The organism is Streptomyces sp. NPDC044106 (genome assembly GCF_056433985.1).
Window position 1 is genome coordinate 57,672 of sequence record NZ_JBWKFZ010000018.1, and the last position, 56,507, is coordinate 114,178.

Annotated in this window: 52 protein-coding genes (1 of these 52 only partly in view); 33 read left to right on the forward strand and 19 right to left on the reverse strand. The window is 71.7% G+C overall.

The annotated features are described in order from the left end of the window. The first annotated feature begins 12 nt into the window (after window positions 1–12). Window positions 13–909, forward strand: coding sequence for a thioesterase family protein (locus AC07DI_RS29425; protein ID WP_478907144.1), 897 nt, complete (start codon window positions 13–15; stop codon window positions 907–909). Between the two features lie 63 nt (window positions 910–972). Beyond that, window positions 973–1,956: a helix-turn-helix transcriptional regulator gene (locus tag AC07DI_RS29430; RefSeq protein ID WP_478907147.1), complete on the forward strand. Its 984-nt coding sequence runs from the start codon at window positions 973–975 to the stop codon at window positions 1,954–1,956. Here the strand turns inward: AC07DI_RS29430 and AC07DI_RS29435 are convergent. Further along, window positions 1,910–2,764 carry an alpha/beta fold hydrolase gene (locus AC07DI_RS29435; RefSeq protein ID WP_478907149.1) on the reverse strand — a complete coding sequence of 285 codons (855 nt, stop codon included), beginning with the start codon at window positions 2,762–2,764 and terminating at the stop codon, window positions 1,910–1,912. The genes AC07DI_RS29430 and AC07DI_RS29435 overlap by 47 nt on opposite strands. Before the next feature lie 50 nt (window positions 2,765–2,814). Then, a complete protein-coding gene (locus tag AC07DI_RS29440; protein WP_384249716.1) occupies window positions 2,815–3,465 on the reverse strand; it encodes a TetR family transcriptional regulator in 651 nt (216 codons plus the stop codon). Window positions 3,466–3,573: 108 nt separating this feature from the next. On the opposite strand from AC07DI_RS29440, the gene AC07DI_RS29445 reads away from it, so the two are divergent. From AC07DI_RS29445 to AC07DI_RS29455, 3 genes are all read left to right on the forward strand, one after another. Continuing rightward, on the forward strand, window positions 3,574–3,735 hold the full coding sequence (locus AC07DI_RS29445; protein WP_384249718.1) for a hypothetical protein: 162 nt from the start codon (window positions 3,574–3,576) through the stop codon (window positions 3,733–3,735). 102 nt (window positions 3,736–3,837) lie between these two features. Further along, a complete protein-coding gene (locus AC07DI_RS29450) occupies window positions 3,838–4,155 on the forward strand; it encodes a hypothetical protein (protein ID WP_478907152.1) in 318 nt (105 codons plus the stop codon). Window positions 4,156–4,203: 48 nt separating this feature from the next. Continuing rightward, the gene (locus tag AC07DI_RS29455) at window positions 4,204–5,373 is read left to right on the forward strand and encodes a cysteine desulfurase family protein (RefSeq protein ID WP_478907154.1); all 1,170 of its coding nucleotides are present in this window, start codon (window positions 4,204–4,206) and stop codon (window positions 5,371–5,373) included. Here AC07DI_RS29455 and AC07DI_RS29460 read toward each other — a convergent pair. Then, complete coding sequence (locus AC07DI_RS29460) at window positions 5,370–6,077, reverse strand: N-acetylmuramoyl-L-alanine amidase (protein ID WP_478907156.1); 708 nt, start codon at window positions 6,075–6,077, stop codon at window positions 5,370–5,372. The genes AC07DI_RS29455 and AC07DI_RS29460 overlap by 4 nt on opposite strands. Before the next feature lie 67 nt (window positions 6,078–6,144). Here AC07DI_RS29460 and mnmA point away from each other — a divergent pair, with 67 nt between their 5' ends. Beyond that, window positions 6,145–7,275, forward strand: a complete 1,131-nt coding sequence (gene mnmA / locus AC07DI_RS29465; protein WP_478907271.1) for a tRNA 2-thiouridine(34) synthase MnmA — start codon at window positions 6,145–6,147, stop codon at window positions 7,273–7,275. Between the two features lie 73 nt (window positions 7,276–7,348). Here the strand turns inward: mnmA and AC07DI_RS29470 are convergent, their stop codons facing one another. The 4 genes from AC07DI_RS29470 to AC07DI_RS29485 form a co-directional block, all read right to left on the reverse strand. Further along, a complete protein-coding gene (locus AC07DI_RS29470; protein WP_478907158.1) occupies window positions 7,349–7,555 on the reverse strand; it encodes a DUF397 domain-containing protein in 207 nt (68 codons plus the stop codon). Window positions 7,556–7,605: 50 nt separating this feature from the next. Next, window positions 7,606–7,812, reverse strand: a complete 207-nt coding sequence (locus AC07DI_RS29475; protein ID WP_478907160.1) for a DUF397 domain-containing protein — start codon at window positions 7,810–7,812, stop codon at window positions 7,606–7,608. A 15-nt stretch (window positions 7,813–7,827) separates the two neighbouring features. Next, window positions 7,828–8,118: a Scr1 family TA system antitoxin-like transcriptional regulator gene (locus tag AC07DI_RS29480; RefSeq protein ID WP_478907162.1), complete on the reverse strand. Its 291-nt coding sequence runs from the start codon at window positions 8,116–8,118 to the stop codon at window positions 7,828–7,830. An 87-nt stretch (window positions 8,119–8,205) separates the two neighbouring features. Further along, window positions 8,206–9,141 (reverse strand): NADP-dependent oxidoreductase, encoded by a 936-nt coding sequence (locus tag AC07DI_RS29485; protein ID WP_478907273.1) that lies wholly within the window; start codon window positions 9,139–9,141, stop codon window positions 8,206–8,208. 112 nt (window positions 9,142–9,253) lie between these two features. On the opposite strand from AC07DI_RS29485, the gene AC07DI_RS29490 reads away from it, so the two are divergent. Then, on the forward strand, window positions 9,254–10,246 hold the full coding sequence (locus tag AC07DI_RS29490; RefSeq protein ID WP_478907164.1) for a GlxA family transcriptional regulator: 993 nt from the start codon (window positions 9,254–9,256) through the stop codon (window positions 10,244–10,246). 6 nt (window positions 10,247–10,252) lie between these two features. On the opposite strand, the gene AC07DI_RS29495 is transcribed toward AC07DI_RS29490, so the two are convergent. After that, the gene (locus AC07DI_RS29495; protein WP_478907166.1) at window positions 10,253–10,582 is read right to left on the reverse strand and encodes a DUF427 domain-containing protein; all 330 of its coding nucleotides are present in this window, start codon (window positions 10,580–10,582) and stop codon (window positions 10,253–10,255) included. Between the two features lie 51 nt (window positions 10,583–10,633). On the opposite strand from AC07DI_RS29495, the gene AC07DI_RS29500 reads away from it, so the two are divergent. The 9 genes from AC07DI_RS29500 (at window position 10,634) to gatB (ending at window position 21,551) form a co-directional block, all read left to right on the forward strand. After that, window positions 10,634–11,179: an LOG family protein gene (locus AC07DI_RS29500; protein ID WP_384249745.1), complete on the forward strand. Its 546-nt coding sequence runs from the start codon at window positions 10,634–10,636 to the stop codon at window positions 11,177–11,179. A 7-nt stretch (window positions 11,180–11,186) separates the two neighbouring features. Beyond that, entirely contained in the window at window positions 11,187–11,885 is a 699-nt protein-coding gene (locus tag AC07DI_RS29505; protein WP_478907169.1) for an SDR family oxidoreductase, read from the forward strand. After that, complete coding sequence (locus AC07DI_RS29510) at window positions 11,882–12,895, forward strand: methionine synthase (RefSeq protein WP_478907171.1); 1,014 nt, start codon at window positions 11,882–11,884, stop codon at window positions 12,893–12,895. Before AC07DI_RS29505 ends, AC07DI_RS29510 begins: the two co-directional genes overlap by 4 nt. A 31-nt stretch (window positions 12,896–12,926) precedes the next feature. Next, entirely contained in the window at window positions 12,927–15,110 is a 2,184-nt protein-coding gene (gene ligA / locus AC07DI_RS29515; RefSeq protein ID WP_478907174.1) for an NAD-dependent DNA ligase LigA, read from the forward strand. 314 nt (window positions 15,111–15,424) lie between these two features. Further along, window positions 15,425–17,776 (forward strand): putative bifunctional diguanylate cyclase/phosphodiesterase, encoded by a 2,352-nt coding sequence (locus AC07DI_RS29520; RefSeq protein WP_384249755.1) that lies wholly within the window; start codon window positions 15,425–15,427, stop codon window positions 17,774–17,776. A 212-nt stretch (window positions 17,777–17,988) separates the two neighbouring features. After that, the gene (gene gatC, locus AC07DI_RS29525) at window positions 17,989–18,285 is read left to right on the forward strand and encodes an Asp-tRNA(Asn)/Glu-tRNA(Gln) amidotransferase subunit GatC (RefSeq protein ID WP_010984178.1); all 297 of its coding nucleotides are present in this window, start codon (window positions 17,989–17,991) and stop codon (window positions 18,283–18,285) included. 4 nt (window positions 18,286–18,289) lie between these two features. Further along, window positions 18,290–19,783 (forward strand): Asp-tRNA(Asn)/Glu-tRNA(Gln) amidotransferase subunit GatA, encoded by a 1,494-nt coding sequence (gene gatA / locus AC07DI_RS29530; RefSeq protein WP_478907177.1) that lies wholly within the window; start codon window positions 18,290–18,292, stop codon window positions 19,781–19,783. Beyond that, window positions 19,780–20,019: a hypothetical protein gene (locus AC07DI_RS29535; protein ID WP_384249760.1), complete on the forward strand. Its 240-nt coding sequence runs from the start codon at window positions 19,780–19,782 to the stop codon at window positions 20,017–20,019. Before gatA ends, AC07DI_RS29535 begins: the two co-directional genes overlap by 4 nt. A gap of 17 nt (window positions 20,020–20,036) precedes the next feature. Continuing rightward, window positions 20,037–21,551 carry an Asp-tRNA(Asn)/Glu-tRNA(Gln) amidotransferase subunit GatB gene (gene gatB / locus AC07DI_RS29540; RefSeq protein WP_384249762.1) on the forward strand — a complete coding sequence of 505 codons (1,515 nt, stop codon included), beginning with the start codon at window positions 20,037–20,039 and terminating at the stop codon, window positions 21,549–21,551. A 102-nt stretch (window positions 21,552–21,653) separates the two neighbouring features. Here the strand turns inward: gatB and AC07DI_RS29545 are convergent, their stop codons facing one another. Next, entirely contained in the window at window positions 21,654–22,049 is a 396-nt protein-coding gene (locus AC07DI_RS29545; protein ID WP_478907180.1) for a PPOX class F420-dependent oxidoreductase, read from the reverse strand. Between the two features lie 347 nt (window positions 22,050–22,396). Between AC07DI_RS29545 and AC07DI_RS29550 the strand changes: the two genes are divergently transcribed. The 7 genes from AC07DI_RS29550 to AC07DI_RS29580 all read left to right on the forward strand — a co-directional run bounded on the left by AC07DI_RS29550 (window position 22,397) and on the right by AC07DI_RS29580 (window position 32,266). After that, complete coding sequence (locus AC07DI_RS29550; protein ID WP_478907182.1) at window positions 22,397–24,532, forward strand: phosphocholine-specific phospholipase C; 2,136 nt, start codon at window positions 22,397–22,399, stop codon at window positions 24,530–24,532. A gap of 250 nt (window positions 24,533–24,782) precedes the next feature. Further along, window positions 24,783–27,056, forward strand: coding sequence for an MMPL family transporter (locus tag AC07DI_RS29555; protein ID WP_478907183.1), 2,274 nt, complete (start codon window positions 24,783–24,785; stop codon window positions 27,054–27,056). Next, window positions 27,025–27,606: a GNAT family N-acetyltransferase gene (locus tag AC07DI_RS29560; RefSeq protein ID WP_478907185.1), complete on the forward strand. Its 582-nt coding sequence runs from the start codon at window positions 27,025–27,027 to the stop codon at window positions 27,604–27,606. The genes AC07DI_RS29555 and AC07DI_RS29560 overlap by 32 nt, the downstream gene beginning before the upstream one ends. Before the next feature lie 67 nt (window positions 27,607–27,673). Next, window positions 27,674–28,336 carry a hypothetical protein gene (locus AC07DI_RS29565; protein WP_478907187.1) on the forward strand — a complete coding sequence of 221 codons (663 nt, stop codon included), beginning with the start codon at window positions 27,674–27,676 and terminating at the stop codon, window positions 28,334–28,336. A 195-nt stretch (window positions 28,337–28,531) separates the two neighbouring features. Beyond that, window positions 28,532–28,714: a hypothetical protein gene (locus AC07DI_RS29570; RefSeq protein WP_478907189.1), complete on the forward strand. Its 183-nt coding sequence runs from the start codon at window positions 28,532–28,534 to the stop codon at window positions 28,712–28,714. Between the two features lie 121 nt (window positions 28,715–28,835). Continuing rightward, window positions 28,836–31,958, forward strand: coding sequence for a helix-turn-helix transcriptional regulator (locus tag AC07DI_RS29575; RefSeq protein WP_478907191.1), 3,123 nt, complete (start codon window positions 28,836–28,838; stop codon window positions 31,956–31,958). Window positions 31,959–32,038: 80 nt separating this feature from the next. Further along, window positions 32,039–32,266: a DUF6191 domain-containing protein gene (locus tag AC07DI_RS29580; RefSeq protein ID WP_384249781.1), complete on the forward strand. Its 228-nt coding sequence runs from the start codon at window positions 32,039–32,041 to the stop codon at window positions 32,264–32,266. Here the strand turns inward: AC07DI_RS29580 and AC07DI_RS29585 are convergent, their stop codons facing one another. Together AC07DI_RS29585 and AC07DI_RS29590 are read right to left on the reverse strand one after the other, a co-directional pair. After that, complete coding sequence (locus AC07DI_RS29585; protein WP_478907275.1) at window positions 32,267–33,397, reverse strand: PQQ-dependent sugar dehydrogenase; 1,131 nt, start codon at window positions 33,395–33,397, stop codon at window positions 32,267–32,269. Between the two features lie 196 nt (window positions 33,398–33,593). Next, window positions 33,594–34,625, reverse strand: coding sequence for an aldo/keto reductase (locus tag AC07DI_RS29590; protein ID WP_478907194.1), 1,032 nt, complete (start codon window positions 34,623–34,625; stop codon window positions 33,594–33,596). Window positions 34,626–34,749: 124 nt separating this feature from the next. On the opposite strand from AC07DI_RS29590, the gene AC07DI_RS29595 reads away from it, so the two are divergent. The 6 genes from AC07DI_RS29595 (at window position 34,750) to serA (ending at window position 44,670) form a co-directional block, all read left to right on the forward strand. Next, window positions 34,750–35,703, forward strand: a complete 954-nt coding sequence (locus tag AC07DI_RS29595; RefSeq protein ID WP_478907196.1) for a 2-hydroxyacid dehydrogenase — start codon at window positions 34,750–34,752, stop codon at window positions 35,701–35,703. Between the two features lie 429 nt (window positions 35,704–36,132). Further along, window positions 36,133–39,084 (forward strand): putative bifunctional diguanylate cyclase/phosphodiesterase, encoded by a 2,952-nt coding sequence (locus AC07DI_RS29600; protein ID WP_478907277.1) that lies wholly within the window; start codon window positions 36,133–36,135, stop codon window positions 39,082–39,084. Window positions 39,085–39,318: 234 nt separating this feature from the next. Continuing rightward, complete coding sequence (locus AC07DI_RS29605) at window positions 39,319–41,166, forward strand: acetolactate synthase large subunit (RefSeq protein ID WP_478907198.1); 1,848 nt, start codon at window positions 39,319–39,321, stop codon at window positions 41,164–41,166. A gap of 29 nt (window positions 41,167–41,195) precedes the next feature. After that, window positions 41,196–41,723, forward strand: coding sequence for an acetolactate synthase small subunit (ilvN, locus tag AC07DI_RS29610; RefSeq protein ID WP_030785263.1), 528 nt, complete (start codon window positions 41,196–41,198; stop codon window positions 41,721–41,723). A gap of 93 nt (window positions 41,724–41,816) precedes the next feature. Continuing rightward, on the forward strand, window positions 41,817–42,815 hold the full coding sequence (gene ilvC, locus AC07DI_RS29615; protein WP_384249793.1) for a ketol-acid reductoisomerase: 999 nt from the start codon (window positions 41,817–41,819) through the stop codon (window positions 42,813–42,815). Between the two features lie 250 nt (window positions 42,816–43,065). Beyond that, the gene (gene serA, locus AC07DI_RS29620; protein ID WP_384249795.1) at window positions 43,066–44,670 is read left to right on the forward strand and encodes a phosphoglycerate dehydrogenase; all 1,605 of its coding nucleotides are present in this window, start codon (window positions 43,066–43,068) and stop codon (window positions 44,668–44,670) included. Window positions 44,671–44,748: 78 nt separating this feature from the next. Here serA and AC07DI_RS29625 read toward each other — a convergent pair whose 3' ends face one another. After that, window positions 44,749–46,311: an MFS transporter gene (locus AC07DI_RS29625; RefSeq protein ID WP_478907201.1), complete on the reverse strand. Its 1,563-nt coding sequence runs from the start codon at window positions 46,309–46,311 to the stop codon at window positions 44,749–44,751. 95 nt (window positions 46,312–46,406) lie between these two features. Between AC07DI_RS29625 and AC07DI_RS29630 the strand changes: the two genes are divergently transcribed. Next, entirely contained in the window at window positions 46,407–46,991 is a 585-nt protein-coding gene (locus tag AC07DI_RS29630; protein WP_384249800.1) for a TetR/AcrR family transcriptional regulator, read from the forward strand. Between the two features lie 149 nt (window positions 46,992–47,140). Here the strand turns inward: AC07DI_RS29630 and AC07DI_RS29635 are convergent, their stop codons facing one another. Together AC07DI_RS29635 and AC07DI_RS29640 are read right to left on the reverse strand one after the other, a co-directional pair. Continuing rightward, entirely contained in the window at window positions 47,141–47,491 is a 351-nt protein-coding gene (locus tag AC07DI_RS29635) for a hypothetical protein (RefSeq protein ID WP_478907203.1), read from the reverse strand. 96 nt (window positions 47,492–47,587) lie between these two features. Continuing rightward, entirely contained in the window at window positions 47,588–48,793 is a 1,206-nt protein-coding gene (locus AC07DI_RS29640) for a PucR family transcriptional regulator (RefSeq protein WP_384249805.1), read from the reverse strand. Between the two features lie 163 nt (window positions 48,794–48,956). Here AC07DI_RS29640 and AC07DI_RS29645 point away from each other — a divergent pair, with 163 nt between their 5' ends. After that, window positions 48,957–49,883, forward strand: a complete 927-nt coding sequence (locus AC07DI_RS29645; protein ID WP_384249807.1) for a proline dehydrogenase family protein — start codon at window positions 48,957–48,959, stop codon at window positions 49,881–49,883. Between the two features lie 40 nt (window positions 49,884–49,923). Then, window positions 49,924–51,555, forward strand: coding sequence for an L-glutamate gamma-semialdehyde dehydrogenase (gene pruA / locus AC07DI_RS29650; RefSeq protein ID WP_384249810.1), 1,632 nt, complete (start codon window positions 49,924–49,926; stop codon window positions 51,553–51,555). Window positions 51,556–51,654: 99 nt separating this feature from the next. Here the strand turns inward: pruA and bla are convergent, their stop codons facing one another. The 5 genes from bla to AC07DI_RS29675 form a co-directional block, all read right to left on the reverse strand. Continuing rightward, on the reverse strand, window positions 51,655–52,572 hold the full coding sequence (bla, locus tag AC07DI_RS29655) for a class A beta-lactamase (protein ID WP_478907206.1): 918 nt from the start codon (window positions 52,570–52,572) through the stop codon (window positions 51,655–51,657). A gap of 27 nt (window positions 52,573–52,599) precedes the next feature. Further along, window positions 52,600–53,307 (reverse strand): nitroreductase family protein, encoded by a 708-nt coding sequence (locus AC07DI_RS29660; protein ID WP_478907208.1) that lies wholly within the window; start codon window positions 53,305–53,307, stop codon window positions 52,600–52,602. An 80-nt stretch (window positions 53,308–53,387) separates the two neighbouring features. Further along, a complete protein-coding gene (locus AC07DI_RS29665) occupies window positions 53,388–54,545 on the reverse strand; it encodes a lysophospholipid acyltransferase family protein (RefSeq protein ID WP_478907279.1) in 1,158 nt (385 codons plus the stop codon). A 71-nt stretch (window positions 54,546–54,616) separates the two neighbouring features. Beyond that, a complete protein-coding gene (locus AC07DI_RS29670; protein WP_478907210.1) occupies window positions 54,617–55,480 on the reverse strand; it encodes a phosphatidate cytidylyltransferase in 864 nt (287 codons plus the stop codon). Next, window positions 55,477–56,082, reverse strand: a complete 606-nt coding sequence (locus AC07DI_RS29675) for a CDP-alcohol phosphatidyltransferase family protein (RefSeq protein ID WP_478907212.1) — start codon at window positions 56,080–56,082, stop codon at window positions 55,477–55,479. The genes AC07DI_RS29670 and AC07DI_RS29675 overlap by 4 nt, the downstream gene beginning before the upstream one ends. Window positions 56,083–56,134: 52 nt before the next feature. On the opposite strand from AC07DI_RS29675, the gene AC07DI_RS29680 reads away from it, so the two are divergent. After that, window positions 56,135–56,507: the 5' portion of a GNAT family N-acetyltransferase gene (locus tag AC07DI_RS29680; protein WP_478907214.1), read on the forward strand. The gene runs 179 nt beyond the window's last position; 373 of the gene's 552 nt are visible here — the first part of the coding sequence; it begins with the start codon at window positions 56,135–56,137; the stop codon falls past the right edge of the window.

Genomic DNA, 56,507 nt, shown 5'->3' on the forward strand with positions numbered 1-56,507 from the left:
ACGTTGCTCGGCATGGAAACGGCAGCAACGGCAGCGTCGGAGGCGTCGGCGTCCTACGCACCCGCATCGGCGTCCGCCCGCATCGGGGACAGCGAGTTCGACCGCGACACCGCGGTCACCCGGCGCGAGCCCGGCGTCTACGACACCGAGCTCTCCGCGGGCTGGACGATCATCAACGCCGTCAACGGCGGCTATCTCCTCGCCGTCATCGGCCGTGCGCTCGCGGACGCCCTCCCGCACGCCGACCCCTTCACCGTCTCCGCGCACTACCTCACCGCGTCGACCCCGGGGCCCGCGGTGATCCGCACGGAGGTGGCGCGCGGCGGCCGGTCGCTCTCCACCGGTCAGGCCTCGCTCCTCCAGTACGACGACGAGGGCCGCGAGGTCGAGCGGATCCGCGTCCTCGCCTCGTACGGAGACCTCGACGCGCTCCCCGACGACGTGCGCACGACTGCCGAACCGCCCGCCATCCCGCCGCTCGACCAGTGCTTCGGCGCGCAGGACGCCCCGGACCACCGCCCCGTGCCCGGCAGCTCGGCCATCGCCGACCGCCTCTTCCTCAAGCTCGACCCCGCCACGCTCGGCTGGGCGCTCGGGCAGCCGTCCGGCAAGGGGGAGATGCGGGCCTGGTTCGGTCTCGCGGACGGCCGCGACGCGGACCCCCTGTCGCTGCTGCTCGCCGTCGACGCGCTGCCGCCGACCGCCTTCGAGATGGGCCTCACCGGCTGGGTCCCGACGGTGGAGCTGACGGTCCACGTCCGCCACCGCCCCGCGCCGGGGCCGCTGCGCGTCGCGATCACCACCCGGAACCTCGCGGGCGGCTTCCTGGAGGAGGACGCGGAGGTCTGGGACAGCCGGGACCGCCTGGTGGCCCAGTCGCGGCAGCTGGCGCGGGTACGGCTGGGCTGAGGCCCTCACGCAGGGCTTCACGGAGCGGCCCTCCCCGGAGCCGGTGTGGGAGATCCTGAACGCGTGAAATCCGACCGGCTGCTCTCGATCCTGCTGCTGCTCCAGACCCGCGGGCGGGTCCCCGCGCACGAGCTCGCGGAGCGGCTCGAAGTCTCCGTGCGCACCATCTACCGGGACATCGAGGCCCTGTCCGCCTCCGGCGTCCCGGTCTACGCCGAGCGGGGCAGGCGCGGCGGCATCGAGCTGCTCGCCGGGTTCCGCACCGACGTGACGGGGCTGACGGCGGACGAGTCGCGGGCGCTGTTCATCCTCGCCGCGCAGGGCGCGCACGCCGCGCTCGGCCTGGACGACGCGCTCGGCTCCGCGCTGCGCAAGGTCATGGCCGCGCTGCCCGCGCCGCACCGGCCGGCCGCCGAGCTGACGAGCCGCCGCATCCTGGTGGACGCCTCGCGCTGGATGCGGGGGCCGCTGCCCGCGGTCGACCTGGACGTGTTGCAGGACGCGGTCTTCGCCGACCGGCGGCTGCGGCTGGTCTACCGGCACAGCGGGGACCCCGAGGCGACGACGTACACCGTCGACCCCTACGGCCTCGTCTGCAAGGCGGGCGTCTGGTACCTCGTCGCCGACCGGGGCGGCGCCCCGCACCTCTTCCGCGCCGACCGGGTGCTCTCGGCGACGCTCACCGACGACGCGGTGCTCCGCCGCGCCGGGGCCGAACTCGCCGACGTGTGGGCGGTGTTGAAGCGCCGGGTCGAGGACCGCCCGAACGGCGTCGAGGTGACGGTCCGGGTGCGGCGCGTACGCCTCGACCGCTTCCTGCGCCTCAACAGCCCCGCCGTCACCGGGTGGCCCGAGGGTGCGGACGGGAGTGAGTGGGTCACCGTCCGGCTCGCCTACGGGGTCCTTGGTGAGGCGAAGATGCTGCTGCCCTTCGCCGACGACGTCGAGGTGCTCTCGCCGCCCGAGGCACGCGAGCTGCTCGCCAGGACGGCGGCCTCGGTCACCGAGTTGTACGGCCCGGGAGGAAACGGCCCAGCTGCGCGGTGAGTTCGGCGGGCGCGTCCTCCTGTACGAGGTGTCCGGCGCCCTCGATCAGGCGCAGCTCGGCGCCGGGGATCAGCCCGGCCAGCTCGTGGCCGCGCTCCGGCGGTACCCAGGTGTCGTCGGCGCCCCAGCAGATCAGCACGGGCAGCAGCAACTCCCCGTACCTGCCCTGGATCTCGTCGGTGTAGCGCTGGTCGTTCTGCTCGATCTGCCGGTAGAACGCGGGCCTGCCCTCCTCGGTGCACCAGGGCGCGATGAGCCGGTCGAGGACCGCGGGGCGCAGTCCGCGGTGGCTCGCCGACGACACGTACTCGCGCACCAGTGCCTCGTGCAGCTGGGGCGGAAGCTGCCCGAAGACGTCGGCGTGCGCGCCGAGCAGCCGGTACGTGGGAGTGCCCCAGGGGGCGAGCGCCACCGGGTCGACGAGGGCGAGGCGTTCGTAGTCGGTGCCGTGCAGCAGGTGCGCCCGCAGCGCGACGCAGCCGCCGAAGTCGTGGGCCACCACGGCGGGCCTGCGCAGCTCCCAGTGGTCGAGCAGTTCGGTGAGGACCCCGGCCTGCGCGGCGAGCGTCACGTCCTGCCCGGCCCGCATCTCCGAGGCGCCGTATCCCGGCAGGTCCCATACGTACACGCGGTGGTCGAGGGAGAGCGCGCGGGCGACCGCGCGCCAGACGTACGACGAGAAGGGCGTGCCGTGGACGAGGACGACGGGCGGGGCGTCGGCGGGGCCCAGGACGGCCCAGCGGACCGTGCCGGTGGCGGCGGCGAAGGTGCGGTCGAGGTGCCAGGGGTCATGGGCGTCGACTGTCATGAGCGTAAGGCTAGTAGCTCCTTACGGGAGAGTCGAGGGGGTTCGGACGTTCAGGGGGTCGGCGGTGTCGAGGGGGTGTCCCGCCAGTGCAGGCGGCCCAGGCCGATGAGGCGCAGCTGCCTGCGGGCGACATCGGCCACCCGTGCCTCCTGTGCGGTGCCGGGACCCGCGTCCAGGAGCGCCGACGCGGTCATCACCATGTGGTCGACGTACATTCCGGCCAGCATCAGCAGATCGTCCTCGGTCCACCGCGAGGTCGGCTCCTCGCGGGCGAACTGCTCCGCCACCTCCCGTGCGAACAGGGCGAGCTGGGCGCCGATCGCGTCCCGCACCGCCCGCACCCCGCCGTGCCGCTCGCGGGCGATGAAGCGGACGTGGGCCGGGTGCGCCCGGACGTATCCCGCTATCAGCTCGACCGTGCCCGTGATGCGTTGCTCGCTGTCGCCGGTCTCCGACGCGAGCATCGCGGTGAGGGTCGTGTGCAGGCTGCCGAGGGTGTCCTCGACCAGGGACACGCCGAGGTCGGCGGTGTCGCGGAAGTGCCGGTAGAAGGCGGTGGGCGCGACACCTACGGCCCTGGTGACCTCGCGCAGGCCCAGGCTGCTGAGGCTCTGCTCCTCCAGCAGCTGGAGAGCCGCGTCGAGGAGGGCCCGCCGGGTCTTCTGCTTCTGGGCCTGCCGGGCGCCGAGGATGTGACTCATGCCATGCAGTTAACAACTGTTCTCCGAGTTTTGAAAGCCGGAGAAGGAGTACTCTCTAAGTCAGTGAACAACTGTAACCACAAGCGTTCACCGAACGAGAGGGTTCTCATGCTGTTCCTTGTCGCCGCCCTTCTGCTGCTGGGTGTCGCCATGGGTTCCGTGGCTCACGCCCCGCTTCCGGTCAGCCTCGTCGCGGCCGCGGTCATCGGCGTATGGCTCATGGTCTTCGCACTCCGCGAGCGCCACACGCGCCACACGCGGCACCGCTGAACCATCTTCCGGCGCGGCTGAACCATCGTCCGGCGCCGCTGAGCCATCCTCGGCACCGCTGATCCGCTCCGCATGACACCTCCACCTGTCAGGAGTCGCACCATGGCACTCACCGCAGAACGCACCACCGAGACCTCCGAGGCCTCCGAGACCCCCGAGACCGCCGCGACGCGCCCCACGGGGCGCCGGGACACCGACGGCATGGCCGTCGCCTCCTTCGTCCTCGGCCTGCTCGGGCTGCTCGTCCTGAACATCTTCCTCGGCCCCGTCGCGATCGTCCTCGCGGGCATCGCCCTGTGGCGCGGCACCGCCCGGAAGGGCCGCGCGCTGCTCGGACTCGGGCTCGGTGTGGCCGACCTCGTCGTGCTCGGCGTGCTCGTCTCGATGGACCACACGGTGTCCTGGGGTCTCGCAGGCTGATACCGCCGGGGCGTAGGGCCGCGCGGGACTCGTAGAATCGTGCGCACCATGGCCTACCTCGACCACGCAGCGACCACTCCGATGCTCCCGGAGGCGATCGCGGCGATGACCGCGCAGATCGCCGCCACCGGCAACGCCTCCTCGCTGCACGCGGCGGGGCGGCGGGCGCGACGCACCGTCGAGGAGGCCCGCGAGTCGCTCGCCGAGTCGCTCGGCGCGCGCCCCAGCGAGACCGTCTTCACCTCCGGCGGCACCGAGGCGGACAACCTCGCCGTCAAGGGCCTGTACTGGGCGCGGCGCGACGCGGAACCCGCCCGCACCCGGGTGCTCGCCAGCCCCGTCGAGCACCACGCCGTCCTCGACGCCGTGCACTGGCTCGGTGAGCACGAGGGTGCCACCGTCGAGTACCTGCCGGTCGACCGGCACGGCCGCGTGCACCCCGAAGCCCTGCGCGAAGCCATCGCCCGCAACCCCGACGACGTCGCCCTGGCCACCGTCATGTGGGCCAACAACGAGATCGGCACCATCATGCCGATCCGTGAGCTGGCCGATGTCGCCCAGGAGTTCGGCGTCCCGCTGCACGCCGACGCCGTGCAGGCCTACGGCCAGATCCCCGTCGACTTCGGCGCCTCCGGGCTCGCCGCGATGACCGTTTCCGGTCACAAGGTGGGCGGTCCCTACGGCATCGGCGCGCTGCTGCTCGGCCGCGAGTACAGCCCCGTGCCCGTGCTGCACGGCGGCGGCCAGGAGCGGCACGTGCGCTCCGGGACGCTGGACGTGCCCGCCATCGCGGCGTTCGCCGTCGCGGGGGAGTACGCCGCGGCCCGCCGCGAGCAGTTCGCCGCCGAGGTCGGGGCGCTCCGCGACGACCTGGTGGCCGCCGTCCGCTCGGTGGTCCCCGAGGCGATCCTCGGCGGCGATCCCGCCCCGGAGGGCCGGCTCCCCGCCAACGCGCACTTCACCTTCCCCGGCTGCGAGGGCGACTCCCTCCTGCTGCTCCTCGACGCGCAGGGCATCGAGTGCTCCACCGGCTCCGCGTGCACGGCGGGCATCGCCCAGCCGAGCCACGTCCTGCTCGCCACCGGCACCGACCCGGACCTCGCCCGCTCCACCCTCCGCTTCTCGCTCGGCCACACGTCGACGAAGGCGGACGTCGACGCGGTGGCGGCGGCGATCGGCCCGGCGGTCGAACGGGCGCGGTCGGCGGGGCTCAGCTAGGGCTTCCCGGCCCGCTTCTTCGCGGGTGGCCGGTCGAGCCGGTCCCGCGCCTCCCGCACCAGGCGTATGTACCGGTCCCAGTCCCAGTAGGGGCCCGGGTCCGTGTGGTCCGTGCCCGGCACCTCGACGTGCCCGACGATGTGCTCGCGGTCCACCGGAAAGTCGTAGCGCTTGCATATCCCGGCGGTGAGCCGCGCCGAGGCCGCGTACATCGCGTCCGTGAACGACGACCTCTTGTCGACGAAGCCCTCGTGCTCGATGCCGATGCTCCGTTCGTTCCAGCTCCTGTTGCCCGCGTGGAACGCCACGTCCAGCTCGCGGATCATCTGCGCGACGTGCCCGTCCTTGCGCACCACGTAGTGCGCGGCGGCGCCGTGCGCCGGGTCCTTGAAGACCCGCAGCGCCGTCTGGTACCCGCCCTGGACGACGTGGATCACGACACGGTCGATGGTGTAGTCGTCGGGGCGGTCCGCGCGCCGCCAGTTGTAGTCGGAGGCGGCGATCCACTGCGCGCCCCGGGCGTCGACCTCGCCCTCCTTGCGGCGCTTGACCACGCCCGGCAGCCGCCACCACAGCCGCCCCAGCTCGTCCTTGGCGAGGACCACCGTCCCGACGGCCGCCGCGGCGCCGCCGATCAGCAGGGTGCGCCGGTCCACCCCGCGCCGCCCCGGCTGCCCGCCCGCGCCCTCGGTTTCTTCCCCCATATGATCGTCAACGCTTACTCACGGGCATCCGGTTCCCGTCTCCCCGTACCCTGTGAGAGCTATGACTTTGACCGAGACCCCGCAGCGTCCCCAGCGCCCCCTCCGTGTCCTCGCCGCCATGTCCGGCGGCGTGGACTCAGCCGTCGCCGCCGCCCGTGCCGCCGAAGCCGGCCACGACGTGACGGGAGTGCACCTCGCGCTCTCGGCGAACCCCCAATCGTTCCGCACGGGCGCGCGGGGCTGTTGCACCATCGAGGACTCGCGCGACGCCCGCCGCGCCGCGGACGTCATCGGCATCCCGTTCTACGTCTGGGACCTCGCCGAGCGGTTCCGCGAGGACGTGGTCGAGGACTTCGTCGCCGAGTACGAGGCGGGGCGCACCCCCAACCCGTGCCTGCGCTGCAACGAGAAGATCAAGTTCGCCGCGCTCCTGGACAAGGCCCTCGCCCTCGGCTTCGACGCGGTCGTCACCGGCCACTACGCCCAGGTGATCGTCCGCGAGGACGGCACCCGCGAGCTGCACCGCGCCTCCGACATGGCCAAGGACCAGAGCTACGTCCTGGGCGTCCTCGACGACCGCCAGCTCGCCCACGCGATGTTCCCCCTGGGCGACACGGTCACCACCAAGGAGGAGATCCGCGCGGAGGCCGAGCGCCGGGGCCTCGCGGTGGCCAAGAAGCCCGACAGCCACGACATCTGCTTCATCGCCGACGGCGACACCCAGGGCTTCCTCGCCGCCCGCCTCGGCAAGGCGGAGGGCGACATCGTGGACGAGTCCGGTGCGGTCCTCGGCTCCCACGAGGGGGCGTACGGCTACACGATCGGCCAGCGCAAGGGCCTGCGCATCGGCACCCCCGCGCCCGACGGCAAGCCGCGCTATGTCCTGGACATCTCCCCGGTGAACAACACGGTGACGGTCGGCCCCGCCGCCGCGCTCGACGTGACGGGCCTCACGGCCATCAAGCCCCGCTGGTGCGGCGCGGCGCCCACCGGCCCCGGCACGTACACCGCCCAGCTGCGGGCCCACGGCGGCGAGACGGAGGTCACCGCGGAGCTCGTCGACGGCACCTTGAACGTCTCGTTCGCCGAGCCGGTCCGCGGTGTCGCCCCCGGCCAGGCGATCGTGCTCTACGACGGCACGCGCGTGGTCGGCTCGGCGACGATCGCGACTACGGAGCGGGTGGCGGCGGCGGCCTGACGCGTTCCCGGCAGCCCGAGCGGCCCCGAACGCCGCGCCGACTTTCTCGTGCCGGTACGGAGGAATCCCTCGGCTACGGCGCAGGCGGCGTAGCTGCGTGCCCGCGGTGCTTCACGCTTCGCATCAGCGCTTCGAGTGCAGCCCGGTCCGTTGCGAGGACGTGGGCCGGGCTGTCGCTTTCGCGGAGGGCGATGCGGTCGCCGAGCGTCGTGGCAACCTCGACGCACGCGTTGCCTGAAGCCTCCGAGAACGAGGACTTGAGCCACTTCAGCTCGGACATGTGTGACACCTCTTGCGGCTCTCTCGTGCCGGTACGGAGGGATCCCTCGGCTATGGCGCAGGCGGCGTAGCTGCGTGCCCGCGGTGCTTCACGCTTTGCATCAGGGCTTCGAGTGCGGCCCGGTCCGTTGCGAGGACGTGGGCCGGGCTGTCGCTTTCGCGGAGGGCGATGCGGTCGGTGCCGGTGGCGGCGACCTCGACGCAGTTATTGCCACCGCCCCCACAGAACGAAGAACGTTGCCACTTGCTCTCGGCCATGTGCTGGTTCCCCCCTCATGGTTCGCGTGCGATGGAACGAATGAGCTCCTGTGAATCCTTCGGAGTCAACGCTGACCGTTCCATCAGGTCCAGTAGGGAACGATAGTTCGCCAAGGGGATCGGGACATCTACGAAGTGTGCGCCGAGCGCTGTGTCCAGCTGCACCGTGTCCAACTGGGGCAGTGGCCCCTCCGCGTACAGGACCGACTGGCCGGCTCCAGGGGCGCACCGCAGACGACGGGCGGCGCGGGCGGCGACGGTCCCGGTGGGCGTGGTCGACAGGTGCCACCTCGTCGCGGTACGCATCGACGCGGGCTGTGCCGGGGCATGCGGCTCGGCACAGTGTGGCCTCAGGGCGCTCAGCGCCGCGTGGAAGGGGCTGGCCAGGTCCGATCAGACGACCCGGAGCACGATCTTGCCCTGGGTGCGGCCCTGTTCTCCGTACGCGTGTGCCTTGGCGGCCTCCTCCAGGGGCAGCACCGTGTCGATCTCCACGCGCAGCTTGCCCTCGTCGACCAGGTGGGCGATCTCCAGGAGGCCCAGGCGGTCCGGCTCGACGATGGTCCAGCCGGTGTGTACGCCGCGCTCCCGCGCGCGCTCGGGGTCCGGGAGGCCGCCGGGGTCGGGGAGCGTGACCAGGTGGCCGCCGGGGCGCAGGACGGCCAGGGAGCGCGTGCCGTACTCGCCGCCCACTCCGTCCAGGACGATGTCCACGTCCCGCACCGCCTCGGTGAAGTCCACGCGCGCGTAGTCGACGACTTCGTCCGCGCCGAGGCTCCGCAGGAAGTCGTGCTTGTCCGCGCGCGCGGTGCCGATCACGTACGCGCCCCTGGCCTTGGCGATCTGCACGGCCAGGTGGCCCACGCCGCCCGCCGCCGCGTGGATCAGCACGCGGTGCCCAGCGCGGAGCCCCGCCGTCTCGACCAGGCCCTGCCAGGCGGTGAGCGCCGCGAGGGGGAGGGCGGCGGCCTCGACGTGGGTGAGGGAGGCGGGTTTGGGTGCGAAGCGCCGGGCGGGGGCCGCGACGAACTCCGCGTAGCCGCCCGTCTGCTCGGGGAAGCGGGGCATGCCGAAGACCTCGTCGCCGGGGCGGTACAGGGTCACTCCGGGGCCGACCTCCTCGACGACGCCCGACACGTCGTACCCGAGGATCGGGGTCTCTCCCCAGCTGCCGAAAGTGCCCTCCGCGCGGGTCTTCCAGTCGACGGGGTTGACGCCCGCCGCATGCACCCGGACCAGGATCTCGGTGAGGCCTGGCTCGGGGCGGTCCACCTCCACCGGGACGAGGTTCTCGGGGGCGCCCCAGGCGCGGGGGCTGACGGCACGCATCTTCATGGTCCTGGTCTTTCTGTAGCGGCAAAAGGGCTGGTGGGACCAAGAGTGCGGCGGCGCGGGCCCGCGCAGTGCTGGCAGTATGGCCATCATGTGACAGGATTCGGCCATGAACCTCAATGGCCTGGGCGACCGCGACGGCGCGCATCGGGTGGCCGTCATCGCCCTGGACGGCGCGTACGCCTTCGAGCTGGGCATCCCGTCCCGGATCTTCGGCAACGCGCTGAACGACCGCGGAGAGCCGCTCTACGACGTCGTCGTCTGCACGGTCGACGGCCGCCCGGTGCGCACGGACTCCGGGTTCACGGTGGCGGCCGAGCACGGGCCCGAGGCCCTCGACGCGGCGGACACCGTGGTGATCACGCCGACCCGCAGCTTCGACCGGGGGATGGCGGGCGAGGAACTGCCGGAGCCGGTGGCCGCGGCCCTGCGGAGGATCAGGCCCGGCACCCGGATCGTGTCCTTCTGCAACGCCTCGTACGTCCTCGCGGCCGTCGGGCTCCTCGACGGGCGCCCGGCGACGACGCACTGGCACGTCGCCCGCGACTTCCAGCGGTCCTTCCCAAGGATCAAGGTCGACGCGGACGTGCTCTTCGTCGACGACGGCGACGTGCTGACCGCGGCCGGCGTCGCGGCCGGCATCGACCTCTGCCTCCATGTGGTGCGCAGGGACCACGGCGCCGCCGTCGCCAACCACGTCGCACGCGTCTGCGTCGTACCGCCCTGGCGCGACGGCGGCCAGGCCCAGTACATCGAGCGGCCCGTCCCCGAACCCACCCTCGCCACGACGGCCGCCACGCGCGCGTGGGCCCTCGAACGGCTCCACGAACCGCTGCCCCTGGGCGAACTGGCCGCCCACGCGCGCATGAGCCTGCGCACCTTCACCCGCCGCTTCCAGGAGGAGGTGGGCATGCCCCCGGGGCGCTGGCTGACCGCTCAGCGCATCGAACTCGCCCGGCAGCTCCTGGAGTCCAGCGACCTGCCCGTGGACGTCGTCGCCCACCGCGCGGGGTTCGGCACCGGCAACTCACTGCGCCAGCACATGCGTTCCGTGCTCGGCGTCTCGCCGGTCGCCTACCGGCGGACGTTCACGGCCGCGTGATCTGACCTACGCTTCCGTGACTTCTGCTTCGTAGAAGCAGAAGTGGTCCTTGATCCCGGCCACGGCGGGCTTCGGCTCCGGGTACGCCCACACCGAGTCGGGTGAGCCCGGCAACGACCAGTAGGAGGCCGTGCCCTTGAACGGGCAGTACGTGGTGGTCTCCGACGGAGTCAGCAGGTCCGTGCGCACGTCCTCCGGAGGGAGGTAGTAGCGCACCGGATAGCCCGTCTCACGCAGCAGCAGCGGGCGCCGGCTCTCCGCGACGACCCGCCCGTCACGCTCCACGCGCACGTGCTCCGTGCCCTGCTCGACAGTGATCAGGTGTCCGGCGGTCATGAGATGCCCTCCTCGACGAGTGCCTTCTGGGACGGAACGTACCGTGGCCGCATGAACATCTGCGTCTTCCTCTCCGCCGCCGACCTCGACGAGCGCTACACCCGCCCCGCCCGCCAGTTCGCCGAACTCCTCGGCAAGGGCGGCCACACACTGGTCTGGGGCGGCTCCGAGAGCGGTCTGATGAAGGTCGTGGCGGACGGTGTGGACGAGGCCGGAGGGCGACTCGTCGGCGTCTCCGTGGACTTCCTCGCCGCGAAGGCGAGGCAGGTCTCCGAGCCCCACGAGATGGTGATCGCCCGGGACCTCGCCGAGCGCAAGGCGCTGCTCCTGGCCAAGGCCGACGCGATCGTGATCATGGTGGGCGGCACCGGCACGCTCGACGAGGCCACCGAGATCCTGGAACTGAAGAAGCACGGCAAGCACACCAAGCCGGTGGTCCTGCTGAACTCCGAGGGGTTCTACGACGGCCTCAAGGAGCAGTTCCGGCGCATGGAGGACGAGGGATTCCTGCCCGTACCCCTGACCGACCTGGTGTTCTTCGCCGAGGAGCCGGTGGGCGCACTGGCGTACCTGGAGGAATCGGAGGGCACTCAGTGATGCGAGCATGGCGGGTATGGCAACACATGTGATCACCGGGGCGGGCTCCGGCATCGGCGCGGCCGTCGCCCGCCGCCTCCACGCACGCGGCGACGACCTCGTGCTGCACGCGCGCGACGCGGGCCGCGCCCAGGAGCTCGCCGCCGAGTTCCCCGGCGCGAGCACCCTCGTCGGCGACCTCTCCGACCCCGACAAGCTGTCCTGGGCGTTCGGCCACCAGACGCTGCCCGAGCGGGTGGACTCCCTGCTCCACATCGCGGGCGTCGTCGACCTCGGCCCCGTCGGCGAGCTCACCCCCAAGGCCTGGCGCCACCAGCTCAACGTCAACCTCATCGCCCCCGCCGAACTCACCCGTCACTTCCTGCCCCAGCTCCGCCTCGCCCAGGGGCACGTGATCTTCGTGAATTCGGGCGCGGGTCTCAGCGCGGGCCCCGAGTGGTCCGCGTACGCCGCCTCCAAGCACGGCCTGAAGGCGCTCGCCGACTCGCTGCGCCAGGAGGAGCACGCGGGCGGCGTCCGGGTCACCTCGGTCTACCCCGGGCGCACCGCGAGCGCCATGCAGGTCAAGGTCCACCAGCAGGAGGGCAAGGAGTACGACGCGTCCCGCTGGATCGACCCCGAGTCGGTCGCCACGACCATCGTCATGGCCCTGGACCTGCCGCGCGACGCGGAGGTCAACGACCTGACGGTGCGGCCCGGACGATGAGCGACACGTTCACTCCGGGCCCCGCCACCGGCATCGGGTCCATGCCGGGCGGCGACGCCCGCGAGGCCGCCAAGACTGTGACCGGCAGCTTCGACGGACCCGAGCAGGGCATGCCGTACCTCGCCGAGCTGCCCGCGCGCGGACCCGGCGCCGACATGATCGGCCGCACCGCGGGGCTCCTCGTCGACCTGTACGCGCGCGTGGAGCCCAGCGGCTGGCGCCTCGGCGACCGGCCGGGCCGGGACACCCGGCGGGCCAGGGCCTGGCTCGGCGAGGACCTCGACGCCCTGGAGGAGTTCACCCAGGGGTACCGGGGCCCGCTCAAGATCCAGGCCGTCGGCCCGTGGACGCTCGCCGCGGCCCTGGAGCTGAGGAACGGCGAGGCCGCGCTCTCCGACCCCGGCGCCTGCCGCGACCTCGCGGGATCCCTCGCCGAAGGGCTGCGCGGGCACCTCGCGGACGTGCGCCGCAGAGTGCCGGACGCCCAGGTCGTGCTTCAGCTCGACGAGCCCTCCCTCATGGCCGTGCTGCGCGGACAGGTCAAGACCGCCAGCGAGTACCGCACCCACCGGGCAGTGGACCGCCAGCTCGTCGAGAGCACCCTGCGGGACGTCCTCGCCGTCCGGGGCGACGGGCCCGCGGTCATCCACTCCTGCGCGCCCGACGTGCCGTTCGCGCTGCTGCGCCGGGCCGGGGCCGACGCGATCTCGTTCGACTTCTCGCTCCTCACCGAGCGTGACGACGACGCGGTCGGAGAGGCGGTCGAGGCGGGCACGCGGCTCTTCGCCGGTGTCGTGCCGGGCGTGGACGGCGGATTGTCGGACCCTGCCGGTAGCGTCATGGGTGTCAGGACGCTGTGGCGCAGGCTGGGGCTGAATCCGGGATCACTCGCGGAGTCGGTCGTGGTCACTCCGTCGTGCGGGCTCGCGGGCGCATCACCCGCGTATGCACGCGCGGCGCTCGCCCACTGCGTCAGGGCGGCGAGATCGCTCGCGGACAACCCTGAGTAATTGGGTATGACGTAAACGGGAGGACGAAACGGTGGCTGTCGAACAGCAAGGCTCTGTGCCCGCCGAGGCACGGGATCACCATGCCCAGCTGGCCGAACAGATCGAGGAGCACCGCTTCCGGTACTACGTGAAGGACCAACCGGTCGTCAGCGACGCCGAGTTCGACAAGCTCCTGCGTTCCCTCGAAGCACTGGAGGAGAAGCACCCGGAGCTGCGCACCCCGGACTCGCCCACCCAGAAGGTCTCCGGCTCCTACGAGACGGAGTTCACGGCGGTCGAGCACCGGGAGCGCATGCTCTCCCTGGACAACGCCTTCGACGACGCGGAGCTCGCCGCCTGGGCCGACCGCGTCGCCAAGGAGGCCGGCACCCCGGACTTCCACCTCCTGTGCGAACTGAAGGTGGACGGCCTCGCGGTCAACCTCACGTACGAGAACGGCAGGCTGACCCGCGCCGCCACCCGCGGCGACGGCCGCACCGGCGAGGACATCACGCCGAACGTCCGCACGATCGCGGACATCCCGCAGCGCCTCGAGGGCGACCGGGTCCCCGCCCTCGTCGAGATCCGCGGCGAGGTCTTCTTCCCCATGGAGAAGTTCGACGAGCTCAACGCCCGCCTGGTGGAGTCGGGTGACAAGCCCTTCGCCAACCCCCGCAACGCGGCGGCGGGTTCGCTGCGCCAGAAGGACCCGCGCGTCACCGCCACCCGGCCGCTGCACATGGTGGTGCACGGCATCGGCGCCCGCGAGGGCTTCGACATCGACTGCCTCAGCCACGCCTACGACCTGCTGCGCGAGTGGGGCCTGCCCACCGCCAAGCACAACAAGGTCGTCGACGGCCTGGAGGGCGTACGGGACTTCATCGCGTACTTCGGGGAGAACCGCCACTCCGTGGAGCACGAGATCGACGGCGTCGTCGTCAAGCTCGACGAGATCCCGCTCCAGGGCCGCCTCGGCTCCACCTCCCGCGCCCCCCGCTGGGCCATCGCCTGGAAGTACGCGCCCGAGGAGGTCAACACCAAGCTCATCAACATCAGGGTCGGCGTCGGCCGCACCGGACGCGTCACGCCGTACGCCCAGGTCGAGCCCGTCACCGTCGCGGGCTCCGAGGTCGAGTTCGCCACCCTGCACAACCAGGACGTGGTGAAGAAGAAGGGCGTCCTCATCGGCGACACGGTCGTGATCCGCAAGGCCGGTGACGTCATCCCGGAGATCCTCGGCCCCGTCGTGGATCTGCGGGACGGCAGCGAGCGGGAGTTCGTGATGCCCGCCGAGTGCCCCGAGTGCGGCACCGAACTGCGGCCCGCGAAGGAGGCCGACATCGACCTCCGCTGCCCCAACGCCCAGTCCTGCCCCGCCCAGTTGCGCGAACGGCTCTTCTACCTGGCCGGTCGCAAGTCCCTGGACATCGAGAACTTCGGATACGTCGCGGCGGCCGCGCTGACCAGCCCCCTGGAGCCCGCCGAGCCGCCGATCCTCGACGAGGGCGACATCTTCGACCTGAAGGTCGAGGAGCTCCTGCCCATCAAGTCGTACGTCCTCGACCAGGACTCCGGCCTGCCCAAGCGCGACCCCAAGACCGGCGAGGAGAAGGTCGTCACCTTCTTCGCCAACCAGAAGGGCGAGGCGAAGAAGAACACCCTCGCCATGCTGGAGAACATCGCGGCGGCCAAGGACCGGCCGCTCGCCCGGGTCCTCACGGGCCTCTCGATCCGGCACGTCGGCCCGGTGGCCGCCGAGGCGCTGGCCCGCGAGTTCCGTTCCATCGACCGCATCGAACAGGCCACCGAGGCGGAGCTGGCCGTGGCGGAGGGCGTCGGCCCGACCATCGCGGCCTCACTCAAACAGTGGTTCGCCGAGGAGTGGCACCAGGAGATCCTGCGCAAGTGGCGGGCCGCCGGGGTGCGCATGGAGGAGGAGGCCGGCGACGAGGACGAGGGTCCGCGCCCGCTGGAGGGCCTCACGGTGGTCGTCACCGGAACGCTCGAGCACTACACCCGGGATGGCGCGAAAGAGGCGCTGCAGACCCGGGGAGCCAAGGTGACCGGTTCCGTTTCGAAGAAGACCTCCTTCGTGGTCGTCGGCGACAACCCCGGCTCCAAGTACGACAAGGCCATGCAGGTGAAGGTTCCGGTTCTCAACGAGGAAGGGTTCGTCGTCCTGCTCGAACAAGGACCGGAAGCGGCGAAGGAAGTCGCGCTTCCGACCGAGGAGTAGCGGTTGAAGGCCACCCGTTCAGCGCATATCAGATGCATACGGGTGGCCGGGTCGCATTCGGGCAACCGTAGTCGACCGCTGCCCGTGGAAGCCTTCTGCGGCCTACTGTTGAGGTGTGCGCCTGCCGTGCCCCGCGCTGCTAACGGGGCATCTCCTGCTCATCAAGGGCTTGGAAGGGGGCATCCCCTGTTCGGCGCGAGACCGGGAGCGACACGTCTCCCCGCTCGCGCAGGGCTCGGGAAGAATTCTGGGCGCGGCCGGCTCCGGGCCGGGTCCGCGTGGCGTGGGCACCGCCGGCTGTGAGAGGGACGGGAATGGAACCGACCGAGAGCGCCGCCCCGGACTCACGGCTGCGCGCGCGCCTGTGGCGCGCGCCGAGCCTCTGGCTGCGCGGCCGCCGAACAGCGACGGCCACCGGCCCGTGCACCGCGTCCGGGCCCGCCGCCGGATGCGGCTCAGGGACGCTGAGCACCGCCGTCGAACCCCGCGAGCGGGCCTGGATCTCCGGGGCGCGCAGCGAAGCCGACAGGCCCACGGCCACCGCCGACGCGCTCGGCCCCGCCGCCCAGGAACCCCGCGAGCCATGGCCCCTGCTGCCCGTCGCCGTCATCACGGCGGCCACGGTGCTGCTCGGCACCGGCTTCTTCCAGGCCCTCACGGGCAGGCACGCGCTGTTCCCCTCCGGCGCCGCGGGCTGGTCCCTGGCCGTCCTCACCGGCTTCATCGTCGGCCATCTGGTCGCCCTCGGCCGCGACCGCCGGTGGGGCGGCACGGGCTCCGGCGGCGCGCTCACCGTCGCCGTCCTCCTGCTCTACGGCTGGGTGCCCGCCGGCATGGTCAGCCTCACCGTCGTCGTCCTGGTCGGCGTCGCGCGCAGGCACCGCTGGCGCCAGGGCGTCCTGCACGGCTCCGTCGACATCCTCGGCATCGGCGCGGGCGCGCTCGCCCTGGCCGCCTTCGGCACCTCACCCAGCGCCGAATCACCCTGGCTGCCCGAGACCTGGGACCTGTACACCGCGCCCCAAGTCGCCCTGGTCGCCGTCGCGTACCTCGTCCTCACCCGCGTCCTGCTCTGGTACGTCCACGCGCCGCGCACCGGCGCCCTGCCGACCGTCACCCGCACCGCCCTGGTCCGCCAGGGACTCCTCGGCATCGCGCTGCTCGGCATCGCCCCGCTGATCTGCGTGGTGGCGGTCTCCCTGCCGATCCTGCTGCCGCTCTTCGCGATCCCGCTGGTCGCGCTCGACTCCACCCTCTGGATAGCCCGCGCCAGGGCCGAGGAGCAGCTGCGGGACCCGCTCACCGGCCTGCCCAACCGACAGTGGCTCCTGGAGCGGACCTGGACGGCCCTCGACGACGCCGAGCGGCTCGGGGCGCGCTCCGCGTTAATGCTCATCGACATGGACCGCTTCCGGTCGGTGAACGACACCCTCGGCCATCTCGCCGGCGACCGGCTGCTGTTGCAGATAGCGGACCGGCTGCGGCTCGCGCTGCCCCGCGGCGCGGAGGCGGCCCGCCTCGGCGGCGACGAGTTCGCCGTACTGCTGCCCATCGCCGACTCCACGACCTCCGCCACGCGCGCGGCCCGGCAGCTGGTCGCGGCCCTCGGCTCACCGCTCGACCTGGACGGCCTGACCCTCGTCCTGGAGGCCAGCGCGGGCCTCGCCGTCTTCCCCGACCACGCGCTCGACGCCGAAGGACTCCTGCGGCGGGCGGACGTCGCGATGTACCAGGCGAAGCGGGACCGCACCGGCGTCGAGGTGTACGAGTCCAAGCGGGACTCCAACACCCCGGACCGCCTCGGCCTCCTGGGCGACCTGCGCCGGGCGCTCGACGCGGGCGACGTCGAACTCCACTACCAGCCCAAGGTCCGCTTCGACGGCAAGGTCGCGGGCCTCGAAGCGCTGGTGCGGTGGGTGCACCCCGAGCGCGGCAAGGTGCCGCCCGACGAGTTCATCGCCATCGCCGAGTCCTCCGGCCTCATGCCCCACCTGACGGAGTACGTCCTGGAGACGGCGCTCGGCCAGGTGGCGAAGTGGCAGGCACAGGGCCTCAAGGTCCCCGTCGCCGTCAACGTCTCACCGCGTGACGTCCACACGCCCGGTTTCGCCGGAGCCGTGGCGGCGCGCCTCGCCCGCCACGGGGTGCCCGCCGGGGCCCTGCAACTGGAGATAACCGAGCACGTCCTTCTGGAGGACCCGCAGCGCGCCGCGGACACCCTGGCCGGACTCACCGGCCACGGCGTCAAGATGTCGCTCGACGACTTCGGCACGGGCTACTCCTCACTGGTCCACCTGCGCCGCCTCCCGGTCAGCGAGCTGAAGATCGACCGCTCCTTCGTCGCGCGGCTCGCCGTCGACAACGAGGACGCGGAGATCGTCCGCTGCACCGTGGACCTCGCGCACTCGCTCGGCCTGCTCGTCGTCGCCGAGGGCGTCGAGGACGACGAGACCTGGGAGCGGCTGCGGGACCTCGGCTGCGACGCGGTGCAGGGCTGGCTGGTCGCCGCGGCGATGCCGGCCGAGGAGACGACCGCCTGGCTGCGGGCGCGGGGGTCCCGCGGGTGGCGCAGGCCCGTCGATGTCGCCGCGGAGGCGGCGCAGGCCGCGGAGGCGGCGGCTTCGGCCTCCACCGAGGAGCGGTCCTCGGGCCACGTGGTCCAGTAGGCACCGGACCCCCTCCCGCACCACCCGTGTGGATCCGTTGCCGAGCGCGGCTCTTCCTGTGGGGCTTCCCGCCGACAGCGGTTCCGGGGCGGAGAACCCGGCCGTGGAGCGGCCGAAGCCCCGGCGGGAGGAAACCGTTTAACGGGCACACCGCCCCGCCCCATAGGATTGGGGCCACAACCCACACACTCACCACCCCTGAGGATCGCCGCATGCCTGGCATCACGCGCGAGGAGGTCGCCCACCTCGCCCGCCTTGCACGTCTGGAGCTGAAGGCCGAGGAGCTCGACCACTTCGCCGGACAGCTCGACGACATCATCGGCGCGGTCGCCCGCGTCTCGGAGGTCGCCGACCAAGACGTACCGCCGACCTCGCACCCGCTGCCGCTGACGAACGTCATGCGCGCGGACGAGGTCCGTCCGTCGCTCACCCCCGAGCAGGCGCTCTCGGGCGCCCCGGCCCAGGAGCAGCAGCGTTTCAAGGTGCCGCAGATCCTGGGGGAGGACTAAGAACATGACGGACATCATCAAGCTCACCGCCGCCGGGATCGCCGCGAAGATCGCGTCCGGCGAGCTCACGGCCGTCGAGGTCACCGAGGCCCACCTGGCCCGTATCGAGGCCGTCGACGAGAAGGTGCACGCCTTCCTGCACGTCGACCGCGAGGGCGCCCTCGCGCAGGCCCGCGCCGTCGACGAGAAGCGCGCCAGGGGCGAGAAGCTCGGCCCGCTGGCCGGCGTCCCGATCGCGCTGAAGGACATCTTCACCACCGAGGGCGTGCCGACCACGGTCGGCTCGAAGATCCTCGAGGGCTGGATCCCGCCGTACGACGCGACCGTCACCAAGCGCCTGAAGGCCGCCGACGTCGTCATCCTCGGCAAGACCAACATGGACGAGTTCGCCATGGGGTCGAGCACGGAGAACAGCGCGTACGGGCCCACCGGCAACCCCTGGGACCTCACCCGCATCCCGGGCGGCTCCGGCGGTGGCTCCTCCGCGGCCCTCGCCGCGTACGAGAGCCCGCTTGCCATGGGCACCGACACCGGCGGCTCCATCCGCCAGCCCGCGGCCGTCACCGGCACGGTCGGCGTCAAGCCGACCTACGGCGGCGTCTCCCGCTACGGCATGGTGGCGTTCAGCTCCAGCCTCGACCAGGGCGGTCCCTGCGCCCGTACCGTCCTCGACGCCGCGCTGCTGCACGAGGTCATCGCAGGACACGACGAGCTCGACTCGACGTCCATCGACGCCCCGGTCCCGCCGGTCGTCGAGGCCGCGCGCAACGGCTCCGTCCAGGGCATGCGCGTCGGCGTCGTCAAGCAGTTCCGCGGCGAGGGCTACCAGGCCGGTGTCGTCCAGCGCTTCGACGAGTCGGTGGAGCTGCTCAAGCAGCTCGGTGCCGAGATCGTCGAGCTGGACTGCCCGACGTTCGACCTGGCGCTCTCCGCGTACTACCTGATCGCGCCCTCCGAGTGCTCCTCGAACCTCGCCCGCTTCGACGCCATGCGCTACGGCCTGCGCGTCGGCGACGACGGCACCCGTTCGGCCGAGGACGTCACCGCGCTCACCCGTGAGGCCGGTTTCGGCGACGAGGTCAAGCGCCGCGTCATCCTCGGCACGTACGCCCTGAGCTCCGGCTACTACGACGCGTACTACGGAAGCGCCCAGAAGGTCCGCACGCTCATCACCCGCGAGTTCGAGGCCGCCTTCGAGCAGGTCGACGTGATCGTCTCCCCGACGACGCCGACCACCGCCTTCCCGATCGGCGAGCGCGCCGACGACCCGATGGCGATGTACCTCGCGGACCTGTGCACCATTCCGACCAACCTGGCGGGCAACGCCGCCATGTCGCTGCCCTGCGGCCTCGCGCCGGAGGACGGCCTGCCCGTCGGACTGCAGATCATCGCCCCCGCCATGAAGGACGACCGGCTGTACAAGGTCGGCGCTGCCGTCGAGGCCGCCTTCGTGGAAAAGTGGGGACACCCGCTGCTTGAGGAGGCACCGTCGCTGTGAGTGCACTGAACAAGGCCAAGGGCTTCAAGAAGACCAAGTCCGGCACGTACCTGTCGATCGGCACCACCGCTTTCGGTGCGATCAGCGTGATCAAGCAGGCCAAGAAGGCCCGCTACGACCACGACACGCTCCGGCTCGTGGACGCCGTCGTCTCCGCTGCCGCCATCGCCACCGGCGTCGCGCTGCTCCTGCGTGAGCTCAAGCGCCTCGGCGACGACGACGTCCTGCTGGGCTGAGAGGGAAAATTTCAACCGTGACTGTCACTTCTGATCTGGTGTCGTACGAGGAAGCCCTCGCGACGTACGACCCCGTCATGGGCCTGGAGGTCCATGTCGAGCTCGGCACCAGGACCAAGATGTTCTGCGGCTGCTCGACCGCGCTCAAGCAGGACGCCAACAGCCAGACCTGCCCGACCTGCCTCGGCCTGCCCGGCGCGCTGCCGGTCGTCAACGAGATCGGCGTCGAGTCCGCGATCAAGATCGGCCTCGCGCTGAACTGCGAGATCGCCGAGTGGTGCCGATTCGCCCGGAAGAACTACTTCTATCCGGACATGCCGAAGAACTTCCAGACCTCCCAGTACGACGAGCCGATCGCCTTCAACGGCTATCTGGACGTCCAGCTGGAGGACGGCGAGGTCTTCCGCGTGGAGATCGAGCGCGCCCACATGGAGGAGGACACCGGCAAGTCCACGCACGTCGGTGGCGCGACGGGCCGTATCCACGGCGCCTCGCACTCCCTCCTCGACTACAACCGCGCGGGCATCCCGCTCATCGAGATCGTCACCAAGCCGATCGAGGGCGCGGGCGAGCGGGCCCCCGAGGTCGCCAAGGCGTACGTCGCCGAGCTGCGCGAGCTCATCAAGGCGCTCGGCGTCTCCGAGGCCCGGATGGACAAGGGGCAGATGCGCTGCGACGTGAACCTCTCGCTGCGCCCCCACGGGCAGCGCGAGTTCGGCACGCGCAGCGAGACGAAGAACGTCAACTCGCTGCGCTCCGTGGAGCGCGCGGCGCGCTTCGAGATCCAGCGCCACGCGGCGGTCCTGAACTCCGGCGGCACCATCGTGCAGGAGACCCGCCACTTCCACGAGGAGGACGGCTCCACGACCGCCGGGCGCATCAAGGACAACGCCGAGGACTACCGGTACTTCCCGGAGCCCGACCTCGTCCCCGTCGCACCGGCCCGCGAGTGGGTCGAGCAGCTGCGGGCCGGCCTGCCCGAGATGCCGCGCGTGCGCCGCAACCGCCTCCGTGAGGAGTGGGGGATCAGCGAGCACGACATGCAGTCGATCCTCAACGCGGGCGCGGTCGAGCCGATCGTCGCCACCATCGAGGCGGGCGCCGACGCGGCGTCGGCCCGCAAGTGGTGGATGGGCGAACTGGCCCGCAACGCCAACGAGTCGGGTGTGGCCCTCGAGGAGCTGCCGATCACTCCGGCGCACGTCGCCCGGGTGACCGCGCTCGTCGCCGCCGGTGACCTGAACGACAAGCTGGCCCGCCAGGTCATCGAGGGCGTCCTGAAGGGCGAGGGCTCGCCGGACGAGGTCGTCGAGAAGCGTGGCCTGAAGGTCGTCTCGGACGAGGGCGCCCTGACGGCCGCCGTCGACGAGGCCATCGCAGGCAACCCGGGCGTCGCGGACAAGATCCGCGGTGGCAAGGTCGCTGCGGCCGGCGCGCTGGTCGGCGCGGTCATGAAGGCCACCCGTGGCCAGGCCGACGCGGCCCGCGTCAAGGAACTCATCCTGGAGAAGCTGGGCGTCAGCGAGGGCTGACGGTCACATCCCCTGCGTGAGAGCCACAGGCTCTGAGGGGGGCGGCGCACCCGACCGGGGCGCCGCCCCCCTTCGCGTATCGGCCCCGGCGACCGGGCCTGCCTAGACCGAGAAGCTGTTCACCTTGGTCGGCGTCACGCGGACGATCACCCTGGCGACCTCGGCGGGCTCGGGCGGCGGCGCCTCGCCGAGGTATCTGAGCGAGAGCGTGAGCGGAAGCTCCTTCGCCGGGTCCGGGGTGATCTCGACGGTGCCCCGGAGCTCGACCGAGTGGTAAGGGTTCTCCAGGTCGAAGACGGTGAGACTGACACGGGGATCGCGGCGGAGGTTGCGTACCTTCGCCCGGCCCTCGGTCGCGGAGAAGACCACGGTGTCGCCGTCACGCTGGTACCAGACCACCGAGGCCTGGGGCCCGCCGTCGGCGTTGAGCGTCGACACGGTGGCGAAGTTCTTTCCGTCGAGCAACTGGCGCGTCGGCTCGTCGAGCGTCGTGTTCATGGGGTGCTCCTGGTGTGTTCGTCCGACCCGTGCGCCCCTCGGGGCACTTCTTGTTACGGAATCCATCTTTTGTGACCGAGGAGTACGGCGGAAGAAGGCACTTTCATGTCACAGCGGAACATCTGTGTAACAGGGTCGGCCCACGCTGCCCGCCCTGGACTTCATCGCCGTCCGCCATGGACTCCCACAGTGAACTTTTGGACGTTCACCGCGACTTCGTCCCGCGGTCTTCACAAGGAAACCGGGCGTCACTAGCGTCCCCGCCGTACAGGTCAATGGATCAGCAGAGAACCATTGACTGCCGGTCAGGGCTGCCAGGACTGGCAAGGACTACTGGGAGGTCCCACGTGACTCCGGAGATTTCGCGCAGACGCCTGATGGCGATCGGCGGCGGCGCGCTCGGCGCCGCCACCGTCGGCTCGTTCCTGCCGCCCTCGCTCCAGGAAGCGCTCGCGCACGAGCCGCCGAACCACGGCGGCCTCGACAAGATCGAGCACGTGGTCATCCTGATGCAGGAGAACCGGTCCTTCGACCACTACTTCGGCTCCCTGCGCGGCGTACGCGGCTTCGGCGACCGCAACGCGATACGACTCCCCGGCGGCAAGCCGGTCTTCGAGCAGCCCGGAGCCCTGCGGACGATCCTGCCCTTCCCCGTCCGCAAGGCCGCCGAGACGCAGAAGAAGGACCTCCAGTACATCGGCGCGCTCGACCACTCCTGGGGCGGCGGCGCCACCGCCTGGCACGACGGCTGGATGGACGGCTGGATCACCGCCAAGACGGCGGCCACCATGGCGTACTACACGCGCGAGGACATCCCGCTGCACTACGAACTCGCCGACACCTTCACCGTCTGCGACGCCTACCACTCCTCCATCCACAGCTCCACCAGCCCCAACCGCAACCACCTGTGGAGCGGGAAGACGGGCTACGAGGCGAACGGCAAGCGGGCCGTCGGCAACGACGCGTACGACGAGGGCACCCACCCCGGATACGGCTGGGGCACGTACGCCGAGCGCCTGGAGAAGGCGGGCGTGAGCTGGCAGACGTACACCGAGTGGGAGAACTTCACCGACAACCAGATCGAGTTCTTCACCACCTTCAAGGCCATCGCCAGGAAGGCCCTGGCCGCGACGGGCCTCACCTACATGGAGGCCTTCTACGCCAAGGTGCGCGACGCCAGGGACGAGACCGCGCGCGCCGAGCTGCTCGCCACCCTGGAGAGGGGCGTCGCCACGCTGAGCAAGCGCGAGCGCTCCCTCTTCGAGCGCGGTCTGCGGCGCGTGCCGACCGGCAGGCTCGCCGAGGAGTTCGCCAAGGACGTCGCCGACGGCAAGCTCGCGAAAGTCACCTATCTGGTCCCTTCCGCCCAGGACTCCGAACACCCCAGCGTCTCCTCGCCCATCCACAGCGCGACCATCGTCTACAAGGTGCTCGACGCCCTGGCCTCCCATCCGGAGGTCTGGCGCCGCACCGCTGTCTTCATCAACTACGACGAGAACGACGGCTTCTTCGACCATGTCCCGCCGCCCGTGCCCGGCGGGGACAGCGCCGAGGAGCGGGAGGAGCGCTGGGAGGGCAGGCCCACCGGGCTCGGCGTGCGCGTGCCGATGCTGGTCATCTCGCCGTGGACCGTCGGCGGCTACGTCTGTTCCGAGGTCTTCGACCACACCTCCGTGGTGCGCTTCCTGGAGAAGTGGACCGGGGTGCGGGAACCCAACATCAGCGCCTGGCGCCGCAAGGTCACCGGCGATCTCACCGGCGCCTTCGACTTCCGGCGCGGCCACCGGCAGCCCGACGTCGAACAGCCGGGCGCCATCCCCGCGTTCAGCGGCCGCTGGGCCCCGCAGCCGCCCCTGAAGCAGTCCATGCCGGTCCAGGAGCCCGGCGCCCGCCGCGCCCGCCCGCTGCCGTACCAGCCCGACGCGGACGCGCGGCCCGCCGAGGACGGCACGCTCACCGTGCGGCTGCGCAACGGCGGCAGCTCCAGCGCGCACTTCGCGCTCTACCCGTACGCGGGGGAGTTCGAGGTCCCGCAGCATCAGGACGTCGTGCGCAAGGGCAGCTGGAGCGTGCCGGTGCCGGGTGACGCGTACGCCTTCACCATCACCGGCCCGAACGGCTTCCGGCGCGAGTTCGCGGGCGGCAAGAGCGGCGGGAGCGGTAAGGGGAGCGGGAGCGGCAAGGACGGTGGCGCGCGGCTCGCCTCGGCGATCACCCATCGCGAGATCCACCTCACCCTGGCCAACCGGGGCCGCCACGCCCTCGTCTTCACCGTCAAGCCTCTCGGGTACGTGGACGAATCGGACATCCGGTCCCGGACGCGGACCGTCCGCGTCAAGGCGGGCAGCAGCCGCACGGTCGCCTGGCACACCGTCGGCGAACACGGCTGGTACGACGTCGAGGTGACCGCCGACGGAGACCCCGCCTTCCGGCGGCGGCTCATGGGCCACATCGAGAACGGGCGCGCGAGCGTCTCGGGCTGAGAGCCCGTCTTCGAGGGCGCGGTGGGTCGTGTGCGGTGCGCGGGGGCCGGGTGGGTCCCCGCGCCCCGTGCGGCGCGTCCGGTCCCGCTTGTGCCCTTGTGATTAGGGCCACGAAACGGACCAAGGATCTTCAATGGCTGTCAAAGTGACGTCGGCGCTGATGTCGCCACTCATGCGTTCTTTGCGGGCCCCCCAGTTGGTTGACTGCTGCTCCCGGTGAAGATCCACGAAACATCCAGGGAGTCAGTCCGTGGCAGCACTCGCCCGGTGGTGCGTCAGGCGCCGTCTCGTCGTCGTCCTGCTGTGGCTCCTCGCGCTCGGCGGTGCCACGTCCGCCGCCGCGGTCGCCGGATCCGCGTACTCGAACGACTACGAGGTGCCGGGCACCGAGTCGGGCCGCGCGGCCGGGCTCCTGAACGAGAACTTCCACGGCCTCGGCGGCGACAGCGACACCGTCGTCTGGCACACCGGACCCGGCACCACCGTCCGCGCCGCCGATGTCGAGCAGACGACGACCGACGCGCTCGGCAAGATCTCCGAACTGCCCGCCGTGGCCTCCGTGACCGGCCCGTACGAAAGCGGCGGCGCCGGTCGGATCAGCGCCGACGGCCGCACCGCGTACGCCACCGTCACCTTCCGCGAGCAGGCCGACGACCTCGCCAAGTCCGACGCGCAGGCCGTCGTCGACGCCGCCGCCGAGGCCCGGTCGGACCATCTGCGGGTCGAGCTCGGCGGCACCGCCATCGGGCTCACCGAGTCCAAGAGCACCCGGATCGCCGAGGTCGTCGGGGTGGCCGTCGCCGCCGTCGTCCTCTTCCTCGCCTTCGGCTCGCTCGCCGCGTCGGCCCTGCCCATCGCCACGGCCCTGGTCTCCGTCGGCACCGCGTACGCGGGCATCGTCCTGCTCGGCCACGTGATGACCGTCGCGGACTTCGCGCCGATGCTCGGAACCCTGATCGGGCTCGGCGTCGGCATCGACTACGCCCTCTTCATCGTCACCCGGCACCGCAAGGGCCTCCGACGCGGACTGCCCGTGGCCGTCGCCGCCGAACGCGCGGTCGCCACGACCGGGCGCGCGGTCGTCTTCGCGGGCGCCACCGTCTGCATCGCGCTGCTCGGCATGCTCACCCTGCGGCTCGGCTTCCTCAACGGCGTGGCGATCGCCGCCTCGCTGACCGTGGTCCTCACCGTCGCCGCATCCGTGACCCTGCTGCCGGCCCTCCTCGCCTGGATCGGCCCGCGCGCCCTCAGCCGCCGCGAACGCCGCAGGCTCGCCGAGCACGGGCCGCGACCGGAGCTGCCCGCCGGGTTCGCCGCCCGCTGGGCCGCCTTCGTGGAGCGCAGGCCCCGGCTGCTCGGCGCCCTCGCGGTCCTCGTCATGGCGGTGCTCGCGCTGCCCGCCTTCGCGCTGCACCTGGGCACGTCCGACCAGGGCAACAACCCGGCGAAGGCCACCACACGGCAGGCGTACGACCTCCTCGCCGACGGGTTCGGCGCCGGTGTGAACGGGCCCCTGACGCTGGTGAGCGAGGCCTACGGGGCCGGTGACCGGGTGGCCCTCGACGACCTCGCCACGACACTGCGGTCGACCGAGGGCGTCGCCTCCGTGAGCCCGGTGACGTACGACGGCGGTGGCCGCGCCGCCTACCTCACCGTCGTCCCCGACTCGGCTCCGCAGTCCGAGGCGACCAGCGCGCTCGTCGACCGGCTGCGTGAGGAGGTCCTGCCGCGCGCCGAGGCGGACAGCTCCCTCGACCTGTACGTCGGCGGTGTCACCGCGAGCTACGACGACTTCGCGGAGATCATCATCGGCAAGCTGCCGCTCTTCGTGGGTGTGGTCATCGGGCTCGGCTGCCTCCTGCTCCTGCTGGCCTTCCGGTCCATCGGCATCCCGCTCAAGGCCGCCGTGATGAACGTCGCCGCGGTCGGCTCCGCCTTCGGGATCGTCGTCGCGATCTTCCAGTGGGGCTGGGGGAGCGAACTCCTCGGGCTCGGCAGGGCCGGGCCGATCGAGCCCTTCCTGCCGGTGATCATGGTCTCCGTCCTCTTCGGCCTCTCCATGGACTACCAGGTCTTCCTGGTCAGCCGGATGTACGAGGAGTGGCTGGAGACCGGTGACAACCGGCGGGCCGTCCGCGTCGGCCTCGCCGAGACCAGCCGGGTGATCAACTCCGCGGCCGTGATCATGATCTCGGTCTTCCTCGCCTTCGTGCTCAGCGGCGACCGGGTCGTCGCGATGTTCGGCATAGCGCTCGCGGCGGCCGTCGCGCTGGACGCCTTCGTCCTGCGGACGCTGCTCGTGCCCGCGCTGATGCACCTGCTCGGCGGGGCCAACTGGTGGCTGCCGCGCCGCCTGGACCGCGTCCTTCCGCGCATCAGCATCGAGCCGCCCGAATGTCGTTCGAATCCGAGCGGCGCACGTGCGAGGATCCCGGGACAGCGGGATGTGGATGATGACGTGGACGACGACGCGAGTGGGCCGAAGGAGCAGGATGTTCGCGATATCGCTGGGCGAGGGCGCTGAGCTGCGGCCGCTCGAACCGTGGCAGGCGCAGGAGTTCTTCGAAAACGTCGAGCGGGCCCGGGAGTACACGGCGCCGTGGGTGCCCTTCACCGCGGTGGTGAAGGACCTCGAGTCCGCGAGGCGGCACCTGCAGAAGTACGCCGACAAGCAGGCCGAGGACACCGGCCGCTTCTACGGCATCTGGCTGGACGGCACGCTCGTGGGCGGCGTCCTCTTCCGGATCTTCGACACGAGCGTCGACGGCTGCGAGATCGGCGTCTGGCTGGAGCCGTCGGCCGCCGGGCGCGGCCTCGCCCACAAGGCCTCGACGATCCTCATCGACTGGGCCGTGGACGAGCGCGGCATGCATCGCGTGGAGTGGCTCGTCTCCTCGCTCAACGAGCGCAGCAAGGCGACCGCCGCGCGGCTCGGCTTCACCAGGGACGGCGTGCTGCGGGAGAGCTTCCCCTGGCAGGGGACCCGGCACGACATGGAGGTCTGGTCCGTCCTCGCCCCGGAATGGCGGGCGGCGCGCGAGGGCGCGGGGCGGCCGGGGGCCTCGGCGCGTTAGCTCGTCAGCTCATCAGCTCGTGAGTCCGTTAAGGGAGCTCTCAGACTCCGTCCGTACGGTGCGCAACATGGGTACCAAGACAGAGGACGCGACCGGGGCGCAGGATGCCACCGGGGCCAAGGACGCCGACCGGAGCGAGGAAGTGACCGGTTCCGACACGTCGGAAGCGAAGACGGAGGCCAAGGCCGACGTCACGAAGGCCGGAAAGCCGTCCGCCACCGTCCCCGAAGCGGAAGCGGAAGCGGAAACCGGTGCCGAAGCCGGTGCCGGTGAGGACGAGGACGCCGCCGAGGTCGACCACGCGTACGACGCCACGGGCAAGGCCGCCGGGTCCACCGGGGTCGGCCAGGGCGCCGCGGCCGTCGTCTCCGCCGCGCTCGGTGTGATCGGCCTCTCCGGCGGCTGGCTCGGCACGATCGCCGGCGCCCGCTCCAACATCATGGGGCAGCTGGAGACCAAGCAGTCCGCGAGCGTCTCCGACCAGCTCCAGGCCATGTACGGCGACTCCTGGCAGGCCACCGCGCTGGTCGCAGGCCTCTTCGCGCTCTCCGCGCTGGTCGTCGGCTTCCTGGTGCTCGTCAGGCCCGCGTTCGGCGCTCCCGGCAAGGAGCAGGCGCCGTGGATCAAGTCCGTGGCGTGGGCGGGTGCCGCGCTCGGCGTGATCGGACTGGTCCTCGCCGTCGCCAAGTACAGCGATCTGCTGCTCGGCATCCCGTCAGCGCCTTCCTGAACCACCGCCGCACCCGCGCATAAGGCAGGGGCGGGGCAGGGGCTAAGGCTCCCGCCCCGCCCTACGTCGTATCTAAGGCCCCGCGCCCACAGGAGATGCGGCAGCCGCCCGATGCGGGCGACCCCCCTGGGAAACGAAAGTGGAGACATCGCCGGGAGAGACCGGCGGTACCACCGACAACCCGAGGGGTTCGAGATGTTCGAGTACGAGATGCACCAGATGCGCGCCGCCGAGCTGAGCCGGGAGGGCGCCCACCACCGCCTGGTCGGCGAGGCCCGCAAGATCCGCGCCGCCGCCCGCCGCGCAGCCCGCGACGAAGCCGAGGGGCAGGTGAGTACGTCGTCGCTTCTGAAGTCCCGCTTCACCTGGGCCGCCTGAAGTGCGGGAGCCGGGACCCGAACCGGAGCCGGCGCGCGTAAGGGTGCCTGCGCCCGCACCGGTGCGGGCGCAGGTGTCCGCTCCACGCAGAACGGGTGCCGCGCCTTCCACCCGCTGTGCGATGCTCACGGCTGTGGAGACCAAGTCCGTCAGTCCCGTGTTCGTCGGCCGCACCGCTGAACTGGACGCACTGAACGAAGCACTCGCCCGCGCCACGGGCGCCCCCGCCGAACAGCCCGGGGGCGCCGGCCGGGGCGAGCCGCAGGCGTTGCTGCTCGGCGGTGAGGCGGGCGTCGGCAAGACCCGCCTCATCGAGGAGTTCACCGCCGCCGCCGAGAACCGGGGCGCTGTCGTCGCGCTCGGCGGCTGCGTCGAGATCGGCGCCGACGGCCTGCCGTTCGCGCCCTTCTCCGCCGCCCTGCGCTCGCTGCGCCGCCGGCTCCCCGACGAACTGGCCGCCGCGGCCGAGGGACAGGAGGAGGAACTCGCCAGGATCCTGCCCGAACTCGCCGGACCCGCCCCGCACGGGCACGGCCCCGCCGGCCGGTCCGACGAACAGGGCATGGCCCGCCTCTTCGAACTCACCGCACGCCTCCTGGAACGCCTCTCCCGCGACCGCACGGTCGTCGTGGTCCTGGAGGACCTGCACTGGGCCGACGCCTCGACACGCCACCTCCTCGCCTATCTCTTCCGCACCCTGCGCGGCGGCCGTCTCGTCCTGCTCGCCACTTACCGGGCCGACGACATCCACCGCCGCCACCCGCTGCGCCCCCTCCTCGCCGAACTGGACCGGCTGCGCACCGTGCGCCGCATCGAACTCTGCCGCTTCAGCAAGGACGAGGTCGCCCGCCAGATGGCCGGAATCCTCGCGGCCGAGCCCGAACAGGGCCTGGTCGACGACATATTCGACCGTTCCGACGGCAACGCCTTCTTCGTCGAGGAACTCGCCGTCGCGTCCCACGGCAGGAGCTGCGCGAGCCTGACGGACTCCCTGCGCGACCTCCTCCTGGTCCGCGTCGAGGAACTGCCCGAGGACACCCAGCGGGTGGCCCGGATCGTCGCCGAGGGCGGCTCCACCATCGAGTACGAACTGCTCGCCGAGGTCACGGGCCTCGCCGAGGACGACCTGATCGAGGCGCTGCGGGCCGCCGTCGGCGCCAACATCCTCCTCGCCTCCCCGGACGGCGACGGCTACCGCTTCCGGCACTCCCTGGTCCGCGAGGCGGTCAGCGACGACCTGCTGCCCGGCGAACGCTCCCGCATCAACCGCCGCTTCGCCGAAGCCCTGGAGGCCGACCCCGCCCTCGTCGCCGCCGACCAGCGCGCCGCCCGCCTCGCCACCTACTGGTACTACGCGCACGACGCGGCCAAGGCCCTGCCCGCCGTACTCGCCGCCTCCGTCGAAGCCCGCCACCGGCACGCCTACGCCGAGCAACTGCGCCTGCTCGAACGGGCGATGGAGATCTGGGACGACGCCCCCGAAACCACCCGCGACGAACTGCGCCCCGCCGACTACGTCGAGGGCTACCCGGCCTGCGGATGCGATCCCGCGACCCCCTTGCGCTACCTGGACCTGATGGCCGAGGCCACCGTCGCCGGACGCCTCTGCGGCGAACGCGAACGCGCCCTGAAGATCACCAAGCGCGCCCTGCGCCTCCTGGACGGCGAGAACGACCCCCTGCGCTCCGCCTGGTTCTGGGCGACCCGTTCCGGCCTCGTCTCCACCCTCGGCCGCGGCGACGGCTGGACGGAGATCGCCAAGGCCCAGGAGCTGATGCGCGGCCTGCCGCCCTCCGAGGTGCACGCGGACATCCTCGTCCGCCGCGCCTCCTGGGGCATGCTGCACGACCCGGGCCCGGAGACCATGGCCGCCGCCGAACGCGCCGTCGAGTACGCCCGCATGGTCAAGGCCGACGCCATCGAACTCAACGCCCGCCTCACCCGCGGCAACCTCCTCATCGAGGCCGGCGACCCCGAGGCCGGCCTCGCCGAGATGTACGAGGTCAGGGCGCGCGTCATCGAAGACGCCCTGGTCACCGACTTGAGCCGGGCGCTCATCAACCTCCCTTCCGCCCTGGAGGGCGTCGGCCGCTCCGCCGAGGCCGTGAAGGCCGCGATGGAGGGCATCGAGTTCTGCCGGAAGTACGGTCTGGTGGACACCGAGGGCTGGGTCTGGGGCAATGCCGCCGAGTCCCTGTTCGGCCTCGGCCGCTGGGACGAGTGCGCCGAAGCCGTCACACGGACCCACCGCTGTGCGCAGAGTTCCAAGCCCCGGGGCTCCGCCGACCAGTGCTCCGCACGCATGGCGCTCGCCCGCGGTGACTACGCCGCCGCCGCCCGGCACATCCACTCCGCCCACCAGCACTACGGCAGCCACGACCCGCAGCCGCAGTACGTCCTGCCGCTGACCCGCATGGCCATCGGCATCGCCGCCGGTGAAGGCCGGGTCCTGGACGGCCGTGCCGAACTCGCACGCGCCCTCGCCACCGGGTTCCCCGTCGGAACCCAGCGGTACGGCTGGCCCCTGCTGCTCGCCGCCGCCTCCATGGAGGCCGACGCGCGCGGCCTGCCCGCTGCGGAGTCCGGCCGCCCCGCCGTCGTCGAACAGATCCGCAAAGCCGCCACATCGCTCGCCACCCCCGTCCCGCTCTGGCGCGTCTACGACGAATGGACCCGCGCCGAACTCCTTCGCTCGGAGGGCCGCGACACACCCACCGACTGGTCCGCCGTCATCACCGCCCTCGAACCCCTCGACCGCCCCTACGACCTCGCCCGCGTCCGCCTGCGCCTGGCCGAGTCCCTCCTCGCCCCGGACACCACCGACCGCGACAGCGCCGCCCAACTGCTCCGCCAGGCAGGCGAAGTGGCCGACCGGCTCGGCGCCCGTCCCCTCTCCGAGGCCATCACCGGTCTCGCCCAGCGGGCCCGCCTCACCCTGCACCCCACCGAAACCACCCGCGCCTCGGCCGCCCAAACCGCTCCGGCCGACCCCGCGGAGGCACTGGGCCTCACCAGCCGCGAGCGGGACGTCCTGCGACTCGTCTCCGTGGGCCGCAGCAACCGCCAGATCGCCGAGGAGCTCTTCATCTCCCCGAAGACGGCGAGCGTCCACGTCTCCAACATCCTTGCCAAGCTGTCCGTCACCGGCCGCGGTGAGGCCGCCGCACTCGCCCACCGGCTGCGGCTGTTCCCGGTGACCGGGGCCGGGGCCGGGGCCGGCGAGCGGACTCCGGCCACGCGCTGACCTGGGCGTTCCTCGTCCCGCCCGGTTTGCCCCGCCCTCGCTTACGCTTGACGGCAGAGACTCGGCTCCTGGGAGGCCCAGTGTTCAACGCGATCGAGGCCCTGTTCGCGCCGGGGCGCAAGCACACCGACGACGAGCAGAAACGCCTGGAGCTGACCCGCGTCGACCTCGCCGACGGTGACCCGGGGCGCGGCCCGATAGACCTGACCTCGGGAAAGGTGGTCGTACGCCCACCCGTCCCGTCCCCTCGGTCCGAGGAGTCACCGGGCGCGGAGGAGACGGAGACCTCCGACGAGCCGGGCAGTTGACTACTTCACCTCCACCTCCAGGATCTTGTCGTCCTCCTTCTCCGGTGTTCCCCGCGAGTCCGTCTCGCTGGTGACCAGCCACAGCTTGTCGCCGCCCGCCGCGACCACCGTCCGCAACCGGCCGTGCTCGCCCTTCAGGAAGGCCTGCGGCTCCGGCTCGCCGTCCACGCCCCGCACCGGGACGCGCCACAGCCGCTGCCCGCGCAGCCCCGCCAGCCAGACGGAGCCCTCGGCGTAGGCGACACCGCTCGGTGAGGCCTCCGAGGTCTTCCACTGGGCGACCGGATCGCGGAACCCCTTCCCGCCGCCCTTGCCCTCGGCGTCCGGCCAGCCGTAATTGCCACCGGCCTCGATCTCGTTCAGCTCGTCCCAGGTGTCCTGGCCGAACTCCGACGCCCACAGCCGCTTCTGCTCGTCCCAGGCCAGTCCCTGCACATTGCGGTGCCCGTACGAATAGACGGGGGAGTCGTCGAAGGGATTGCCGGGGGCCGGGTCGCCGTCCGGGGTGAGGCGGAGAATCTTGCCGCCCAGGGACTTCTTGTCCTGGGCCAGGCCGGTCTCGCCGGTCTCACCCGCGCCCGCGTACAACATCTTGTCGGGGCCGAAGGCGATCCGGCCGCCGTTGTGGATCATGCCCTTCGGGATGCCCTTGAAGATCGTGTCCGGTGCGCCGAGCTGCTCGCCGGGGGGCTTCTTCTCGTCGTACAGCATGCGGGCGATGCGGTTGTCGGACTCCGTCGTGAAGTACGCGTACACCATGTGGTCCGACGCGTACGACGGGGAGAGTGCGAGGCCCAGCAGGCCGCCCTCGCCGCCGGGGGAGACGCCGGGCACCGAGCCGAGCTCCGTCTTCTTGCCCGTGCTTCCGTCGACGCGCGTGATCGTCCCCTCGTCGCGCGAGGACACCAGGAGGTCGCCGCCGGGCAGCGGCGCGAGGCCCCATGGTGACTTCAGGTCCGTGGCGAGTGTGCGGGTGACCTTCGCGGAGCCCTTCGCCGGCGGGGCCCCCTCGCCCGCCCTGCCGGTGGGGGAACGGCTGGACGTCTTTCCTTCCGCCGGGCTCTCGCGGCGGCCCGGCCCATCGCCGCCGGACGAACACCCGGCCGCGAACACGAGGGCGGCAGCGGCCATCACGGCTGTCACAGCAGGTCGTTGCACCATCAGGTTCCCTTCGACGCAGCGCTTCTACTGTTCATACACCGCTCGCGCCCCTCAGGTTCCCCTCACGCTGCCATGAGATCGGAGTCCGTTCTCCTGGGCGCGGAGTCCGCCGTCATGGGCTCGGGTCCGCCGCGGGGGAAGGCGGAGCCGGGGCCCGGTGAAGGGGTCAGTCCCACGAGCCCAACGCGGCCGGCAGCGCCGCGATCTCCGCCAGGTCCGCCTCCGTCAGCCGCACCGCCGCCGCCCCGGCGTTCTCGACCGCCCAGCGCTCCCGCTTGGCCCCGGGGATCGGCACCACGTGCCTGCCCTGAGCGAGGACCCAGGCCAGCGCGGCCTGCGCCGGGGTCGCTCCGTGCCGCTCCGCCACCCGGCGCAGTCCCACCACCAGCGGCTGGTTGGCCGCCATCATCTCGGCGGTGAAGCGCGGATGGCGGGCCCGCAGATCGTCCGGTTCGAAGCCCTGGCCGGGCGTCAGCGTCCCCGTGAGGAAACCGTTCCCCAGCGGCATCGCCGCGAGGAGGCCGACCCCGCGCGCCACGCACCACGGCAGCAGCGCGTCCAGCGCCTCGGGCGACCACACCGACAGCTCGGCCTCGACCGCGCTGACCGGGAAGACCTGCTGGATCCGTTCCAGCTGCCGGATCGTCGCGTCGTGCAGGCCCGGCGACGGACGGCCCGACGCCGCGCGCCGGTGGGAACGCGCCCCCACCGCGCACAGCCCGAGGGCCCGCACCTTCCCCGCGGCGACGAGTTCGGCCATCGCGCCCCAGGTCTCCTCGATGGGGATCTCGGGGTCGGCGCGGTGCAGCTGATACAGGTCGATGTGGTCCGTCTGCAGCCGCCGCAGCGACGCGTCGCAGGCCCGCTTCACGTAGCCGGGGCGGCCGTTGGCGACGATGTGCTGCTCGCCGACGAGCAGTCCGCACTTCGTCGACACGAACGCCTCGTCGCGCCGCTCCTTGAGCACCCTGCCGATCAGCAGCTCATTGGTGAAGGGCCCGTACATGTCCGCGGTGTCCAGGAGCGTCACCCCGCGACCACCGGCACCGGCGCCCGCCGCGTCCAGGGCGGCGTGCACCGTACGCATCGACGCGTCGCCCCGCTGCCGCGAGCCGGTGTATGCCCAGCTCATCGGCATGCAGCCGAGTCCGACGGCGCCCACTTCGAGCGCCCCCGCGCCGATCGTCCTGCGCTCCACCTGGCCGTACCCTCCCACTCCCCGTCCGGAGATCATCAAAACTAGCCGCTGCCTCCCCGGCCCCGAGCGCTGCCTCCCCGAGCGGCCCGTGACCGGCCCGGCGGAGAGGTCCTAACCTCCAGGCATGAACACAGATGTATGGCTTCCTTACGAAGCGCACGAGATCCATGGGCTGCCCGAGGCATCAGAGGCAGGGCTCACCTATCGGTTCTGGGACGGTGGCCCGGAGTTTCCCGCGGACCCGGCCGACTGCGCCTTCTACGTGGTGCCCTATATGAAGGCCACGGAGACCGCCGTGCGCCCCCTGCCCGCGATGACGTCCGTACGCGTCGTACAGACGCTCACCGCGGGCATCGACCATGTGCAGCCGGGCATCGGGTTCCTCCCGCCCGGTGTGCGGTTGTGCAACGCCCGTGGGGTGCACGAGGCAAGCACCGCCGAGCTCGCGCTCACCCTGACCCTCGCCTCCCTGCGAGGCGTTCCGCGCTTCGTCGAGGGGCAGCGGCAGGAGGAGTGGCGGTCCGGGTTCTATCCGGCGCTCGCCGACAAATCCGTGCTCATCGTTGGATACGGATCGATCGGTTCCGCCATCGAGGACAGGCTCGCCCCCTTCGAATGCGCGCGGGTGGCGCGCGTCGCGCGCTCTGCCCGTGCCACGGAGCGCGGCCCCGTGCATCCGCTCGCCGACCTGCCGTCCCTGCTGCCGGAGGCGGATGTCGTCATCCTCTCGACACCGCTCACCGAGGCCACCCGCGGGCTGGCCGGCGCCGACTTCCTGGCCCGCATGAAGGACGGCGCGCTGCTCGTGAACGTCGCCCGCGGTCCCGTCGTCGACACGAAAGCGCTCCTCGCCGAACTGGAGTCCGGCCGGATAACCGCGGCACTCGACGTGACCGATCCCGAACCGCTGCCCGCGGGTCACCCTCTGTGGCACGCTCCCGGAGCGCTCATCAGTCCGCACGTCGGCGGCTCCACGTCCGCGTTCCGGCCGCGGGCCAAGCGACTCCTCGCCTCGCAGCTGACCGCGTACGCGGCGGGGAAGCCCCTCGACAACATCGTGCTGACGACGGGCAGTTGATCGCCCGACTGCCGCTTTGTGCACGCTCCGCATCCGCCCGCGTGCGCCCCGTGTCCACTTGTCCGCCGACAGTCACGGAGCGTAGAGGAGCTATGTCCCTGAGTGACGAGTCTGGTGTATCGTCCCGACTGGGGATGCGCCGTGGACCGTTCGGCGCCGGGGATGAGACAGCAAACCGCGAGGGGGGCGACGGGCGATGTACGGCCTATGGGCGAAAGATCCGACGCAGCGGGAGCGCAGCCCGCGACTCTGGCGCACACCGGCCCGCAGGCGCAGGCGAGTCGGGAGCCGCGTGAGCGGCCGTCGCCGCGCGCACCAGCGCCTCTGTCGGCCCGGCCGGCGCACGGGCCGGGCGGACACGGGGGCGGCACGGGTCAAGGCGGCCCGGTGAGCGCCCGGGTGAGCTCCACCGCCGTCCTCGGCGGTGGTGTGGCGGCGCTGGCGTCCAGAACACAGTTCCGCAGGCCGCTGCCGGGCGGCCGCGGTCTGGCCGCGCAGTTGGCGCTCCTGCTGATCTGCGGTTCGTACGCCATCGGTTCCGCCCTCGGGTGGGGGTCCGGGCGTCTCGCCTCCTTCATGGGCGACTTCGGGCTGAGCGCCGCCGCCGCGACCGCCGCGGTCTCCTGCTTCCGGTACGCCCGCACGCGCCACAGCCGCTTTCGACCCGCATGGCTGTTGTTCGCCCTCTCCTCCACGATGGCGTCCCTGGGCAACGCGGTGTGGGGCTGGTACGAGGTCGTCCTTGACCGGCACGTGCCGCCGTTCGGCCTCGACGACGTGTTCTTCCTGTGCTTCGCGCCGCCCGCCATCATCGGCCTGCTCGTGCTGGCCAAGCGCCCGGTGACGCGGGCCGGTTGGGTCTGCCTCGGACTCGACGCCTGGCTCATCGGGGGCTCGCTCCTCACGCTCTCCTGGAGCCTGGCGCTCGCGAGCGCCGCGCGGTTCGAGGACCAGGGGGTCGCTCAGGACGCGCTCTCCCTCGCCTACCCGCTGCTCGACATCGCGCTGGTCAGCATGGTCCTCGCGCTGCACTTCAGACGGTCGTCCGCCCAGCGCACCCCGGTGAACACCGCGATCGGCGCGCTCGCCCTCACCGTGATGTGCGACGCGCTCTTCACCTCACCCGTCCTCCACGACAGTTACCGCTCCGGGCGGCTGCTCGACGCGGGATGGTTCGCGGGCTCGCTGCTCCTCGCGTACGCGCCCTGGGCGGCCCCCTGGCACGCGCGCGGGCCGCAGGGACCGGGCCACGCGCGCGTGTCGTACGACAGCGGGCCCGAGGAGCCGCGAGCCGCCGTGACCCGGCCGATCTCCGGATCGCTCGCCGCCCTCACGCCCTATCTGGCCGCGGCCGTCTGCACGTTGGGGATCATCTACAACGTACTGAGCGGACAGCGAGTCGACCACGTCGTACTCGTCACCGCGGGCACCGTGGTCCTCGCCCTCGTGGTCCGCCAGGGCATCATGCTCATGGACAACATCACGCTGACCCAGGAGCTGGCGCAGAAGGAGAACCACTTCCGGTCCCTGGTCCAGGGCTCCAGCGACGTCATCATGATCGCCGCGCCGAACGGCATCCTGCGGTACGTGAGCCCGGCCGCCGCCGGGGTCTACGGCCGCGATGCGGAAGAGCTCGTCGGCTCCGAACTGGCTACGCTGATGCACCCCGAGGACCTCGGCAGAGTCGTCCACGAAGTGCGCAGATTCCTCGCCGCCGACCCCGTCGAGGAGCCCACCACCCGCATCGAGTGCCGTTTCAAATCCGGCCACGGCGAGTGGCTGAACGTGGAATCGACCGTCAACCGCCATCATGGCGGCCTCATCTTCAACAGCAGGGACGTCACCGAACGGGTGCGCTTGCAGGCCCAGTTGCAGCACAACGCCGAGCACGACCCGCTCACCGACCTGCCCAACCGCGCCCTGTTCACCCGGCGCGTGGGCCAGGCCCTGACCGGCCGCAGGGTGACCGACCGCGGCACGGCCGTGCTCTTCATCGACCTCGACGGCTTCAAGGCCGTCAACGACACCATCGGACACCAGGCCGGTGACGAGCTCCTCATCCAGGCCGCGCGCAGACTTCAGGAGGCGGTGCGTTCGGGCGACACCGCCTCCCGGCTCGGCGGCGATGAGTTCGCGGCCCTCATCGTCGGCGACGGGACCCGGGACCAGGCCGCGAGAGAACGGCACATCTATGAGCTCGCCGACCGGCTGAGAATCACCCTGTCCCAGCCCTACGCCATCGACGGCAACGACGTGCGCGTGGCGGCGTCCATCGGCGTGGCCTTCGCCGAACCGGGCATCGGAGCCGGCGAGCTGCTGCGTAACGCCGACCTCGCGATGTACCGCGCCAAGGCCGCGGGCAAGGGCCGCGTCGAGCTGTACGCACCCCAGATGCAGGCCGACGTCGTCCGCAAGGCGGAGCTCGCCACCCGGCTGCGCGCCGCCCTGCACGACGGCGAGTTCGCGCTGCTCCACCAGCCGGTGGTCTCCCTCGACGACGGCCGGATCACGGCGGTCTCGGCCCAGGCCCGCTGGCGCTCGGCGCAGGGCGTCCTCTTCACGCCCGCCGAGTTCCTGCGGGTCTCCGAGCGGGGCGAGCGCCAGGACGGCGGCCGCGCGGCCGAGCTCGGCCGCTGGATGGTCGAGGCCGCCGTCGAGCAGGCCGCCGAGCGCGGCAGGACCGGCCACGCCGTGCCCGTCGCCGTCCGGATGAGCGCCCGGCGCCTCCTCGACCGCTCCATGCCGCTGGGGTCCGTCGAGGCGCTCCTGACCAGGCACGGGCTGCCCTCCGGGGCGCTCATCGTCGAGCTCGCCGGAATCGACCCCCGGGTCTCCCTCGACGATCTTGAGCGCCGTCTCGCGTCCCTGCGCAGACTCGGCGTACGCATCGCGCTCGACGGCTTCGGCAACGGCTACGCGGCGATCACCGCCCTGCGCCGGCTCCCCGTCGACATCCTGAAGCTGGACCGCGGCCTGACCGAGGGCGTCGTGCAGTCCGCGCGGCTGAACAAGATCACGTCCGGGCTGCTGCGCATCGCGGGCGACCTGGGCCTGATGTCCGTGGCCGACGGCGTCGACCTGCCCGAACAGGTGGTCGCGCTGCGCGCGATGGGCTGCACGCACGGACAGGGCATGGCGTTCACCGGGCCCCTCGACGAGTACCGGCTGCGCCGGGCGCTCTCGCTCGGGGAGTATCCGGTGCCGCTCGGTCCGGCCGAACCGGTGCTCGCCGGCGCGTCTCCGGTGGCGTACGCGAGCAGCTCCTCCGGGATGTACGCGGGTGGGCCCGCGGTGGCGTACAGCGGATCTCCGGTGGCGTACACAGGTGGTCCCACCGCCTACGCCCGTTCACATAATGAGACCCCCATCCCACCTACTTGACACGCACTGCGTGCCGGGGGGAGGGTCAATGCCATGCGCACCCGAATTCTCGTACTTGGAAAGCGCGTCGGCTGAAGCTGGGACTGACCGGTCCGAACACCGGAGTCCTTGCGACCGCACCCGGCGCGCTCCCCTCGCTTGCCTCACGGCACGAGGGGTTTTTTGTTGCACTGGCACCCGCCAAACCCCCGCAAAAACCCCGCAAAAACCCTCAGCTTCGAGAAGAGAATGCCGATGACCGAGCAGGCCTCCGGGGCCCACCATCCGCAGCCGCGGCCCCGAACCTCAGGACAGCAGTCCGCCCCCGTCGAGCACGTCACGGGTGCGCAGTCCCTGATTCGTTCTCTCGAGGAAGTCGGGGCCGACACGGTGTTCGGCATTCCCGGCGGAGCCATCCTTCCGGCGTACGACCCGATGATGGACTCCACCCGGGTGCGGCACGTCCTGGTCCGCCACGAGCAGGGCGCGGGCCACGCGGCCACCGGGTACGCGCAGGCCACCGGCAAGGTCGGCGTCTGCATGGCGACGAGCGGCCCCGGCGCCACCAACCTGGTCACCCCGATCGCCGACGCCCACATGGACTCCGTCCCGATGGTCGCGATCACCGGCCAGGTCGCCTCCAAGGCGATCGGCACGGACGCCTTCCAGGAGGCGGACATCGTCGGCATCACGATGCCGATCACCAAGCACAACTTCCTGGTCACCAAGGCGGAGGACATCCCACGCACCATCGCCGAGGCCTTCCACATCGCCTCGACCGGACGCCCGGGCCCGGTCCTCGTGGACATCGCGAAGGACGCGCTGCAGGCGCAGACCACGTTCTCCTGGCCGCCGCAGCAGGACCTGCCCGGCTACCGTCCGGTCACCAAGCCGCACGCCAAGCAGATCCGCGAGGCCGCCAAGCTCATCACCGCCGCCAGGCGCCCGGTCCTGTACGTCGGCGGCGGCGTCCTGAAGGCCCGGGCCACCGCCGAGCTGAAGGTCCTGGCGGAGCTCACCGGAGCGCCCGTCACCACCACTCTGATGGCGCTCGGCGCATTCCCCGACAGCCACCCGCTGCACGTGGGAATGCCGGGCATGCACGGTGCGGTCACCGCCGTCACCGCGCTGCAGAAGGCCGACCTGATCGTCGCCCTCGGAGCCCGCTTCGACGACCGCGTCACCGGCAAGCTGGACAGCTTCGCGCCCTTCGCGAAGATCGTCCACGCCGACATCGACCCCGCCGAGATCGGCAAGAACCGCGCCGCCGACGTGCCGATCGTCGGTGACGCCCGCGAGGTCATCGCCGACCTCGTCCAGGCCGTCCAGGCCGAGCACACCGAGGGCCACACCGGTGACTACACCGCCTGGTGGAACGACCTCAACCGCTGGCGCGACACCTACCCCCTCGGCTACACCCAGCCCGAGGACGGCTCGCTCTCCCCGCAGCACGTCATCGAGCGCGTCGGGCAACTCGCCCCCGAGGGCACGATCTTCGCCGCGGGCGTCGGCCAGCACCAGATGTGGGCCGCACACTTCATCGAGTACGAGAAGCCCGCCACCTGGCTCAACTCCGGCGGCGCCGGGACGATGGGCTACGCGGTCCCGGCCGCGATGGGCGCCAAGGCAGGCCGGCCGGACCGCACGGTCTGGGCGATCGACGGCGACGGCTGCTTCCAGATGACCAATCAGGAGCTCACCACCTGCGCCCTGAACAACATCCCGATCAAGGTCGCCATCATCAACAACGGCGCCCTCGGGATGGTCCGCCAGTGGCAGACGCTGTTCTACAACCAGCGCTACTCCAACACCGTCCTGCACAGCGGTCCCGAGGACATCGGCCCCAACAAGGGCACCCGCGTCCCGGACTTCGTGAAGCTGTCCGAGGCCATGGGCTGCGTGGCGCTGCGCTGCGAGCGCCCCGAGGACCTGGACAAGGTCATCGCCGAGGCCAACGCCGTCAACGACCGCCCCGTGGTCGTCGACTTCATCGTCCACGAGGACGCCCAGGTCTGGCCGATGGTCGCCGCGGGCACCTCGAACGACGAGGTCATGGCCGCGCGGGGCGTCCGCCCCGACTTCGGCGACAACGAAGACGACTGAGACCGAGAGCGAAAGAGAGACCACGCGTCATGTCCACCAAGCACACGCTCTCCGTCCTGGTCGAGAACAAGCCCGGTGTCCTCGCCAGGATCACCGCCCTGTTCTCCCGCCGCGGCTTCAACATCGACTCCCTCGCCGTGGGCGTCACCGAGCACCCCGACATCTCCCGCATCACCATCGTCGTGAATGTCGAGGACCTGCCGCTCGAACAGGTCACGAAGCAGCTCAACAAGCTCGTCAACGTCCTGAAGATCGTCGAACTGGAGCCGGGCGCCGCCGTGGCCCGCGAGCTCGTCCTCGCCAAGGTGCGCGCCGACAACGAGACGCGCTCCCAGATCGTCGAGATCGTCCAGCTGTTCCGCGCCAAGACCGTCGACGTCTCCCCGGAGGCCGTCACCATCGAGGCCACCGGCAGCAGCGACAAGCTGGAGGCCATGCTCAAGATGCTGGAGCCCTTCGGCATCAAGGAGCTCGTCCAGTCCGGCACCATCGCGATCGGCCGGGGCTCCCGCTCCATCACCGACCGCAGCCTGCGCGCCCTGGACCGGTCCGCGTAACGAGAACCGGACCGCATGGCGAGACCGGCAGACTTCCCATCCCACGCCCGCCGTACGGTGGGACGCAACACCAGCACACATAGGAGATTCCCAGTGGCCGAGCTGTTCTACGACGACGACGCCGACCTGTCCATCATCCAGGGCCGCAAGGTCGCGGTCATCGGTTACGGCAGCCAGGGCCACGCCCACGCGCTGTCGCTCCGTGACTCGGGTGTCGACGTCCGCGTCGGTCTGCACGAGGGCTCCAAGTCCAAGGCCAAGGCCGAGGAGCAGGGCCTGCGGGTCGTCACCCCGTCCGAGGCGGCGGCCGAGGCCGACGTCATCATGATCCTGGTGCCGGACCCGATCCAGGCCCAGGTCTACGAGGAGTCCATCAAGGACAACCTCAAGGACGGCGACGCGCTGTTCTTCGGCCACGGCCTGAACATCCGCTTCGGCTTCATCCAGGCCCCCGAGGGCGTCGACGTCTGCATGGTCGCCCCCAAGGGTCCGGGCCACTTGGTGCGCCGCCAGTACGAGGAGGGCCGCGGCGTTCCGTGTATCGCGGCCGTCGAGCAGGACGCCACCGGCAACGGCTTCCAGCTGGCGCTCTCGTACGCCAAGGGCATCGGCGGCACGCGGGCGGGCGTCATCAAGACGACCTTCACCGAGGAGACCGAGACCGACCTCTTCGGCGAGCAGGCCGTGCTCTGCGGCGGCACCGCCGCGCTGGTCAAGGCGGGCTTCGAGACCCTGACCGAGGCGGGCTACCAGCCGGAGATCGCGTACTTCGAGTGCCTCCACGAGCTGAAGCTGATCGTGGACCTCATGTACGAGGGCGGCCTGGAGAAGATGCGCTGGTCGGTCTCCGAGACCGCCGAGTGGGGCGACTACATCACCGGCCCGCGGATCATCACGGACGCCACCAAGGCCGAGATGAAGAAGGTCCTGACCGAGATCCAGGACGGCACCTTCGCCAAGCAGTGGATGGACGAGTACCACGGCGGCCTGAAGAAGTACAACGAGTACAAGACCCAGGACGAGAACCACCTCCTGGAGACCACGGGCAAGGAGCTGCGCAAGCTCATGTCCTGGGTCAACGACGAGGAGTGAGTGTTCCTCGGGTCCGGGGCTGATGCCTCGGGGCTCCGCCCCGGACCCCGCTCCTCTAACGCCGGAGGGGCTTGATGCTCCCCGTGCGAGTGATCCTTCCCCCGGAGCGGGGGAAGCGGTCGCGGCACGCCACTACACTTCTGTTCAACATTCGCGTCGGGCCCACAGCGTCGTGCGTCTTCCACGCGGCTAAGCGACTCCGCCTGCGGCCGTCGGGACGGCCGTCCGCAAGGGACTTGTGAGGACTCACGTGAGCACTGCTGCCAACGGCAAACCCGTCGTACTCATCGCTGAAGAGCTGTCGCCCGCGACTGTCGACGCCCTGGGCCCGGACTTCGAGATCCGCCACTGCAACGGCGCGGACCGGGGCGAGCTGCTCCCCGCGATCGCCGACGTCGACGCGATCCTCGTCCGCTCCGCGACCAAGGTCGACGCCGAGGCCATCGCCGCGGCCAGGAAGCTGAAGGTCGTCGCCCGCGCGGGCGTCGGTCTCGACAACGTCGACGTCTCCGCCGCCACCAAGGCCGGCGTGATGGTCGTCAACGCCCCGACCTCGAACATCGTCACCGCCGCCGAGCTGGCCTGCGGTCTGCTCCTGGCCACCGCGCGCAACATCCCGCAGGCCAACACCGCCCTGAAGAACGGCGAGTGGAAGCGGTCGAAGTACACCGGCGTCGAGCTCGCCGAGAAGACCCTCGGCGTCGTCGGCCTCGGCCGGATCGGCGCCCTCGTCGCCCAGCGCATGAGTGCCTTCGGCATGAAGGTCGTCGCCTACGACCCGTACGTGCAGCCCGCGCGCGCCGCGCAGATGGGCGTGAAGGTCCTCTCCCTCGACGAGCTGCTCGAGGTCTCGGACTTCATCACGGTCCACCTGCCCAAGACCCCCGAGACCCTCGGTCTCATCGGTGACGACGCGCTGCACAAGGTCAAGCCGAGCGTCCGCATCGTCAACGCCGCGCGGGGCGGCATCGTGGACGAGGAGGCGCTGCACTCCGCCCTCAAGGAGGGCCGCGTCGCGGGCGCCGGTCTCGACGTGTACGCGAAGGAGCCCTGCACGGACTCCCCGCTCTTCCAGTTCGACCAGGTCGTCTGCACCCCGCACCTCGGCGCCTCCACGGACGAGGCACAGGAGAAGGCGGGCATCGCCGTCGCCAAGTCGGTGCGGCTCGCCCTCGCCGGTGAGCTCGTCCCCGACGCGGTGAACGTGCAGGGCGGCGTCATCGCCGAGGACGTCCGCCCCGGGCTGCCGCTCGCCGAGAAGCTCGGCCGGATCTTCACCGCCCTGGCGAGCGAGGTCGCGGCCCGCCTCGACGTCGAGGTGTACGGCGAGATCACCCAGCACGACGTCAAGGTGCTCGAACTGTCCGCGCTGAAGGGCGTGTTCGAGGACGTCGTCGACGAGACCGTGTCGTACGTGAACGCGCCGCTGTTCGCCCAGGAGCGTGGCGTCGAGGTCCGCCTGACCACCAGCTCCGAGTCGCCCGACCACCGCAACGTGGTCACCGTGCGCGGCACGCTCGCCGGTGGTGAGGAGATCGCCGTCTCCGGCACGCTGGCCGGTCCCAAGCACCTCCAGAAGATCGTCGCCATCGGTGAGTACGACGTGGACCTGGCCCTCGCCGACCACATGGTCGTCCTGCGGTACCAGGACCGTCCGGGCGTCGTCGGCACGGTGGGCCGCGTCCTCGGCGAGGCGGGCATCAACATCGCGGGCATGCAGGTCGCTCGGGCCGACGTGGGCGGGGAGGCGCTGGCCGTCCTGACCGTCGACGACACGGTGCCGCAGCCTGTGCTCAACGAGCTTGCGGCGGAGACGGGGGCGGAGTCCGCGCGCGCGGTGGACCTCACGGACTAGTACGCCTGATGCGTCCTAGTACGCCCAGTACGCCGCGCCTTCGGTCGCCGTAGATCACCGGCTTCGCTGAGTTCGTCCTCACACGCCGGACGGGCTGGAAATCCCGCGCTCATGCTCGGGTACTTCCGGTTCGTCCGGCGTTTGGGCTTCACGGACCGTTACGCCGCGCAGTGCCGTCGAGGCCAGCAGAGCCGCTGCCAGCAGAAGTACCGCCCCCGTCAGCGCCGCGGCGTGCATCCCGTCGGTGAACGCGGTGCGGGAGACGGTCAGCAGGGCGTCCGCCGCATCGGCCGGCAGATGCCGCGCCGCCGCCACCGCGCCGCCGAGCGTCTCGTGGGCCTCGGCCGGGGCGGAGTCGGGGATCCGGGCGCGGTACACCGCGTTGCCGATGGAGCCGAGGAGTGCCATGCCCATGGCTCCGCCGAACTCCTGGCCGGTCTCCAGGAGAGAGGACGCGGTGCCCGCCTTCTCCGGCGGGGCCGCGCCGAGCGCCAGGTCGGTGAGTTGCGAGCCGACGATGACGGCGCCGCAGGCAAGGACGCCCGCTCCGGCGAGGACGAGCCAGAGGGAGTCGGTGCCGGTGACGGCGAGCAGGCCGTAGCCGCAGGCGGAGAGGGCGAAGCCGGTGGCGACGACATGGGCGCGGTTCATGCCGCGCTGGACGAGTGCCGTGGCGACGGGCGCGGCGAAGCCGATGAGGACCGAGGGCAGCAGCGCCCACAGCGCCGCTTCCAGGGCGCTGTTGCCGAGCACGGACTGCAGGTACTGGGTGGTGAAGTAGGCCGAACCCATCATCGCGAGCGAGGAGATGAGGTTCAGCGAGACGGCGGCGCCGAAGGCCCGGCCGCGGCCGCGGAAGAGGTCCGGCGGGACCATCGGCGAGGCGGCGGTGCGCTGGCGGCGGACGAAGAGGGCGGCGAAGCCGAGGCCGACGGCGACCGACGCGACGTAGGGGACCTCGATGCCCTTGATCGGCAGCTCCTTGAGGCCCCAGACGAGCGGCAGTACGGCGGCCATGGAGAGCGGCACGCTCAGCAGGTCGAACCGGCCGGGGCTCGGGTCCTTGGATTCCGGGATGAGGACCGGCGCGAGGACCAGGAGCAGCACCATCGCGGGCAGGTTGACCAGGAAGACCGAGCCCCACCAGAAGTGTTCGACGAGTACGCCGCTCAGCACGGAGCCGAGCGCGATGCCTGCGACCATCACGCCCTGCCACATGCCGATCGCCTTCGCGCGCTGGCCGGCGTCGCGGAACATGGTGCGTACGAGGGCCAGTGTGGACGGCATCAGGGTCGCGCCGCCGATGCCGAGGACCGCGCGGGCCGCGATCAGTGTCTCGGCGCTGTCCGCGTACGCGGCGGTGAGCGAGGCCGCGCCGAAGGCCGTGGCGCCGAACATGAGGAGCCTGCGGCGGCCGACGCGGTCCCCGAGGGAGCCCATCGTCATCAGCAGGCCGGCGAGCACGAAGGCGTAGATGTCGAAGATCCACAGCTGTTGTGTGCCGCTGGGGCGCAGGTCGGCGCTGATCTCCGGGACCGCGAAGTACAGGACGGAGACGTCCATCGAGACCAGGAGCAGCGGGAGCATCAGGACGGCCAGGGCCGTCCATTCCTTGCGGGTGGCGCGCGGGTTCGTCTGCATGGCGAGGACAGTACGGGCGTCTTAGACGCTTGTCTAGTACGTCTGTATAGATCATGCGTGTAGGACGGCCGTATGGCCCGGCGTAGGGTGCCCGCATGGGACACCGTGAAGATCTGCTCGAAGGGGCGAAGCGCTGCCTGCTGGAGAAGGGGTTCATGCGCACGACGGCCCGCGACATCGTGAAGGAGTCCGGGACGAACCTCGGCTCCATCGGCTACCACTACGGGTCGAAGGACGCGCTGCTGGTGGAGGCGTTCATCGCGCTCGTCGAGCCGATGGGTGACGGGTTCGAGGGCTCACGGGCCGAGGAGGGCGGCGAGCCGGGCGGGCTTGAGCGCTTCCGGAAGGTGTGGGAGAACATCATCCGCTCGGTGCCCGAGTCGCGGCCCATCTGGATGATGACCCTGGAGGTCGTCACGCAGGGCGAACGTCTCGCGGGAATCCGCGAGTTGCTGATCGAGGCGCAGAAGGAGGGGCGCAGCGGGCTCGCGGCGCTGTTCACCGGCATCGAGGAAAGCGAGCTCCCGGACGACGTCGTGGAGAGCGAGGGCCGGTTCTACACCACGCTCCTCAACGGCCTGATGGTGCAGTGGCTCTTCGACCCGGAATCCGCGACGACCGCCGAGCAGCTCACCGAGGGCCTGCGGCGGGTGATGGACCGGGCGGCCAGGACCGGCTGAGGCCGGCCCGCGGTGCGGACCGGCCTCAGAGCCTGTGTCATATCCCCGGCCGGGTGGTCGCCGCCTGGCACGCACGCTCGTCGCGTTGCCGAAAAGCCCTAGTAGCTCCGCTACAAGGACTATGACACAGGCTCTCAGGGCAGTGGGGGTTAAGACCACTTGATGCAGGCGGCGGGGATCCAGCCCCGCTTCTTGTTGAACTCGCTGCCGTACAGCCACTTGGTGCTGGTCTTGCCGCACAGCTTGTACTTCTGGCCCGTGAAGAAGTGGCCGTCGCTGCAGAGGTAGCCCTTCTTGCCCTTGTTCCACTGGCTGACGGCGGTGGCGTTCACCTTGGCGTGGGTGCGCACCTTGACCGCCTCCTTGGCGGGGACGTTGACGATGCCGCGGGAGCAGTCGGGCTTCGACGCGGCGACGGCGGTGCCGCTCGTGGCGACGGCGGTGCCGACGAGGGCGAGGGCGGAGAAGGCGACCGCGGGGGCCAACAGCCTGAACTTCATGAGGTGTGGGTTCTCCCGTGTGTAAGGGATGGATCTTCGGACGCGGAGAACCGTATCGCCTCCCGATCATGGACATGGCGGTCCGTTGCGCGGCTCTTACAGTCGTGACGACTTCAGGACCATGTGCAGCAGCAGCCGGTCCTCGCCGTCGTCCAGATCGAGGCCGGTGAGCTGCTCCACGCGGGAGAGCCGGTAGTAGAGGGTCTGGCGGTGGATGCCCAGGTCCGCGGCGGCGCGGCCCGCCTGGCCCGCGCAGTCGAGGAACACCTCGGCGGTGCGGGCGAGTTCGCGGTGCGCGGGCCCGAGGAGTTCCTTGCCCACCGGGTCGTGCGCGGCCTCCGGGGGCAGTGCGGTCAGCAGGCGGTAGGGGCCCACGTCCGACCACTGGGCCACCGGGGCGAAGCGCCGCTCGGCCAGCGCAGCCCGCGCCGCCCCCGACGCCTCCCACCAGGCGGCACCCAGTTCCTCCAGGCCGTGCCTGGCCCCCGCGATGCCTGCCGCGGCGCCCGGCACCGCGTCCAGGAGGCGGGACGCCGCCGTGTGCGCGGGGGACAGCGCGTCGGCCGAGCGCAGCCGCACCAGGGCGGCCAGGGACTGCGCGGTGGTGCCCCACGGCACCGTGCACACCGCCGCCGCGCCCGGCACCGTACGGGCCGCCGGGGCGTCGTCCGGGTCGGCCGAGCGCCACGGGGCCACGCAGACCACCGCGTGCAGTCCGTCGCCGCGGGCGCCGAGCGCCGTGCGCAGGGCGGCGACCGCCATGTCGCGCTGCCAGCCGCGCTCCGCCGTCAGGACCGCGCGGAACTCCCTGGTCAGGTCGGCGCCCGCCTGCGCCTCGTCGGCGAGCAGCGCGCCGATCCGGGTGGCCACCTCCATGGCGGCGGTCAGCTGCTGCTCGCTCGGCCCCGGCTCGCCGTCGAGGAGCCATACGTATCCGAGGGCGAAGCCGCGATGGCGTACGGGAAGACAGACGCGCCCCCGGTGGACGCCCGCCTCCGGGGTCGGCGGGATGCGGACGGGGGCCGTGGCGCGGGTGATGCCGAAGCTCTCGAACCAGGAGCGGACCTCGGCCGTGGACCGGCGGGTCAGGATCGAGCGGGTCCTGACCGGGTCGAGGACGCTCGCGTCGAAGCCGCTCTCGCCGTCGCCGCCGCCGTCGTGCGCACCGAAGGCGATCAGCTCGAAATCGCGGTTCTCCAGGGTCGCCGGGGCGCCGAGCAGCGCCGAGATCTCGTCGACCAGTTCTTGGTAATCACCCTTCACCACCCCATTCTCACGCACCCCGCGCAGTTCTTCAGACATCTGTCTGAGATCCAGGGCACGGATGCGTGACAGCTGTCGATGGCCCGCGTTCCGGTGGATCCTTAGATTTCACGGTGGTTCTCCGTGCCGTACCGCCGCATTCCCCTACGTGTGGGGCCATGTCGGTACAGCCATCGATTTCGTACACCCGTGGAGGTGCCCCGTGCTGGGTCCCGTGATCCTCGCCGCGTCACGCAGCGACAAGATGCGCCGTTTTGTCTCGGCGGCCCCCGGCACCAAGCAGGTCGTCGCCCGGTTCATCGCCGGTGAGGGCGTCGACCAGGTCGTCCCGGTCGTCGTCGACGCCGCCGACAAGGGCCTTGAGGTCACCCTCGACGTGGTGGGCGAGGACATCACCACCGTCGAGCAGTCCCACGCCGCCCGCGACGCCTACCTGGAGCTCATCGAGCGCCTGAAGGACCTCGGGCTCGGCACGAGGGCCGAGATGTCGGTGAAGCTGTCGATGTTCGGCCAGGCGCTTGAGGGCGGCCACGAGCTCGCCCTCGCCAACGTGCGGCCCGTCGTCGAGGCCGCCGCGGCCATCGGCACCACGGTCACCCTGGACGCCGAGGACCACACCACCCTCGACTCGATGTTCGCCATCCACGACGAGCTGCGGAAGGACTTCCCGCAGACCGGCTGCGTCATCCAGGCCTACCTCTTCCGCACCGAGGCCGACGCCCGCAGGCTCGCCGAAAACGGCAGCCGGGTGCGTATCGTGAAGGGTGCCTACAAGGAGCCTGCCGAGGTCGCGTACCAGGACAAGGCCGAGATCGACAAGGCGTACGTCCGGATCCTGCGGATCCTGATGGAGGGCGAGGGGTACCCGATGATCGGGTCCCACGACCCGCGCCTGATCTCCATCGCACAGGAGCTCGCGCGGCGCGCGGGGCGCAAACTGGACGAGTACGAATTCCAGATGCTGTACGGCATCCGCAGCGACGAGCACCTGCGCCTCGCGGCGGAGGGCCACCGGATGCGCGTGTACACCGCCTACGGCACCGACTGGTACGGCTACTTCATGCGCCGTCTCGCGGAGAAGCCGGCGAACCTCCTCTTCTTCGGCCGCTCCATCCTCACCAAGGGCTGAGCTCCCTTCCCCCGACCCCCCTTAAGGAGATACGGAACTCATGGACGCTGTGACCCAGGTCCCCGCGCCGGTCAACGAGCCGGTGCACGGCTACGCGCCCGGCTCCCCGGAGCGCGCCCGTCTCGAGGCCAAGCTCAAGGAGCTGTCCGAGAACCCGATCGAGCTGCCGATGACCATCGGTGGCGTCAAGCGCCTCGGGGGCGGCGAGCCCTTCCAGGTCGTGCAGCCGCACAACCACAAGGTCGTCATCGGCAACGGCCGCGGCGCCACGCAGCAGGACGCCCAGGACGCGATCGACGCGGCCCTCGCCGCCGCCCCGGCGTGGCGCGCGATGTCCTTCGACGACCGCGCCGCGATCATTCTGCGCGCCGCCGAGCTGCTCTCCACGACGTGGCGCGAGACGCTGGCCGCCTCCACGATGCTCGGCCAGTCGAAGACCGCCCAGCAGGCCGAGATCGACACCCCGTGCGAGCTCGTCGACTTCTGGCGCTTCAACGTGAAGTACGCCCGTGACCTGCTCGCCGAGCAGCCCCCGGCCAACGCCACGGGTGTCTGGAACCGCCTCGACCACCGCCCGCTCGAGGGCTTCGTCTACGCGATCACGCCGTTCAACTTCACGGCCATCGCGGGCAACCTCCCCACCGCCCCCGCCCTGATGGGCAACGTGGTGGTCTGGAAGCCGAGCCCCACGCAGACCCACGCCGCCGTGCTGCTCATGCAGCTCCTGGAGGAGGCCGGGCTGCCCAAGGGCGTCATCAACCTCGTCACCGGTGACGGCATCGCCGTCTCCGAGGTCGCCCTGAACCACCGCGACCTGGCCGGCATCCACTTCACCGGCTCGACCCCGACCTTCCAGCACCTGTGGAAGACGGTCGGCGAGAACATCAAGAAGTACCGCACCTACCCGCGCCTCGTCGGCGAGACGGGCGGCAAGGACTTCGTCGTCGCGCACCCGAGCGCCGACCGCGCGATCCTCAAGACCGCGCTGACCCGCGGCTCCTTCGAGTTCCAGGGCCAGAAGTGCTCGGCGACCTCGCGTGCCTACATCCCGGCCTCCATCTGGAACGACGGGTTCAAGGAGGAGTTCGCGGCCGAGGTCGACGGCATCAAGATGGGTGACGTCACCGACCTGTCGAACTTCATCGGCGCGGTCATCGACGAGCGCGCGTTCGCCAAGAACAAGGCGGCCATCGACCGCGCCAAGGCGGACGACACCTGCACGATCGTCGCGGGCGGCACCTACGACGACTCGGTCGGCTACTTCGTGCGCCCGACCGTCGTCGAGTGCACCGACCCGGCCAACGAGGTCTTCACGACCGAGTACTTCGGCCCGTTCCTCGCCGTGTACGTCTACGACGACGCCAAGTACGACGAGATGCTGGCCCAGATGGAGTCCGTCTCCGACTACGCGCTGACCGGCTCGGTCATCGCGAACGACCGCGCCGCCGCCGCGTACACGATGGAGAAGCTCCGCTACGCCGCGGGCAACTTCTACATCAACGACAAGTCGACCGGCGCCGTCGTCGGCCAGCAGCCCTTCGGTGGCGGCCGCGGCTCCGGCACCAACGACAAGGCGGGCGCCCCGCAGAACCTGCAGCGCTGGACGCTGACCCGCGCCATCAAGGAGACGCTGGTCCCGCCGACCGAGTACGGCTACCCGCACATGGGCTGACGCCCGCCGCGGGCCCCTGCGGCCCGCCCCCGAACCCCGCCTCCGACCTGGGCCCCACCCCGGTCGGAGGCGGCGTCGTATCCGCCCGCGAGTCTGGGGTCAGCCGCCGAGCGCGTCGACGACGACGCGGGTGATGTCCTCGGCGATGTGGTCCTCGCCGGGGGTGTCCGCGTCGAGGCGGGTCGTGTAGACGGAGATCACCAGGGGCGCCTTCCGCGGCGGCCAGGCGACGGCCACGTCGTTGACCCCGCCGTAGGCCGGGGAGCCGGTCTTGTCGCCGACCCGCCAGCCCGTGGGCAGCCCGGCCCGGATCCGCTTGTCGCCGGTGGTGTTCTCCACGAGCCACCGGGTCAGCTGGCCGCGGTCGAGCGGGTGGAGGGCGTCGCCGACGACGAGCCTGTGCAGATTCGCCGTCATGGCGGCGGGCGTCGTCGTGTCGCGCCGGTCGCCGGGGATGTTGCTGTTGAGGTCGGGCTCCCACCGGTCGAGGCGGGTGCGGGTGTCGCCGAGGGAGCGCGCGAACCCGGTGATGCCGGACGGGCCGCCGAGGCGCCGCAGCAGCAGGTTGGCGGCGCTGTTGTCGCTGTACGTGATGGCCGCGTCGCACAACTCCCGTACGGTCATGCCGGTTTCGAGATGCAGCTCGGTACGCGGCGAGTACGTGACGAGGTCGTCGCGCCCGTACCGGATCAGTATGTCGAGCAGTCCGGGCTCCTGCTCCCGCGCCCTGCGCAGGACGGCCGCGCCGGCCAGGACCTTGAACGTCGAGGCGAGGGCGAACCTTTCGTGCGCGCGGTAGCCGACGGTGGCGCCGGTGCCGGTGTGCAGCGCGTGGACGCCGATGCGGCCCGGATAGCTCTCTTCGATCTCGCGCAGCCTGCGCCGGACATCGCCACCGGTCGCCGCCCCGGCGCCGCCCGCCGGGGCCGCCGCCTTCGCGGTGCCCGGGACGGAGAGGAGCACGGGGGCGGCGGCCGCGGCGCCGAGGAGCGTTCTGCGGGAGGGGGTCGAATTCATGATCCCGACGGTACCGGGGCGCGCCGTTCAGACCTCTACGAGAACCTGGTCCAGGGATTTGCGTACGAGGTCGGGGACCCGGCACTCCGGCGCCGGATAGCCGACGGGGATCACCGCGAACGCCTTCTCGTTCTCGGGGCGGCCGAGCACCTGCTGGAGGAAGCGCATGGGGCTCGGCGTGTGGATCAGCGCGGCCAGACCGGACAGGTGCAGGGCGGAGAGCAGCATCCCCACCGCGATGCCGACCGATTCGTCGACGTAGTAGTGCTTGTGCTTGGTGCCGTCCTCGCCCAGCCAGTACCGCTGCTGGAAGACGACGATCAGCGCGGGCGCGTCCGTCAGGTGCGGCTTCACCTCGTCCGTGCCGAGCGGGCGCAGGGCCGCGAGCCACTCCTCGCCGAGGCGGCCGTCGTAGGAGATCTGCTCCTCGTGCTCGGCGGCCTCGCGGATGCGGCGGCGGATCTCCGGGTCCTGGACGAGGACGAATGTCCACGGCTGCTGGTGCGCGCCGGACGGGGCTGTCGCCGCGCAGGCGATGGCGTCGCGCACGACCTGCGTGGGCACGGGGTCGGGGGCGAACTGGCGCACGGTCCGCCGCTCCCGCATCCGGTCCCTCAACTCGGCCGCGTGCGCGAGGGATTCGGCCTCGGGCATCCGTGCGGGGCGGTAGGGAACGGAGCGGTAGGGCTCGCCGTGGATGGGGGTCCACTCTCGCTGCTGCTCGGTCTCAGACATGGTCAGATTCTGCGGCGTGAGGCGGGTCCGGCGCCATGGTGCAGACCAATTCCGGCCCTCGTGGGGCCGGAACGGTACGGTCAGCTCCACCCCGCCACGATGAGCGAGAGCCCGACCGCGAACCCGCCGCCGAGCAGTGCCAGATAGAGCCCGTAGAGCCGCCGCAGCCGGTGGGCCAGGAACCCGAGGGCGCCGAACGCCAGGCCCACCGAGAGGGTGCGGGAGCCGCGCGAGAGAGCCGAGCGGGCCAGCCAGGCGGACGGCGCGGTGCCCGCGCGGCCCGCCTCACGTGCGTACACCTTGAAGGGGATGCCGTTCCAGGGCTGGTGGCGGACGGCCGCCGCGGACTCGGCGGAGAGCTCGTGGCGTACCTCGGCCCGCATCCGGTCGGTCGTCAGAGGCTGCGGCAACTGCACGCCGCCCGCGGCGAGTTGGAGCGCGAGGAGGCCGCCCGCGAGGCTCCCCGCGAGGGCCGCGAGGGACAGCTTCAGGGCCCGGCGCGGTACCGCCGCGCACGCGATCGCGAGGAACAGCTCCGGCATCAGCGGCCAGCTCAGCGCCTCCGCGCACGCCCACGCGAAGCCGAGCGCGAGGCCCGTGCGGGACGCGGCGACCGCGGCGACGCGCTTGCGCGCGCGGGAGTCGGCGAGCGGCTCGGACGTCGTACGCCGGTGCAGCGCCGCCACCGCGTCGCGGGCCTCCTCCGGGCCGGTGGTCGCGGGCAGCGGCGCACCGATGGTGATCCGCACCAGGGCGGGGCGGAGCCTGCCGTGCTTGGGCAGCAGGCGGTCCGTGCCCGCGATGGCGACCGGGACGACGGGGACGCCCGCGTGCTCCGCGAGGACCAGCGCCCCGCGGTGGAAGGAGCCCAGCTCGCCGTCCCGCGCGCGGGTGCCCTCGGGGAAGAGGGCGACGGCGCGTCCCGCGCGCAGTCCGGCCGACCGGGACAGCAGGTCGTCCATGCCGCCGCCGGTGCGGCGCACCGGGAAGCCGGCGGCCAGGCGGCTGCAGATCCGGCGCCGCCACGGCGAGGCGAACCAGTAGTCGGCTGCCGCGCCGATCGCGGGGGCGTGGCGGGCGTCGAGGGCGGCGAGCAGGGCCGCGGTGTCCGCGTGGGAGGAGTGGTTGGCGACGACCACGCAGCCGCCGGGCGGGAGCTGACCGCGCCGTTCCACTCCTCCGGTGAGGGTGAGCAGGGTCCACCACAGGGCGCGGCGGAGGTACGCGGCGGGCGAGATCCGTGGGCCGGACGCGCGGCTCGGCCGGTCACCGGCTCCGCCATCGACCGCCGGACGGCTCCGAGTTGCCCTCACAGGGTCACCGCCATCGTCAGCGACAGCGCCACGAGCAGCGAGTCGATCCGGTCGAGCAGCCCGCCGAACCCCGGCAGCCAGCTCCCCGCGTCCTTCACGCCCGCCTCCCGCTTGACCATCGACTCAAGGAGGTCACCGAGGACGCAGCCGACGAGCACCGCGGCCCACAGGGCGGGGGAGAACGCGCCGACCGCGGCCAGCGCCGCGGCCGTCGCCCCAGCCGCTCCCACGACGCCCGCCCAGGTCTTGTGGGGCGACAGCGGGGAGAGCGGGCGGGCGAGCGGCCCGCCGCGCCCGAGCGCCGTGCCGCCGCACCATGCCCCCACGTCCCCGAACGCCACCGCGACGCCCACCGCCACCGCCGTGTCGCCGAGCAGGACGAGGCCGCTCAGGGAGACCGGGATCCACAGGAGTCCGAAAACCGTGCGGCACGCGCGCGTGAAGCCTTGCGCGGTGTCCGCGGAGAAGAGCGCCACCGCCGCGGCGGCGATCAGGGCCACGCCCGCCGCGCGCAGGCCGAGTGCTTCGGGCGCGGCCCACGCGAGGCCGGGCACGGCCACCGCCGCGCCGCCGAGGATGGCGTGCTCGCCCCGGGGCAGCGCCGCCATCCGCGCGTACTCGCCGACCGCGATCACACCGAGCCCGGCCGCCAGCGCGAACGCCCCGGCGCGCCCCACGAGGAACGCGCCGAGGAAGAGCGGCGCGGCCAGCGCCCAGGTCCGCCACCGCTTGCGCAGCTCGCCCCGCATCCGCACCCGCGAGGGCAGCGCCGCGACGGCGACGCCGCCCGCCCCCAGCACCCCGGCGGCCACGGGCACCGCCCGCCCCACGGCCTCACCCGCGAGAAGTCCCGCACTCATCGCGCACCGCCCGACTCCGCCGGGGCGTCCTGGCCCAGTTCCCGCCACAGCCGGGCAAGGCGCAGGCCCGCCGTCAGTGCGGAGCCCGCCGCGATCACCGCGAGGACCGGGGTCACCCAGCCGGAGGCCGCCGCCACCACGACCAGCGCGCAGCGTTCCGTCTTGCCGACCGGGCCGCCGTTCAGGCGTCCGGCGCCCGCCGCCGCGCCCGCGAGAGACACCCAGGACGGCAGCGTCGCCGCCAGTCCCGCCGTCGCCACCAGCCACAGCGGGGCCAGTGCCAGGAAACCGGCGAGGGCGGCCAAGTCGGCGGCGCGGTCGCCGAGTTCGTTGAGGAGCGCGCCCCTGCGCGTCGTGCGGCCGGTGTCGCGGGCCAGCGCGCCGTCGAGGTTGGCGAAGGCCAGGCGCGCGGCGAGCAGCACAGCGACCACCGGCGCCGAGGCGCCGAAGGGGAGCCCGGCGAGTGCGACGGCGGCGCCCGCCGCGCAGACGACGCCCGCCAGCGTGAGGGTGTCGGGCGACACCTCGCGACGGGCGAGCGCGGTACGCACGCCGGACAGCTTGTCCGCGTACCAGGGCTTGAGAGCGTAGAGGCCGTTCATGGCACCGACTCTGCCGCCGTTTCGGCGCGGGCAAATCGGGGTGCGTACTCAGATGCGGCCTGAGTACGGTAGGCCCGTGAACACCCTGCGTACCGCTCACACCAGTGACCTGACCGCGACCGAACTGCGCGCCGCGCGCGCCCTGTTGGACGAGGCCTTCGACGGCGACTTCAGCGACCACGACTGGGAGCACGGCCTCGGCGGGGTCCATGCCCTCGTCCACGACGAGGAGGGGCAGCTGGTCGCGCACGGTTCGGTGGTGCAGCGGCGAATCCTGCACAACGGCCGTTCCCTGCGCATCGGTTACGTCGAAGCGGTCGCCGTCCGCCCCGACCGGCAGCGCCAGGGCCTCGGCGGGCAGGTCATGGACGCCCTGGAGCGGGTCATCGACGGGGCGTACGAGCTGGGGGCGCTCTCCGCGTCCG

Coding starts and splice junctions, on each gene's coding strand:
- AC07DI_RS29425 (WP_478907144.1), top strand. CDS start 13: ATGGAAACGGCAGCAACGGCAGCGTCGGAGGCGTCGGCGTCCTACGCA.
- AC07DI_RS29435 (WP_478907149.1), bottom strand. CDS start 2,764: ATGACAGTCGACGCCCATGACCCCTGGCACCTCGACCGCACCTTCGCC.
- AC07DI_RS29440 (WP_384249716.1), bottom strand. CDS start 3,465: ATGAGTCACATCCTCGGCGCCCGGCAGGCCCAGAAGCAGAAGACCCGG.
- AC07DI_RS29445 (WP_384249718.1), top strand. CDS start 3,574: ATGCTGTTCCTTGTCGCCGCCCTTCTGCTGCTGGGTGTCGCCATGGGT.
- AC07DI_RS29450 (WP_478907152.1), top strand. CDS start 3,838: ATGGCACTCACCGCAGAACGCACCACCGAGACCTCCGAGGCCTCCGAG.
- AC07DI_RS29455 (WP_478907154.1), top strand. CDS start 4,204: ATGGCCTACCTCGACCACGCAGCGACCACTCCGATGCTCCCGGAGGCG.
- AC07DI_RS29460 (WP_478907156.1), bottom strand. CDS start 6,077: ATGGGGGAAGAAACCGAGGGCGCGGGCGGGCAGCCGGGGCGGCGCGGG.
- AC07DI_RS29470 (WP_478907158.1), bottom strand. CDS start 7,555: ATGTCCGAGCTGAAGTGGCTCAAGTCCTCGTTCTCGGAGGCTTCAGGC.
- AC07DI_RS29475 (WP_478907160.1), bottom strand. CDS start 7,812: ATGGCCGAGAGCAAGTGGCAACGTTCTTCGTTCTGTGGGGGCGGTGGC.
- AC07DI_RS29480 (WP_478907162.1), bottom strand. CDS start 8,118: ATGCGTACCGCGACGAGGTGGCACCTGTCGACCACGCCCACCGGGACC.
- AC07DI_RS29485 (WP_478907273.1), bottom strand. CDS start 9,141: ATGCGTGCCGTCAGCCCCCGCGCCTGGGGCGCCCCCGAGAACCTCGTC.
- AC07DI_RS29490 (WP_478907164.1), top strand. CDS start 9,254: ATGAACCTCAATGGCCTGGGCGACCGCGACGGCGCGCATCGGGTGGCC.
- AC07DI_RS29495 (WP_478907166.1), bottom strand. CDS start 10,582: ATGACCGCCGGACACCTGATCACTGTCGAGCAGGGCACGGAGCACGTG.
- AC07DI_RS29500 (WP_384249745.1), top strand. CDS start 10,634: ATGAACATCTGCGTCTTCCTCTCCGCCGCCGACCTCGACGAGCGCTAC.
- AC07DI_RS29505 (WP_478907169.1), top strand. CDS start 11,187: ATGGCGGGTATGGCAACACATGTGATCACCGGGGCGGGCTCCGGCATC.
- AC07DI_RS29510 (WP_478907171.1), top strand. CDS start 11,882: ATGAGCGACACGTTCACTCCGGGCCCCGCCACCGGCATCGGGTCCATG.
- AC07DI_RS29520 (WP_384249755.1), top strand. CDS start 15,425: ATGGAACCGACCGAGAGCGCCGCCCCGGACTCACGGCTGCGCGCGCGC.
- gatC (WP_010984178.1), top strand. CDS start 17,989: ATGCCTGGCATCACGCGCGAGGAGGTCGCCCACCTCGCCCGCCTTGCA.
- gatA (WP_478907177.1), top strand. CDS start 18,290: ATGACGGACATCATCAAGCTCACCGCCGCCGGGATCGCCGCGAAGATC.
- AC07DI_RS29545 (WP_478907180.1), bottom strand. CDS start 22,049: ATGAACACGACGCTCGACGAGCCGACGCGCCAGTTGCTCGACGGAAAG.
- AC07DI_RS29560 (WP_478907185.1), top strand. CDS start 27,025: ATGTTCGCGATATCGCTGGGCGAGGGCGCTGAGCTGCGGCCGCTCGAA.
- AC07DI_RS29565 (WP_478907187.1), top strand. CDS start 27,674: ATGGGTACCAAGACAGAGGACGCGACCGGGGCGCAGGATGCCACCGGG.
- AC07DI_RS29570 (WP_478907189.1), top strand. CDS start 28,532: ATGTTCGAGTACGAGATGCACCAGATGCGCGCCGCCGAGCTGAGCCGG.
- AC07DI_RS29575 (WP_478907191.1), top strand. CDS start 28,836: ATGCTCACGGCTGTGGAGACCAAGTCCGTCAGTCCCGTGTTCGTCGGC.
- AC07DI_RS29585 (WP_478907275.1), bottom strand. CDS start 33,397: ATGGCCGCTGCCGCCCTCGTGTTCGCGGCCGGGTGTTCGTCCGGCGGC.
- AC07DI_RS29595 (WP_478907196.1), top strand. CDS start 34,750: ATGAACACAGATGTATGGCTTCCTTACGAAGCGCACGAGATCCATGGG.
- AC07DI_RS29605 (WP_478907198.1), top strand. CDS start 39,319: ATGACCGAGCAGGCCTCCGGGGCCCACCATCCGCAGCCGCGGCCCCGA.
- ilvN (WP_030785263.1), top strand. CDS start 41,196: ATGTCCACCAAGCACACGCTCTCCGTCCTGGTCGAGAACAAGCCCGGT.
- AC07DI_RS29625 (WP_478907201.1), bottom strand. CDS start 46,311: ATGCAGACGAACCCGCGCGCCACCCGCAAGGAATGGACGGCCCTGGCC.
- AC07DI_RS29630 (WP_384249800.1), top strand. CDS start 46,407: ATGGGACACCGTGAAGATCTGCTCGAAGGGGCGAAGCGCTGCCTGCTG.
- AC07DI_RS29635 (WP_478907203.1), bottom strand. CDS start 47,491: ATGAAGTTCAGGCTGTTGGCCCCCGCGGTCGCCTTCTCCGCCCTCGCC.
- AC07DI_RS29640 (WP_384249805.1), bottom strand. CDS start 48,793: ATGTCTGAAGAACTGCGCGGGGTGCGTGAGAATGGGGTGGTGAAGGGT.
- pruA (WP_384249810.1), top strand. CDS start 49,924: ATGGACGCTGTGACCCAGGTCCCCGCGCCGGTCAACGAGCCGGTGCAC.
- bla (WP_478907206.1), bottom strand. CDS start 52,572: ATGAATTCGACCCCCTCCCGCAGAACGCTCCTCGGCGCCGCGGCCGCC.
- AC07DI_RS29660 (WP_478907208.1), bottom strand. CDS start 53,307: ATGTCTGAGACCGAGCAGCAGCGAGAGTGGACCCCCATCCACGGCGAG.
- AC07DI_RS29670 (WP_478907210.1), bottom strand. CDS start 55,480: ATGAGTGCGGGACTTCTCGCGGGTGAGGCCGTGGGGCGGGCGGTGCCC.
- AC07DI_RS29675 (WP_478907212.1), bottom strand. CDS start 56,082: ATGAACGGCCTCTACGCTCTCAAGCCCTGGTACGCGGACAAGCTGTCC.